The following is a 56773-nucleotide window of genomic DNA, read 5'->3' as shown; positions in this document are numbered from 1 at the left end:
GCCCAGAGCGGAATCAGGTAGTTGATCATCGACAGGAAGGTAGGTCCGGCTGCCGCTACCAGACTGAAATAGATGACGCTGCCCAGGGCGGTACAGACCAGACCGAGCACCGCGACGGCCCAAAGGGCCGCTGGGGACAGAGCGGGTATGGCTGTCGCCTCGACGGGCCAGGTGACCATGGCCAGCGGCAGTGTCAGAAGCCATGCCATGCTCAGGACCAGCGCAGAGGTGGACCAAGGATCGCTTGCCGGCTTGTGTCGCGAGACGATGGCATTGACGGCGTAGCAGACCGCCCCGCCCAATACAGCCAGCTGTGCCAGCAGCAGCTCCCCACGCCCTCCCAGATCGCGCAGCGCTGTCGGTCCAATCAGCGTCAGAATGCCGGCGAAGCCGATCAAGAAGCCGACCAGTCGCTGAGGCACCATGCGCTCGCCGGGCACATGAAAGTGCGCCAGAACCAGCGTAAGCAGTGGCATTACCGCCATCAGAATACCCGCCAGCCCGCTGTCGATACGCTGCTGCCCCCAGCTGATGAGCAGGAACGGCAGCATGTTGCCGACCACGGCAATGACCAGCATGTAGCCCCAAACCCTTCGCCCATGGGGAAAGGCGCGGCGCAGCATCAGAACCAGCAGCAACAGGCCGCAGGCGGCAATCATGTTGCGCCCGGCCACCAGCATGGCCGGCGTCAGCTCCGCCACGGCAACCCGGGTCAAACCAAACGAGCTGCCCCATACGACGGCCAGAGCCACCAACAATAGCCAATGCGATAACGGCCGAGACATCGTCTTACCTCGAACTTTCGTTGATTCCCGTCAAGACCACAGCCGCTACCTGCCTGCTAGCCTGTCGTCAGCGGGCCATTCTCTCACGCAGGGAAACCATGGACGAGACAGCTGAGGTGGTGTTCAGCGCGCGCGGGCTGAAGCGCTTCTACCAGATGGGCGAGATTACCATCACCGCGCTGAGCGGCGTCGATATCGACCTCCATGCCGGGGAGTTGGTGGTCATGCTCGGCGCGTCGGGATCGGGCAAGTCGACCCTGCTCAACATTCTTGGCGGCCTCGACTGCCCCAGCGAGGGTTCGCTCTTCTACTACCCGCGTCACCATCACTCAACATCAACTCCACCACTGGACTTGGCGAGCGCCAGCCAACGGCAGCTGACGCGTTTTCGCCGTCACCACGTCGGCTTCGTGTTTCAGTTCTACAACCTGATCTCGAGCCTCACCGCTCGGGAGAATGTCGCTATCGTCACCGATATCAGCCGAGACCCGCTGACGCCGGAAGAGGCGCTTGGCCTGGTCGGCCTGGAGCACCGCCTAGACCACTTCCCTTCGCAGCTCTCGGGTGGGGAGCAGCAGCGCGTCGCCATCGCCAGGGCAGTGGCCAAGCAGCCAGATGTGCTGCTTTGCGATGAACCTACCGGGGCGCTGGACTTCCAGACCGGCATTCGCGTATTGGAAGTTCTCGAGCAGATCAATCGAGAGACCGGCACCACGGTAGCTATCATCACTCATAACGAAGTCATCGGTGAGATGGCCGACCGCATCGTTCGTTTGCGCGACGGGCGTGTCGATCACTGGCACGTCAATCCCCAGCGACGCCAGCCGCAAGCGCTGCGCTGGTAACGGCGACGCGCCCATGCAGACACTCGACCGCAAACTGTTCCGTGATCTGTGGCGCCTCAGGGGTCAGGCCCTGGCCATAGCCCTGGTCATCGCCAGTGGTGTCATGACTCTGATCCTTGCCGTGACGACATTTGAGTCGCTGAGCGGCGCCCGCGACCGCTTCTATGCCAGCCATCACTTCGCCGAGGTCTTTGCCGAGGTCAAGCGCGCCCCCTTGGGGCTGGTAAGCCAGTTGCAGCAGCTCGAGGGCGTCAACCTCGTCGAACCCCGCATTCGCGCCTCGGTGAGGCTGTCCCTTCCCACCGTCACCGACCCCATACGTGGGCAGCTGCTGTCTCTACCCGACGGCCGCCAGCCGCTGCTCAACCAGCTTCATCTGCTGGCAGGCAGCTTGCCGGAAGCCGGACGTGACGACCAGGTGGTGGTATCGGACGCCTTTGCCGAAGCTCATGGTCTGGCACCTGGCGATCAGCTGGAGGCCATCGTCAACGGTCGCCACACCCCGCTGACGCTGGCCGGCATTGCGCTAAATCCAGAATTTCTCTACCAGGTCGCCCCTACCGATCTGATGCCGGACTACCGCCGCTATGCCGTGCTGTGGATGAATCAGCGCGCCCTGTCACGAGCCTACGGTATGGAAGGGGCGTTCAACAGCTTGACCCTGACGCTTCAGGCAGGTGCCAGCGAAGCAGAGGTCATCGATGCTATTGATCTGACGTTGGAACGCTACGGCGCCATTGGCGCTCAGACCCGCCACGATCAGCAGTCCCACCGCTTCATCGAGGAAGAGTTGAATCAGCAGCGCATCACCGCCACCGTTCTACCTGCCATCTTCCTTACGGTATCGGCCTTTCTCCTCCATGTGGTCATGGGGCGAATCATTCAGACCCAGCGAGAGCAGCTGGCAGTGCTCAAGGCATTCGGTTATCGCAACGTGGAACTTGCGCGCCATTACGGCCTGCTGGCCCTGATGATCGTATTGCTGGGGTGGTCGCTGGGAGCGTTGCTGGGGGTATGGGCCGCCAGCGGCCTGGCGGGTGTATACCGGGAATACTTCCGCTTTCCCGAGATGCGTTTCGGTGTGCCTCTTTGGGCACTGGCCCTTTCGCTTGGGGCCACGCTATTCGCCGCCCTGGTCGGCACCTGGCACGCGGTGTGGCGCGCCGTTGACCGCCCACCTGCGGAGGCGATGCGCCCACCCGCGCCCCACCGCTTTCGTCGCAGCTGGCTGGAAACCCTGGTGCCGGCGGCATGGATAGGTAATGAAGGTCGGATCGTACTGCGTAACCTGGCCCGACATCCGGCCAAGGCCGGTTTTTCCGTGATGGGAATTGCTCTCTCGGCGGGGCTGCTCATGATCGGTGCCTACCAGTTGGCGGCAGTGGACAAGATGATCGACCAGCAGTACCGTCAGGTGCTGCAAATGGACATGGAGCTGATCTTCAACGAGGCGACGCCGGCGCTTGCTGCGGGTGAGCTGCGCCACCTTCCCGGCGTGCTCGCCGTGGAGACCTGGCGGCGAGTGCCGGTGAACCTCATCCATGAGCACCGCCAGTACCGCACCAGCCTGCTGGGCATGGAACCTGTGCCGGGTCTACGCCAGGTGCTGGATGGGCACGGACAGCCCCAGCGTCTGCCTGAGTCCGGAGTCATGCTGACACGCCATCTTGCCGAGACCCTGGGCTTGAGGCCAGGTGACGAAATCGAGATTGCCGTGATGGAGGGGCGCCGCCATCGTTTCAACCTGCCGCTGACCGCGGTAGTAGATGAGCCGCTGGGCGTTGGCGCCTACCTGGAGCGCGACGCTCTCAATGCCTTGATGCATGAAGACCCCATGGTCAGCGGTGCTTGGCTGCTGGTAGATCAAGCCCGCACAACCGATCTGCACGCCGCATTGTGGGAACTGCCGGGCGTCGCCTCCATCGGCGTACTGACCGAAGCCGAGCAAGGCATTCGTGAGTACATGGACGAGACGCTGCTGATGGTAGCCGTGATATTCGTCGCCATCGCCTCCTCCATCGCTTTCGGCGTGGTTTACAACAATGCCCGTATCGCCTTTGCCGAACGCGCCAGGGAGCTGGCAACGCTACAGGTGCTCGGCTATACCCGCGCAGAAGTGGCAAGAATACTGCTCGGTGAGATTGCTCTGCTCACCTTCATGGCCATTCCTCTGGGGTGGGCCATCGGCATCTTCTTCAGCCGCTTGCTGCATCACGCCTTCAGCCACGACCTTTTTCGCATACCGCTGGTGTTCACGCCTCAGACCTTCGGTATCGCTGCCGGTGGCGTCCTGATCGCCTCACTGCTGGTCGGGATCCTGGTCTACCGGCGCCTCGGTCGGCTCGACAAAATTCGGGTATTGAAGGCCGTTGAGTGACGCCACGATCACCATGCACGGGGGATAAACAATGAAACAGCGCCGCACATGGATCCGCCACCTGAGTTGGATCGCGCTGGGGGTGGGCTTGATCGGCATGCTGTTCTGGGCGCTGCGTCCCACGCCGGTGCCGGTAAATGTCGCGCAAGTCACTCGCGGCTCCTTCTCAGATTCTGTCGTAGAGGAGGGACGAACCCGACTGCGCGATACCTGGAACGTTTCGGCACCCATCGCCGGCTATCTGCAACGTGTCATGCTCGAAGTGGGTGACAACGTCGAGGAGGGCCAAACCTTGTTTCAGCTGGAACCGAGCCCGGCACCGGCGCTGGATGCGCGTAGCCGCCAGCAGGCCGAAGACAACCTGCAGGCGGCCCAGGCCCGCTTCGAGGCAGCTCGGGCCAACCTCGAGACGGCCCGCGCCGACCGGCGTTTCGCCGAAGCCGAATACCAGCGCTATCAGCAACTGCATCAACGTAACCTCGTCTCAACCGCCGAGCTGGAGCAGCGCCAGAACCAGCGCGACCGACTTAGAGCGCTGGAGAATTCTGCGGCTTCCGGTGTCGAGGTGGCACGTTTCGAAGTCGAAAGCGCTCGAGCGTTGCTTGCCGTGACCAGCGGTCAGCGCAGCGAGGCAGACCAGCCCATCCTGCAGGTACGCGCTCCGGTATCCGGCCTGGTGTTGAGCCGCTATCGCTGCTGCGAGGGCAGCGTCAGTGCCGGCGAACCGATTCTTGAAATCGGCAGTCTTGACGATCTGGAAATTCAGGTCGATCTGCTCTCGATGGATGCGGTGAGGTTACGTCCGGGCATGCAAACCCGGATCACCGGCTGGGGCGGCGAGCCACTGATCGGCAGCGTCAGGCGAATCGCACCCTCCGGTTTCACCCGCACGTCAGCGCTTGGCGTTGACGAGCAGCGCGTACCGGTGATCGTCGATTTCGATGGTGAAATCGAACGTGGCTCGCTGGGCATCGGCAGCGGTTACCGTGTCGATGTGGAGTTCCTCGTCTGGCAGGCCGACGATGTCATGCAGATCCCCACCAGCGCTCTGTTTCGGCATCAGGGAGAGTGGTCGGTGTTCGTGATGGAGGAGGGCCGAGCCGCACTGCGCAGCGTGGAAATTGGCCGACGTCACGGTCTCGTCTCGCAGGTCGTGGCGGGACTCGACGAGGGTGAAATCGTGATCACTCACCCCGGGAACAGGATCAGTGCCGGGGTCAGGGTAAGACCTGACGAGTGAGATCGGTCGCAACTCTGGGTATCATCATGGTTCGTGTGCCTTGTGGCGTCCCCACGGGGGCGCCGCATGCAGGAACCAGGAGCCAGAGCCAGGAGCTGCCATGATTGCCCCCCCTTTCGCCGACCGTCCCGTACTGGTGCTCTATACCGGTGGCACCCTGGGCATGATCCCCAGTGCAACGGGCCTGGCACCGGCCGGCGATATCGAGGCCCGGCTCCGGCGCACTCTCGACAGCCTGCCGCCGAGTCGGCGCAGTCGCCTGCCGGAGTTCGTGGTCCAAGCGGTCGCCGAGCCCATCGACTCGAGCGCCGCCACGCCCCACGACTGGCAGCATCTGGCTGCCACCATCGCCGATAGGCTTGGCCAGCATTCGGGTATCGTCGTTCTGCATGGCACCGATACCCTGGCCTGGAGTGCCGCCAGCCTGGCCTATCAGCTGCAGGGGCTGGATCGCCCGGTGGTGGTCACCGGCGCCATGCGCCCTCTCGAAGCCGAAGGCAGCGATGCTCTCGACAACATCGAACTGGCACTGCGGTACGCCGCTCGGCCGGAGCTGCAGGAAGTCAGCGTTGCATTCGCTGGGCGCCTGCTGCGTGGCGTACGCGCGCGCAAGATCCACAGCGAAAACGACGACGCCTTCGCGAGCCCCAACTATCCGTTGCTGGGTGAACGCGTCGGCGATGACATCGTGCTCTATCCGGGGCGCTGCCTGGAAACCCAGCAGCGTGGCGCCCCCCGCTTCGAGCTGCCCGACTACTCGCCACTGGCCAGCGGCGGGGTTGTCCGTCTCGTGCTGTGGCCCGGCATTCAGGCCTGGCAGGTGGCGGCCTGGCTGGGTGACACCAGGGTGCGTGGTGCGCTCCTCGAAGTGTGGGGCGGTGGCAACATTCCCTCGGATCCCGAACTGGTCGGCGTGCTGGCCAAGGCCAGTGGCGAAGGCAAGCTGGTCGCCGCCATCAGCCAGTGCCCGCATGGCAGCATTGCCCCCGGCCACTATGCGGCGGGCCAGGGGCTCGTCGAGGCCGGTGTACTTTCTGCCGACGACATGACACCCGAGGCCGCCCTGGCCAAACTGGTCCACCTGTTGGCGCTGCCGCTGGACGAACAGGAACGTCGCCGCCTGTTTCTTACACCGCTGGTGGGAGAACGCTGAGCGAGCCCGGTGCACCGGGCTGACCATTGGCATCGAGCCGCTATCAGGCTACGGTTAACGTAACTATCGAAAATAGCAGGAGCTGCCACATGGAGCATCACGTGCACCCCTTCAGCGAGCTTTTCGAGCAGCTCGGCCTGGCCGCCGACGACGCTTCGATCAAGGCTTTCATCGAACAGCATGCCCCGCTTCCGCCGACGATGGCGATCTACGAGGCACCGTTCTGGAATCGCTCCCAGGCGGCCTTCCTCGAAGGGGCGCTGGAAGAAGATGCCGATTGGGCCGAAGTCGTCGATCACCTCGATACATCGTTGAGGAAGGGGTAGCATCTCAAACGCTCGTACTACTTCCGTTCTGCTAGGCTAGGCGCGAAACAATCAGACTAAGCTTAGGCGGGGAAAAGTATGCCGATCGATAGGATATCGACTGCGGAACTCTCTGGCATGACAGAGCCCGCCAACCTGAATCTGCCACCCTTGCCCGAAAGCCTGCGCTTGCGGCTTGCCGATTGCCGCAGCCTGCCCAGCCTGCCGGCGGCTGCCGCTCGGGTGATCGCCATCGCGCGCTCACCCGAGCCCAGGCTCACCGATTATTCCCGTATCATCGAGCAGGACCCCGCCCTCACCCTGCGCCTGCTTTCGATGGCCAACAGCGCCTTCTACGTGCGTGGCGGCAATCCGGTTTCCAACGGCCTCGACGCGGTTTCGCGCATCGGGCTGGACGCCACCCTGTCGATAGCGCTCAGCTTCGGTCTTCCCCGGCACGCTGTCAGCAAGGGAATCGATCATGAATACCTTTGCCAGCGCGCCATCATCGCGGCCTCGGCTGCGCAGGAGCTGGCCGAGCACCTCTGCCCTAACGAAGCCTCGCAGCTGTTCACCACGGCCCTGCTGCAGGATATCGGCATTCTCGCATTCGAAGCCCTGGACGGAGATGCCTACACCGCCGGCATTCCCGAGCTGCGTCAGCACCAGCGCTTGTCCGAGGTGGAAACCCAGCGCTACGGCTGCGACCATGCCCTGGTCGGCGCCTGGCTTGCCGCCAGCTGGGGAGTGCCATCTTCCATAGCGGCAGGCATCATTGAAAGCCATGGCGACCTCGCCGACGGTGATCCACGCAAGTTATGCCTGCGGCTCTCCTGTCGCATTGCCGACTGCTGGCTGGCTGCCGATTCCGCCACCGCTTTCAGCGCCCTGCTGCGCCAGCTCGCCTCGCTGGCGTCACTCGACATCGTCATGCTGATGACCGTCATGCAGGAGCTTCAGCATCGGCTCCCATCGCTGGCCCGCTTGTTCGAGATCACCTGCCCACCGGCCATCGACAGCACCCATCTGCTGGCCGAGGCCAAGGAGCTGCTGTTCGAGCAGAACCTGCGCATGACGATTCGACTGGCCGAGCAGCAGCGCGAACTGGAGGCACTGCATGCAAGCCACGTGGTGCTGGACGAGCAGCACCGTACCGACCATCTCACTCAGCTGGCCAACCGCCCCTGGCTGGAAAAGCGGCTCGAGCAGCACTTCGACTGTGCCAAGCGGGCACGCCAGCCGCTGTCGGTGATGTTTATCGACCTGGACCATTTCAAGCGCATCAACGATCGCTTTGGCCACCGTTTCGGCGACGAAGTACTGATCCACTTTGCCGCAGCGCTCAACAATATGGTGCGCGAAAGCGATATCGCCGGTCGCTACGGCGGCGAAGAGTTCCTGGTGATCATGCCCAATACCCACAGGGAGCAGGCCGGTCTGCTCGCCGAGCGAATTCGGGTTTATCTGGCCAGCCAGCCTCTGGCCCAGGCCGGCGGCAACCCGCTCCATGTGACCGCCTCCATCGGCATCGTCGATCTTGATGACGGCGCCTTCGAAAGCGCAGCGGCCTTGGTCGACGCCGCCGACAAGGCCATGTACAGCGTCAAGCATGACGGCCGGGACGGGGTGGGCCACTACGAGGACCCAGATGCCTCCTGAGTACGCATCCCCTGAACGAGCGTATGCGGATTGCGGATTGTGGATTGCGGATAGCAGATAGAGAGAGGGCGGCCAGATGGCCGCCCTCTCTCATTTCGCACCGATACGCTCATTTCGTAGCGGCAGCGTGATACCCAACGAGGCCGGCTAGCCCGGCAGGTCGCGCATCAGCAAGGCGAATTCGATGCGCTCCGGGGCAATGGCCTCGCCCGGTACGGGGATACGTACCACGTGACCCGAGCCGGGAGCGACCTGTACCGATTCGCCATGCTTGTTCTCGATCGACTCGAGGACGAAGCGCCGATTGCCCCCGGGGAGCATCAGCTCCATGCCGTCACCCGCCTCGAAGCGGTTCTTGACGTCCACTTCCAGCATGCCGCGATCCGGGTCGTAGCCGATCACTTCCCCGACGAACTGCTGATGCACGCCGACCGAGTTGCCACGCTCGTAGTTCTGGTACTCGTCGTGGACGTGGCGACGATAGAAGCCTTCGGTGTAACCGCGATTGGCCAGGTTGTCGAGCTCGTCCATCAGGCGCATGTCGAAGGGGCGCCCGGCCACGGCATCGTCGATGGCGCGACGGTAGACCTGGGCGGTACGCGCCACGTAATAGTGCGACTTGGTGCGCCCCTCGATCTTGAGCGAGGTCACGCCCATCTCGGCCAGGCGGGGGACGTGCTGCACGGCGCGCAGGTCCTTGGAATTCATGATGTAGGTGCCGTGCTCATCCTCGAAGATCGGCATCAGCTCGCCTGGCCGCGTGGCGTCCTCGATCAGCGCCGAGAGCTCGTCCTGACCTTCCACGCCGCCGGCCGTGGCCGTGCTGTAGGTGGCACTGCCGCCACCGGAGGCGATCAGGCCGCCTTGACCGGGCGTCCAGACGCCGCTGGCCGCGTGCGCAGCAGCCGAATTGGCCGGCACCAGATCGCCGGTCTCGTCCTGAGCCGCGGCCACGGTGTTGTACTGCCAGCGGCAGGCGTTGGTGCAGGTGCCCTGGTTGGGATCGCGATGATTGAAGTATCCCGACAGCAGACAGCGCCCCGAATAGGCGATGCACAGCGCACCGTGAACGAAGGTTTCGATCTCCAGCTCCGGGCACTCGGCACGGATTTCGGCAATTTCCTCGAGCGACAGCTCCCGCGACAGGATGATGCGACTGACGCCCTGACGGTGCCAGAACTTCGCCGCGGCCCAGTTGACCACGTTGGACTGTACCGAAAGGTGGATCACCTGATCAGGCCAGCGGTCGCGAACCATCATGATCAGGCCCGGGTCGGACATGATCAGTGCATCGGGGCGAGCTTCGATCACCGGCTCCATGTCGCGCAGGTAGGTCTTGAGCTTGCTGTTGTGCGGCGCGATGTTGGAGGCCACGTAGAACTGCTTGCCGCGCTCGTGAGCGTAGGCGATTCCACGGTGCAGATTGTCGATCTTGAAATCGTTGTTGCGCACGCGCAGCGAATAGCGCGGCTGGCCGGCATAGACGGCATCGGCGCCATAGGCAAAGGCATAGCGCATGTTCTTGAACGTCCCCGCCGGGGAGAGCAGTTCGGGAGCTTTCATGTCGGTCACCGTTTTCAGGACGATGGCATGCTCGGCACTTCCTGATCAGCGTCAGCGCTCGGCTGATTTTGTCAGGCCGTGCCCAGTTGCGGGCAAGAGGGGCCGAAAGTCTAGCAACTGCCACGGGGCCTGGCCAGCGTTCCTCCCAACCGGTAGACTGACGCGCGCCGGACCGGATCCCGGCGCACCGCCATGGCGGGAGTGATAAATTCTCCGACTCAGAGCCTGACTATGCCCAATGCTTCCTCCAATACCGCCGTAGTGATCTACTCCGGTGGCATGGACTCCTACACCGTTCTGCATCGCGCCCTTCAACAGGGCCGCGACGTTCACGCGCTCTCCTTCGACTACGGCCAGCGCCATGCCCGTGAGCTACAGGTAGCCGCCAGCGTCTGCGCAAAGCTGGGTGTGCCGCATCAGCTCATCGATATACGTGCCATCCACGGCCTGATCGACAACTCGGCGCTGACCGACGCCGGCCGCGACATGCCGGAAGGTGACTACGGCGAGGACAATCTCACGGCCACGGTGGTGCCGAACCGCAACATGATCCTGCTTTCGCTGGCCATCGCCAAGGCGGTCAACATCGGCGCCGGCCGGGTCGACTATGGCGCACACGGCGGCGATCACGTGCTTTATCCCGATTGCCGTCCCGAGTTCGTCGAGGCCATGGGGGCGGTGGCAGCCATCGCCAACTTCGCCCCGGTCGAGATTCATGCGCCGTACCTGCGCTCCAGCAAGGCTGAGATTCTCGCCGATGGCCTGGCCATGGGGCTCGACTATGCCGATACCTGGACCTGCTATCGTGGCGAGGCGTTGGCCTGCGGCCGCTGTGGGAGCTGCCGTGAACGCTTGGCGGCCTTTGCCGCCAACGGCGTGACCGATCCTCTTGGCTACTACTCTCAGCAGCCCGATGCCGCTGCCATAACGCGTCCCGAAACCGCCGCACGGCAGCCCGACAGCGACGCTTCAGCGAGAGGTGACGGCTGATGTATCACGTCAAGGAAGCCTTCTACTCCCTTCAGGGGGAGGGAGCACGAACGGGGCGCGCCAGTGTGTTCTGCCGCTTCAGCGGTTGCAACCTCTGGTCGGGCCGAGAGACGGATCGTGCCACTGCCGTCTGTCGCTTTTGTGACACCGACTTCATTGGTACCGATGGCCAGCACGGGGGCCGCTTCGCCTCGGCCGCGGCCCTGGCAGAGCATCTGGCGGCGCTTTGGCCCAGCGAGAGCGGCGTGGCAACGCCCTATGTGGTGTTCACCGGCGGCGAGCCGCTGCTGCAGCTCGATGCCGCACTGATCGCGGCCATGCAAGGGCGTGGATTCGAGGTGGCGGTCGAGACCAACGGTACCCTGCCCGCCCCGGATGGAATCGACTGGCTGTGCGTCAGCCCCAAGGGTAGCGCCCCTCTCGCGCTCACGTCCGGCGATGAACTCAAGCTCGTCTACCCCCAGGCTGAGGCGCCACCCGAGCGCTTCCATGAGCTGACCTTTCGCCACTTCTTCCTGCAGCCCATGGATACGGCCCCCTCAGGGGACACGACCCTGCATCTGGGAGCCACCCTCGCCTACTGCCTGGCTCATCCACAGTGGCGACTGTCGCTGCAGACCCACAAGATCACGGGGATCGATTGATGACGCTTTTCGTCAACCGCCTGACGCAGCTGGACGCCTCCTTGTGGTGTCCGCAACGCGGTCTGATCGGTTTGAGCTGGTTCGTCGATGCCGAACTCGATGGCGAGCTCGGTGAGGATGGAATGCTGTTCGACTTCGGCCACGTCAAACCGTGGATCAAGTCGCGCCTGGACGCCAGCGTCGATCATACGCTGCTGATTCCGACCCGCGCGCTGGGCATCGACATCAGCGAGTGCAGCGAGGGCATCTGCGTTCGCGCCTCGCTGCCCTACGCCATGGAAGTCCGCGCCCCGCGACAAGCTTTTACGCTGTTGCCGTGGCAGCAGGTCGACCCCGAACGACTGGCCGACCATCTCGCGCGGGAGATGATGAAACGACCTCCGCCACGTGTCAGCGCCATTCGTCTACGCCTGCGTCCGGAGGTAATAGACGGAGCGGTCTACACCTATAGTCACGGCCTCAGGCATCACAACGGCAACTGTCAGCGCATTGCCCATGGCCATCGTTCACGGCTGCATATCTGGCAGCGAGGAGAGCGCTGCCCGGCGCTGGAAGCCCACTGGGCCGAGCAGTTGAACGATCGCTACCTGGTCGACAAGGCGGATATCCTCAGTCGGCCCGAACCGGAGTTTCGCCGCAGCCTGACCACGCGCTACCGTGCCGAGCAGGGCCGTTTCCAACTGCGCCTGCCGCTGGAACGCTGCATCGTGCTTCCCCTGCCGACAACGGTCGAGCATATCGCCGAGTGGCTGGCACGTCAGATCGTCGAGGAAACGGGGATTGCCACGCGGGTACAAGCGTTCGAAGGAATCGACAAGGGCGCCATTGCCGAGGCCAAGCCATGCAAGCCAGCCTAGGAAGCGGTACCGAGCGGATGGCAAGCGTACAAACTGGCTGCCGTGCCGGGTGCGGTGCCTGCTGCATCGCTCCCTCGATCAGCTCGCCGATACCCGGCATGCCCTACGGCAAGCCGGCAGGCGTTCGCTGCGTACAGCTCGACGAAGCCAACTTGTGCCGGCTCTTTCAAGACCCCCGCCGCCCCCTGGTTTGCACCAGTTTCGCTTTCGATAGCGATCTATGCGGCGAGGAGCGCAGCCAGGCACTGCAGCGGATCGCCCTGCTCGAGGAGGAAACCTCGAGCTGAGGTCAGTCGCTGCCGAGCACCACCCGCCCTGACCTGCCGCTCGCCTGGGGCAGTTGCCGTTCGAGGAGCGTCCGCCAGCGGATCAGCACCGGGGCATCGCTGTGGCTGATACTGTCCAACAGCGTCCGGAACTGTTCACGCACCGTCTCGTCACGGCTATCGATCAGCGTCAGCCACGCCTCCAGCGCACAAAGCTCCTGATGGCGATTTTCATGCAGTCGAGCGCACTCCAGTGCCTGTTCGACCAGCAGCTTCACCTCCTCGCGAGGGCGCTCCAGGCGGTCACGCACGCGAGCCAGCTGCAGCGCCAGCTCCGATACGAACAGTGTGCTGCGTTCACGAGCGATCATCAGGCACTGATCGAGATAGTCCTCGGCCCGACTGTATTCATCGAGGGCCAGACAGGCATCGCTGTACCAGAGACTGGGGCGATGGTAGCGGTCGCGGCCGGTTATCTCGCCCAGCTCCTCCTGCGCCAGTTCCATCATCGCAAGGCCATCCCGATCGCCCGAAAGCGCTCGACGCCAGCCCAGTACGCCCTGCGCCGACACCTGCCACAGATGCAGGTCCGGCGTCTCGGTCAAGGCGACGGCCTGCTCGGCACGGCGCTCCGCCAGGTGCACGTGGCCAAGCTGGCGGTAAAGGGCCGCGGCAAAAAGCAGGGCCATGGCTAGCGACCCGGGATGCCCGATGCGTTCGGCCAGGCGAATGGCCGACTCGACCTGCAGCTCGGCTCGCTGGTAGTCACCGCGCAGGCAGATGGCCCAGCCCTGGAAACAGGCAGCCGCCACTTGCGGATGTTCGGAGAACGGCAGCCACTCGATCATCATCGGCTGCTCGAGCGGAGCGATTTCGTCGAGATGTTCGTAGGCCTGGCGAATGCGCCCTGCCCAGTACTCACAGTTGGCCCGAGCGTAATCGGCCAGGCGCTGGTATCGCGGATCTTCCAGGCGTCCGGCGATGGTGGCCAGGCTGGCCGCCAACGAGAAGGCATCCGCGTGGGCGTGGCGCTGGCTGCAGCCAACCCACAAGCCCCACTTCACCAGGAAGGCCTGCTCCAGGTCCTCGGCATCCTCGGCTTGACACCCCTCGTGCTGAACCAGCAGCTCGCGGGCGCGCACGAAACTTTCATGGGCGGTCGACGAACCATGACCTTCCAGAGCGAAGGCCGCCTGGCCGCGCACGGTAAGCAAGCTGATCTCACGCTCGGCCTGGTTTTCCACGTGACGCAGGCTGGCTAGGCCGAAATCGGCCATCTTGAGCGCGGTTCGGTTGGCGCTGACCTTGAGCGCCTCGCGCGCCGCCAGCTCGAAGTAGCGCGCCCCGCGGGCATAGTGCCCGCTGCGACGCAGATGCGTGGCGAAGTCGCCCGGGTGCCTGCCGATCCACATCGGGAACCGCTCCTCGATGAGGCTGACGACCTGGCGGTGAATGCGCACACGCACGTCGCGTGGGCAGGAAAGGTAAGCGGCTTCCTGCAATAGCTGATGAGAGAACTGATACTCACGGCAGCCGCCCTCTCCCCCGGCGGACTCGATGATCTCGAGCCGACGCATCTGTTCCAGCGCACGATTTAGCTGGGACATGTCCCAGCCACTGCACTCGGCCAGGAAGTCCAGCCGGAAGCGCCGCCCCAGTACCGCGGCGACGTGGGCCACTTCACGGTCGCCATCGAGCTGATCGATACGACCGGCGAGCAGCCCCAGCAGGCCCCGAGGCAACTCGTCGAGATGCACGATGCGCCCTTCGCGGCGATCCATCTCCAGGCGGCGACAGATCTCCTGCATGTAGAGAGGTACGCCATCGCAGCGTTCGATGATCTGACCACGCAGCCGCGGGCTTAAGTGCAGCCGGTAGCGCCTGGCCAACTGCGACAGCAGCCGCGACGACTGCATGGCATCGAGATGACCCAGGGTGACCTGCTGGTCCCAGTGCAGCCGCGTGGGCAGCGCCTCACGCCCATGGTGGCTGGCCACCAGCAGGAAGGCGCAATTGATCGGCAAGCGCGCCTGAAGGCCGGAAAGTACGCGGAAGGAGGGCTCGTCGAGCCACTGCAGGTCGTCGACCATCAATACCTGGGTGCGCTCGATGGCCTGGCGCTCGATGAGCCGACACAGCAAGGCCACCACGAGATCGGCAGCCTCACCGCTCTTGGCCAACTGGGCGACTTCCGGAGACTCACGCACCCCCAGCGCTTCCTCCAACAGCACGAGCTGCTCCGGAGCCAGGGTCAGGTCGATGTGCGCGACCAGGGCTTCCAGCGCCGGCTGATCGAGTTTGCCGTCGAGATGCCAGCGCAGCAGCGTACGCGCTACACCATAGGGCTCCAGTACCGACAGGCGGGTGGTGGGCTGCCAGCAGATGGCGGCATCGCGACTCAGTTCGAGCTGGCGAAAACCGACCATCAGGGCAGACTTGCCCATGCCTGAAGCGCCACGCACCAGGACGCTCTGACGCAGGCCGATACCGGCCCGTGCCAAAGCATCGCGCAAAACGCGAAGTGACGATTCGCGACCTACCAGACTTGGCGGCATGGCGTCACGGCCGCCTTCGTTGTGGCCCAGTACCAGGGCACGCAGACGCACCCGGCCGTCGCTCGCCACCAGCCGCGACGAGAGACGCGGCTGCAGGTCGAGCGCCGGCGGCATGTGCTGGCTGGCTTCCTGGGAAATGACCAGTTCGCTGCCTTCTGCGGCGCTCATCAGCTCCAGCGAACCCTGGGTCACCTGCCCCAACGGGTCGACCAGCTGACGTTCCGGCAGATAGACGACGCGTCCGCTGTTCAGGCCGGCTGCCAGCTCGATGCGAGGCGGTTCGTCCTCACCGCTCCAGTGGCGGCTGACTTCGTCCGGCAGCACCCGACGGCAATGTTCATAGAGGGCCACCAGCTCGGCAAGCTGGTGTGCCGGGCCATGGGTACCGAAACAGGCCAGCCCCAGCCCACCGGTAGCTCCGGGCAGCCAGAAACCGCCCAGGTGATGGCACTGCTGCTCCAGCCAGCGCATGAGTTCGATCTGCAACGCCAGGCAGGCGCGGGTCTCGTCGCGAGCCGAGAACTCACCCTTAACCCGCAGCCGAATCGCCATCACCGAGAGCTGGCGCTGTTCTATCTCGTCTTCGCGCAGCGGCGAACTCCCGGCAGCCAGCGTGCGAGAGAAGGCTCCCTGGGGAGACAGACTTTGCAGATCGGGGGCGCCGTCCGACCAATAGCGAGCCAGCTGGAGAAAATTGGGTTCGGGCTGCTGGCCGGAAAGCGCCAGCAGCTGCAGGTAGGCGTTGTACTGCTCATGCGCCGCCGCCAGCTGGCCTTGCTCGGCAAGCTGGCGCACCAGCCGCTCATGGAAGGGGCCGTAGCCGGAGAAACGACTGACCAGGGTCTGCAGCAGCACATCGGGCACGTCGTCGTTGAGTTCGAGCACCCCCTCGGCGAAACGAATCACACGCTGGCGCCATTCGTTGCGCAACTGCACCAGCCAACGCTGGAATTCGGTGCAGGCCGGTAGCTGCAACTCTTCGACCAGATCGCCGCGGTAGTGGAAAAGCAGACGCTCGAGCGTTTCCACGTCGCGCGTGCTTTCCAGCAGCTGCTGCAGCTCGTGCAGGTCGAAGCGCCACCGTTCGGGGCGCCGGAAGGCAATGGTTTGCCGTGACACGACCAGCACACGCTCGGCTTCTTCACCCAGCGACTGGCGCAGACAGTGGAGTGCATGACGAAGGTTGGTGCGACCGGAAGAGAGCCCCTGATCGGGCCACAGCAGCTCCGCCAGGCTGGCCCGGTTGACCGGCTGGTGGTGCAAGAGAAGATAGACCAACAGTGCCTTGACCTTGTCGTAGCTGAACTGGGTCAGTACATCATCACCCAGCGCCAGCGAGAACTGGCCGAACAACGCCAGGTGGTCGCATTCACTGTTGTGCACCATTTCTGAAGCATCCTGCATGACGGAACCCTGCATGGCAAAGTGGCGGCGTCAGGCCGGCACGCCACTATGGAAACGAAACGCCGTGTCCGGCGTGACTATTAGTTGTGCTTCGCATTCGGCAAAGAAATCCACCCTCTTGTCAATGGGGCTTTCCGCTAGATGACTCGCCAGCATGAGATAGTCTTCAAAATGCCTACCCTCCGATTTGACCAGACTGCGATAGAATCGAGCCAGCTCGGGGTCCAGATGCGGGATCAGCCTGGCGAAACGCTCACAGCTTCTGGCTTCGATGAAGGCACCTATGATGAGAATATCGACCAGCCGCTCCGGTTCTTGAGGGCGAACGTGGCGACGTAACCCTTCCGCGTAGCGTGAAGCGCTCAAATGGCGGTATTCGATCCCTCTCGTCTCCATCAACCTGACCACCTGCTCGAAGTGCAGCAGCTCCTCACGCGCCAACTGCGACATCTTGGTCAGCAGCAGCGGCTGGTCGACGTAGCGATAGAGCAGGCTCATCGCGGTAGAGGCGGCCTTCTTTTCGCACTGGGCGTGATCGATCAGCAGCAGTTCAGGGTTCTTCAGCGCCCACTCGATCCAGGCATCGGGCGTAGGACAGGCAAGAAAGGCGAGCAGGCTCGGCGGCAGCTCGACATCGTGGGTGGGCGCTTCGAGAGTCTCGGACATGGTTAAGGCTCGGCATTTCGGGTCTTACGATTCTAGGATCGGGCGGCGGCGGGTCTGCGCTCGCTCGCCGCCTCCAGCAACAGGTGACTCAGCTGGTCGTGGAGTTCGGCGGCACTCAGTCCGACAGCGCATTCACGAGGTTCCAGGCCATAGCGAGGCAGTTCGCGAATACGATCGCGCCCCACCCTCAGCAGCTCCACCGCCCGCGACAAGGGTGGCTGTTCAGGACGAAAACGGATGCGATAACGGCACAACTGGGCTTCCAGACAGGCTTCATCGACGACTCGCAGAAACTGACCCGCCACCCGCTCGCGCAAGGCATCGAGCTGTGCCATACGCTCATGCCGCTGGTGCGCCGACAACGCCATCCATTCGTTGATCTCGGTATCCGTCCGCTGGCATCCGCGGCAAATCGCATCGCCCAGCGTCGTCGAGCAGAGCCCCACACAGGGTGAGACGATACGCGCACACATCCCGCTCTCCCCATTATTCAACGGTGCCATGGTAACGCGCCCTGCCCCGAGTGGCACGTTGTAGTTGGGCAACAATGCGGCGACCAAAGTCTAGGCCGGCCCTTGCGGGGTCAACTTAACATTGTCGACAGTTTCCCGTAGAATCTCGCCACCCAGTGACTACGGTTGTTTCCCCCCGCCAGGGCAGTCATTTCGCCGATTTTATGGCGAATCGAACGGCCTTGGGCAACACACCAGATGAGGGCCCCAACGTGCTTGAAGCCTATCGCCAACATGTCGAAGAACGCGCCGCCGAGGGCGTCCCGCCGAAGCCCCTGAATGCCGAACAGGTTTCCGCCCTGGTCGAGCTGCTGAAGAGCCCGCCGGCCGGCGAAGAGGAGTTCATCCTCGACCTGCTGACCAACCGCGTTCCGCCGGGCGTCGACGAGGCCGCCTACGTCAAGGCCGGCTTCCTGACGGCCATCGCCAAGGGCGAGGCACAGTCCCCACTGGTGGACAAGACCCATGCCGTCAAGCTGCTGGGTACCATGCAGGGCGGCTACAACATCGCTACCCTGGTCGAGCTGCTGGATGACAGCGAGCTGGCCAAGGAAGTCGGTGAGCAGCTCAAGCACACCCTGCTGATGTTCGACGCCTTCCATGACGTGGAAGAGCGTGCCAAGGCCGGCAATGCCGTGGCCAAGGATGTCATGCAGTCCTGGGCCGAGGCCGAGTGGTTCCTGTCCAAGCCGGCACTGGCTGACAAGATCACCCTCACCGTCTTCAAGGTGCCGGGCGAAACCAATACCGACGACCTCTCTCCCGCGCCGGACGCCTGGTCGCGCCCCGACATTCCGCTGCATGCCAACGCCATGCTCAAGAACGAGCGCGAGGGCATCGTGCCCGAAGTACCGGGCACCACCGGCCCGCTCAAGCAGATCGAGGAAGTGAAGGCCAAGGGCTTCCCGGTTGCCTACGTCGGCGACGTGGTCGGTACCGGCTCCTCGCGCAAGTCGGCCACCAACTCGGTGCTGTGGTTCTTTGGTGACGACATTCCCAACGTGCCCAACAAGCGTGCCGGCGGCTTCTGCTTCGGCGGCAAGATCGCCCCGATCTTCTTCAACACCATGGAAGATGCCGGCGCCCTGCCCGTCGAAATGGATGTGTCCAAGCTCGAGATGGGCGACGTGATCGACGTCTACCCCTATGAAGGCAAGGTGTGCAAGCACGGCACCGACGACGTGGTCTCCACCTTCGAGCTCAAGACTCAGGTGATTCTCGACGAAGTACGCGCCGGCGGCCGTATTCCGCTGATCATCGGTCGCGGCCTGACCGGCAAGGCGCGGGAGTCCCTGGGGCTGCCCCAGTCCGACGTGTTCCGCCTGCCCGAGCAGCCCAAGGACACCGGCAAGGGCTTCACCCTGGCGCAGAAGATGGTCGGCAAGGCCTGCGGCATGGAAGGCGTGCGCCCGGGCATGTACTGCGAGCCTAAGATGAGCACCGTGGGCTCTCAGGACACCACCGGCCCGATGACCCGCGACGAGCTCAAGGACCTCGCCTGCCTCGGCTTCCAGGCCGACCTGGTCATGCAGTCGTTCTGTCACACCGCCGCTTATCCGAAGCCGGTCGACGTGGAAACCCACCACACCCTGCCCGACTTCATCATGAACCGCGGCGGCGTCTCCCTGCGTCCGGGCGACGGCATCATCCACAGCTGGCTGAACCGCATGCTGCTGCCCGACACCGTCGGCACCGGCGGTGACTCCCACACCCGCTTCCCGCTGGGCATCTCCTTCCCGGCCGGTTCGGGCCTGGTGGCCTTTGCCGCCGCCACCGGCGTAATGCCGCTGGACATGCCGGAATCGGTACTGGTGCGCTTCAAGGGCAAGCGGCAGCCTGGTGTCACCCTGCGTGACCTGGTCCACGCCATTCCTTACTACGCCATCAAGCAGGGCCTGCTGACCGTCGCCAAGGCCGGCAAGAAGAACGCCTTCTCCGGCCGCGTGCTGGAGATCGAAGGTCTCGAGGACCTCACCGTCGAGCAGGCCTTCGAACTCTCCGACGCCTCCGCTGAGCGCAGCGCCGCGGGCTGTACCATCACCCTGGGTGAGGAGAGCGTCGCCGAGTACCTGAAGTCCAACATCACCCTGCTCAAGTGGATGATTTCCAACGGCTACGGCGACCGCCGCACCATCGAGCGCCGCATCCAGGGCATGGAAGAGTGGCTGGCAAACCCCAGCCTGATGCGTGCCGACAAGGACGCCGAGTACGCCGAGGTGATCGAGATCGACCTGGCCGACCTCAAGGAGCCGGTACTCTGCGCGCCGAACGATCCCGACGATGCCCGCCTGCTTTCCGAAGTGGCCGGTGAAAAGATCGACGAGGTGTTCATCGGTTCGTGCATGACCAACATCGGCCACTTCCGCGCCGCCGGCAAACTGCTCGAGAAGCAGCCGGCCGGTAGCCTGAAGACCCGCCTGTGGCTGGCACCGCCGACCAAGATGGACCAGCACCAGCTCACCGAAGAGGGCTACTACGGCATCTACGGGCGCGCCGGCGCGCGCATGGAAATGCCGGGCTGCTCGCTGTGCATGGGCAACCAGGCCCGCGTTGCCGCCAAGAGCACCGTGGTGTCCACCTCTACCCGCAACTTCCCCAATCGCCTGGGTGACGGTGCCAACGTCTACCTGGCATCGGCGGAACTGGCGGCGGTGGCCGCGGTGGAAGGTCGCCTGCCGAGCGTCGAGGAGTACCAGCGTTACATGGGAGAATTCGACGCCATGGCCGGAGAGATCTATCGTTACATGAACTTCCATGAGATCGAGGAATATCAGAACGCCGCTTCCAACGTGATTCCGGTCGCCCAGGAAGCCTGATATCCTGAGTTTTGATGAAATCAAGTTCGTCTCCGATGCTCGCAACATCGATGGCGCCTGACAACAGGTGCCGGAGCCGATGAACGAAGCGCCCTCTCCGGAGGGCGCTTTTTTTTATTTTCTAATCGTCCAAGCACTTATGCCCCCTGTCGTGACGCTTCGCTACGTTTTTGCTCGCCCCATCTTGTTGGCTCTCTCATGCCAGACTAGATTTAAGAAGTCTTCGTGCGCGACCGGTCGGGACGCTGGGCAGCCACGCAAGAACTAGGGACAACATGGGACATTCAAGGAGTTAGAACATGTCAAATACAACGCTCCTCGCCGTATCGTTGGCTGCCGCTTCCTTGCTCGTTGCCACCAGCGCACAGGCACAGACCGGTCAGCCACATGAACGCTACGCCTATCTGGGGCTGGGCACCGGGTTCAGCTCACTGGAGAACGACCGCGACGAAGTCGACAACTTCATTGAAACCGGAGGTCGCAACTTCAGCATCGACGACGACAGCAACGTATGGAAGGGTTTCGCCGGCTACCAGATCAATCGCTACCTGGCAGTCGAAGCCTTCTACGCCGACCTGGGTCGCGTGCGCCTGCGCGGAAACGACGGTGTCAGCACGGATCTCGAGTCCACTGCCTACGGGGCCAGCGTGGTCGGCCAGTTACCGATCACCACCTGGTTCTCGCCTTATGCCAAGATAGGCGCCGCCAGTTGGGAAACCGAGGTGCGTGGCAATCTTGGCGACGCCGAGCTGGAGCTGCAGGACAACGATGGCTTCGATCCGGTCTACGGCGTAGGGGCTCAGTTCAACTTCAATCCAATCCTCATCCGCGCCGAATACGAGCGCTACGATTTCGACAGTGACTACACCATCGACACCTTTACTGCGTCGGTGGGCCTGCGCTTCTAGCTCGAGGCTCTCTGCATCACCGATGCCGGATACTGCCCGGCATCGGTGATGCTGCGACGAATCGATGAAGGTCGATCACCTTGCGCTATGGCATCATCCAAGGACATCACACTCGGGCAAGGAGCCTAAATTCGATGAGCGCCATCATCACACCTGACATCTGCGATGCCCACCCGGAGGTTCAGGTACTCGATCCCCTCTTCGTCAGCTTCGGTGGTCGTGAGGCCTTCTGTGGGCCGATCCGTACCGTCAAGTGCTTCGAGGACAACTCCCTGGTCAAGCAGGCTCTGGGCGAGCCCGGCGAAGGGGCCGTACTGGTGGTCGATGCCGGCGGCTCGCACCGCTGCGCCATGCTGGGCGACATGCTGGCCGAAATGGCCGTGGAGAACGGCTGGTCCGGCGTCGTGATGTACGGCTGCGTGCGCGATGTCGACGTGCTGGCCGAAACCGATTTGGGCGTCCATGCCTTGGGCGCTCATCCCCGTAAGAGCGAGAAGCGCGGCGAAGGCAGTCGCGACGTCGCAGTCACCTTTGCCGGTGCCACCCTGCGCCCCGGTCAATGGCTCTACGCGGACAACAACGGCATCGTTATCGCCGAAGAGCGCCTTACGCTGGATGCCTGATCCAACCCTCTTGCCTACCGGGACTTGCCCTGTCGGCGGTCACGATGCCACGCTAACGCCATGATTCTGGACCGGGAGCCTATGAGTCGATGACGTCGCTTGGCGTGGATATGCTGCGCAGCCTGCGAGAGCACCTGCGTCCGCTGGTGGCGTATCACCTGTTCTTCACCCTGCTCGCCTCGAGTCTGCTGCTGCCGGCCGTGGCCTGGACCTTGACCAGCCTGCTGGGGCGCTTCGAGCGCCCGGTGATCACCAACGCCGGGTTGCTGGAGCTTTTGCTCAGCCCGGCCGGCATGCTTTGGCTGCTGTTCGCCATCGGCTTGACCTTCCTGGTGCTGTACCTACAGCAAGCCGGAATGATTCTGGTGGCGGTAAAGCGACGCGACAATCACTTTCGGCTGGCATTCGTCGCCCTGTGGCAGACCCTGCGCCGTTTGCCCGCCCTGTCCGGTCTGGTCGTCCTTCAGGTGGGGGCTCACCTGCTGCTCATCCTGCCCGTGGCACTCCTGCTGGGTTGGTTTTACGAGCTGATGGTGGCCGGTCTCGACCCCTATTACGTCTTGCGCATGCGGCCACCGGCCCTGTGGTATTACCTCAGCGTGGCGTTACCCCTGATTCTTGCCTGGGCCGCGGTTGCAGCATCGCTCTACGTGCGCTGGATCCTGGCCTTGCCCGCGGCAGTGCTGGAAAACCTGTCGCCCATGGCTGCACTGAAGCGCAGCCGCGACCTGACCCGTGGCCATCGCGCCCGGATCGCCCTGGTGGTGGTATCGGTGTTGGTGGTGATCGTCACCCTGCCGTTGCTTGCCAGCCTGCTTTTCGACCGCATCTTCACCCCGATGCTGTGGTGGCTGCCCGAGCGCCACGCCGTGTTGATCCCCGCCATGCTGGCCTATGTGACAGGCTACGTACTGGCGACGCTGGCCTTCACCTTTCTCGGCATTGCCGCCAACGCGCTACTGTCGGCCTGCCTCTACCTTCGCCTGGCCCACCGTGAGCCGCGTCCTGTTCCACCGCCGCCAGACGCCCACCCGGGTCGCCTCGCCTGGGGGGTGGAAGTCGCCGTCATCCTGTTTGCCGCGCTGCAGGCATGGTGGATCGTCAACAGCTTCGAACTGCGTGACGACGTTGCGGTCATTGCCCATCGCGGCAGCTCGATGGCCGCCCCGGAGAACACGCTGGCCGCCATCGAACGCGCCATCGAGGATCGCGCCGATTACGTGGAGATCGATGTCAGGCTCAGCGCCGACGGCGAGGTGGTGCTCTATCACGACCGCAGCCTGCAACGCCTCGCCGGGGATCCGCGCAACGTACGCGACCTTACCCTGGAGGAGCTGCGCCAATACGACGTTGGCAGCTGGTTTGGCGACGCCTTCGTGGGTGAGCGCATTCCGACGCTGGATGAAGCTTTCGCCGCGGTTCGCGGCAACAGCGGCTTGATGATCGACATGAAGCCCGACCCGGGGGTGGAAGAGGCGCTGGTGGAAGCCGTGATCGCCGCCCTGCATCGCGAGCACGAGGCGCGACGTCAGTGCCTTGCCCAGGCAGCTGGCGATGCCATGGCAAGGTGCGGCAATCCGGATGTGGCGGCAGAGACACGGCTGGCCGTGATGTCGAGCAACGTATTGGAAATGGTCAAGGCGCGCGAACCGGCGCTACGCGTGACCCTTCTGGCCCAGTTGATAATGCCGGGGACGCTGGATCGTCGCAGCTTCGACGCCCTGGGGCTGCGGCACAATCGCATCACCGACAACGAAATTCGACTGGCACGCGAGCTGGGCTACGAGGTACACGCCTGGACGGTGAACGACCGAGCAAGGATGTCCCAGCTGATCGATCTCGGGGTGGACGCCATCATTACCGACTACCCCGATCGACTCGTGGAACTCATGGAAGACCGGCGCGAGCTCGGCGACGGCGCGATCCTGCTGGTCAAGCTGCGCAACTGGCTGCGCCGATGACGGATGGCGCCCGGTCGGGCGCCATTCCAAATGCCCTTTAGTCGCCCATCACCACACCTTCACGGCGCGGGTCGGCACCACCGAAGAAGCCGTCGTCGGTACGCTGAATGGCCTGCAGCCCGCTGACCAGCTCACGCTCGCTGGCATCATGACCGAGCTCATTCAACGCCTCGAGCACCGCGGCGGGGAAGCGCCCCTCCTCGAGATAGGCCGGCCCGCCGAGCGTGATGGCATGGGGCAGGTTCAGGGCTTCCTGAGCATCGAGTCCCCACTCCAGCATCGCCACCAGCGCCTTGGCGGTATAGTGGATGATCGCCGCACCACCGGGCGAGCCGAGACTGGCTACCAGCTCGTCGGTTTCGCGGTCGAACACCAGCGTCGGGCTCATGCTGGAGCGCGGCCGCTTGCCTGCCTCGACGCGATTGGCGATGGGCGTACCATCGGCACCCAAGGGGCGGAAGGAGAAATCCGTCAGCTCGTTGTTGAGCAGATAGCCACCGGCCAGGCCGGTGCCGCCATCGGCCAACATACGCGAGCCGAAGGCAGCCTCGATGGTGGTGGTCATGGCCACGGCGTTGCCCTCTTCATCGATGATGCTGATGTGGCTGGTGCCGTACTCCGGCTGGGCGGGCTGTGTGGCCCAGGCGGTATCCACCCCACCGGGGCGACCTGCCTCGGCGCCATCGGGCCCCACGCTCTGCTCACCGATCAACTCGGCCCGCTCCGCCAGGTACTCCTCATCCAGCATGCTGCTCCAGTCGCCGCCGGGCGCATTGACGAAATCGGGATCGGCGATGAACTTGCCGCGATCGGCAAAGGCCAAGCGAGACGCTTCGAGGAAGCGATGCAGCCACTCGGTACTGGGAAGATCCTCTTCCAGCGGCGTTTCGAGGGCCGGCAGCCGATCGAGAATGCCGAGAATCTGCATGATGGTCAGATGCCCGGAAGACGGGGGCGGGAACCCGCAGATTCGATAATCCTGCCAGTCCGTGCACAGCGGCGCGCGCTCCTTGGCCACATAGGTGGCCATGTCTTCGAGGCTGATCGCACCAGGACGATCGGGATGTCCCTGAACGCGGTGCACCAGGTCTTCGGCAATCGGGCCGGTGTGCAGCGCCTTGCTGCCATTCTCGGCAATCTCGCGCAGGATGGCAGCCAGTGCCGGGTTCTGCAGGAGATGCCCCTGGGGCAAGGGCTCGCCTTCCTCGGTGTAGTAGAAGCTACCGGCTAGAGCATCCTCTCGCAGCTTCTCCTCGCTCGCCAGACTGGTATGCAGCCGCGGGCTGACCTCGAACCCTTCTTCTGCCAGCATGATGGCAGGCGCGAACAGTTCCGCCCAAGGTAGCTTGCCATACTGCTCGTGAGCCATTTCCAGCATGCGTACGGTTCCCGGCACGCCGACGGAAAGGCCGCTGGCTGCCGCCTCCATGAACTCGAGAGGTTCGCCGCCGCCATTGAGGAAAAGTGATTCGCTGGCCGCCCGCGGTGCCGTCTCACGGCCGTCGTAGGCCTTGACCTCGTCGCCATCGTAGTGCATCAGGAAGGCCCCGCCCCCGATGCCGCTCGACTGCGGCTCCACCAGGGTCAATACCATCTGCACGGCGATGGCGGCATCGACTGCCGACCCGCCCGCCTTAAGCACCTGATACCCCGCATCGGTCGCCAGCGGGTTCGCTGCCGCCACGGCAAAACGCTCGGTGGCCCAGCCTGGTTTCTCGGTATAGCCGGAAGCCGATTCCGGAGCGATTGCCGGGGCCTCGTACTGGAAGGCCGTCTCGGCCGAAGCCAGCAGCGGCAAACCGAGCATACACGCCGATATAACAGTAGCTAACCAGCATCGGGGATAAGATACAGAGCGCATGTCCATTGTTAAAGCCCCTAGGTAACTCCGTGTAAGAGATGTACAGCATAGGCGATAAAAAGCCCGATTGACGAGTCTCAATCGGGCTAGTTTGTAACAGAAGAAAGTTTTAATCGCCTATGGTCTGGCCAGCCAGCATGAACCATGTCTCAAGCACGGCATCGGGGTTGAGAGACACAGAGTCGATCCCCTGCTCCATGAGCCATTTGGCGAGATCCGGATGGTCGGAAGGCCCCTGGCCACAGATACCGACGTACTTGCCGTTGGCCTTGCAGGCCTGGATCGCCATGCTCAGCAGCTTGAGCACCGCCGGATTACGCTCGTCAAACAGGTGGGCGACGATTCCCGAGTCGCGGTCCAGCCCCAGCGTGAGCTGAGTCAGGTCGTTGGAACCGATCGAGAAACCGTCGAAGTGTTCGAGAAACTCTTCGGCCAGCAGCGCATTGGCCGGCAGCTCGCACATCATGATGACCTTGAGGCCGTTGTCGCCACGCTTCAGACCATTGGCCGCCATCAGCTCGACCACCTCACGAGCTTCATCGGTCGTGCGTACGAAAGGCACCATGATCTCGATGTTATCGAGCCCCATTTCGTCGCGCACGCGCTTGAGCGCCTGACACTCGAGTTCGAAGCAGGGACGGAAGGCATCTGATATGTAGCGAGAGGCGCCACGGAAGCCGAGCATCGGGTTCTCCTCGCCCGGCTCGTAGAGCTTACCGCCGATGAGGTTCTCGTATTCGTTCGACTTGAAGTCCGAAAGCCGCACGATCACCCGCTGCGGGTGAAATGCCGCGGCCAAGGTAGAGATGCCCTCGACCAGCTTATCGACGTAGAAATCCACGGGGCTGGCATAGCCGGCGGTGCGCAGGTTGATGGTTTGCTGCAGCTCCAGCGGCAGGGTGTCGTACTCCAACAGCGCCTTGGGGTGCACGCCGATCATGCGATTGATGATGAACTCCAGACGCGCCAGACCCACGCCGGCATGAGGCAGGCTGGCAAAGCTGAAGGCGCGATCCGGGTTACCGACGTTCATCATGATCTTGAACGGAATCTCCGGCATCGAATCGACGCTGGTGACTCGGCGGTCGTAGTCGAGCAGGCCTTCATAGACGTGCCCGGTGTCACCCTCGGCGCAGGAGACGGTGACGTCACGGCCATCCTCGAGAATCTCGGTGGCGTCGCCACAGCCCACCACGGCGGGAATACCGAGCTCCCGGGCGATGATCGCCGCGTGACAGGTGCGACCGCCACGGTTGGTGACGATGGCCGAGGCGCGCTTCATGATCGGCTCCCAGTCGGGGTCGGTCATGTCGGTCACCAGCACGTCGCCGGCATTGACCTTGTCCATCTGCTCCGGCGTGAACACGATCTTGACCGTGCCGCGTCCGATGCGCTGGCCGATGGCGCGACCGTCGACCAGTGTGCGCCCCTTCTCCTTGAGGTGGAAACGTTCGAGCTTGCCGCCCTCCTGCTGGGAGACGACGGTTTCCGGACGCGCCTGGACGATGTACAGCTCGCCGTCATCGCCGTCCAGTGCCCATTCGATGTCCATCGGCCGTCCGTAGTGCTCCTCGATGGTCACGGCCTGGCGAGCCAGGGACATGACCTGATCGTCGCTGATGCAGAAGCGCGCACGATCCTTGAGCGGCACATCCACCGTATCGACAGACTTGCCGGCGCTGGCGTCGCTGCCGTAGATCATCTTGATCAGCTTGGAGCCGAGGCTGCGACGCAGCACCGCCGGGCGACCGGCGGCAAGCGTGGGCTTGTGCACGTAGAACTCATCGGGGTTGACCGACCCCTGCACCACCGTTTCGCCAAGGCCCCAGGAAGCGGTGACGAAAACCGCATCGCGGAAACCCGACTCGGTATCGAGGGTGAACATCACGCCGGATGCCCCGGTTTCCGAGCGCACCATTTTCTGCACGCCTGCCGACAGCGCTACATTCTCGTGGGCATAACCGCGGTGCACGCGGTAGGAAATGGCGCGGTCGTTGAACAGCGAAGCGAACACCTCATGCACCGCGCGCTTGATATTGGCGAAGCCTTCGATATTGAGGAAGGTTTCCTGCTGGCCGGCAAAGGAGGCGTCGGGCAGGTCCTCGGCGGTGGCCGAGCTGCGCACTGCCGCCTTGAGGTTGGGATGCTGGCTGGCGAGCTTGTCGTAGGCACTGCGCAGATGCTCCTCGAAGGTGGGCGGCAGCGGCGTATCGATCACCCACTGACGGATTTCCGCACCGACGCGGGCCAGCTCGTTTACGTCATCGACGTCGAGGCGCGCCAGCGCCTGATTGATTCTCTCGTTGAGTCCTTCGTGGGCGAGGAACTCACGATAGGCATGAGCAGTGGTGGCAAAGCCACCAGGGACGGTGACGCCGGCTCCCGACAGGTTGGAGATCATCTCGCCCAGTGAGGCATTCTTGCCGCCCACCCGTTCGACATCGTCCATGCCGAGCTGATCGAACCACAGGATGTAGTCTTCCACGTAACCCCCTTGATCTTCGTTGCCTACCTTCAGGCGAAAAACGCAATGGTGCCCACCTTAAACGCAAGCGGCCATATTCGCCATTGGTCTAACATCGAAGTCAGTGGAGGTTTTTTACAACAATGGGCCGATTTGCGCCATTCCTGTAGTCAGGCGCCGGTCGTTCCCCGATTTTGCCGCCTTGCCGCCAGGGTCTGAAGCCCCGACAATGAAGGTTTCCCTCAACGGATACCGCCGACACCATGCCTCGTACCGCCTTCTTCATCTCCGACGGCACCGGCATTACCGCCGAGAGCCTGGGCCGCAGCTTGCTGGCGCAGTTCGAGAACATCGAGCTGCGCATGCTGACCAAACCCTATATCGACTCCATCGACAAGGCGCGAGCCCTGGTCGACATCATCGAAGCGACGGCGATGCGCGACGGTGAAGTGCCGATCATCATCGATACCATCGTCGACGAGGCGATTCGTGAGGTGATACGCAAGGCGCCCGGGTTCAAGATCGACATCTTCTCGACCTTCCTCAAACCGCTGGAGAAGGAGCTCGGCACGCATTCGAGCTATACCGTGGGCCGAACCCACTCCATCGGCCAGGATGAGGTCTACATGGACCGCATCCACTCGGTGCACTTCGCGCTGGACAATGACGACGGCGCCCGCACCCATCAGTACGACCAGGCCGACGTCATCCTGGTGGGGGTGTCGCGCTGCGGCAAGACCCCGACATCGCTCTATCTCGCCCTGCAGTTCGGCATCCGCGCCGCCAATTACCCCCTGACGGAGGACGACCTCGACGAGGACGGCATCCTCAAGCTGCCGCGCGCCCTCGCCAAACACCGCCACAAGCTGTTCGGGCTGACCATCGACCCACGCCGGCTGGCCGCCATTCGCCACGAACGCCGGCCCAACAGCCGCTACAGCTCGCTCGACCAGTGCACCCAGGAGGTCGAGCAGGCCGAGGGGCTGTATCGTCAGATGCACGTGCCCTACATCGACACCACGCGGTTCTCGATCGAAGAGATTTCCACCCGCATGATTGCCGAGACGGGGTTGACCCGGCGCTTCTCACCGCGCTGAGGCCATGCATCCATGCGCAAGCTCTCCGTTGGGCTGTTGATCCTGTTGACGCTGCTGATCGGCGGGCCTCTCTACATGTGGCAGTTCGGTGGCATCGACACCCGTGGCGACTGGCGCAGCGCCGACCGAACCAGCGCCGGACTGGCCCCGGATCCAAGCGATACCCAGGGCGCCGTGGTACAGGTCTATTCCGCACGCGCCTTCAACTGGCGCGGTATCTTTGCCGTCCACGCCTGGGTGGCCACCAAGCCCCTCGGCGCCAGTGCATACACCCTGCATCAGGTGACCGGCTGGGGCCGCCCCACTCTCTCCTCGCGTGCAGAGGCGCCCGATCGCGCCTGGTTCGGCAGCGCGCCGACGCTGCACGCCACACTCTGCGGCAGCGAAGCCGAACGGGCCATCGAACGCATCGACGCGCTGCTGCCCGACTACCCCTACCGCGACCGCTATCGTGCCTGGCCGGGACCCAACAGCAACACCTTCGTGGCATGGTTGATTCGCGAAGTGCCGGAACTCAGCGTGGCACTGCCCTCCAGCGCCATCGGCAAGGACTATCTGGGAGAGAGCGTGCTGGCACGAACCCCGAGCGGTTCGGGCTTTCAGCTATCGCTGGGTGGCGTCGTCGGCGCTGCCGCGGGGTTACAGGAGGGGCTTGAGCTCAACATCGGCGGCCTGGTGCTCGGCATCGACCCGGCCGCACTGGGTATCAAGCTGCCCGGTATCGGCACCTTGGGTTTGCGAGAAGAGCGCCAGCCGCTGGGGGAATGTTCACCCGCAGCGGCTGGCTGAATGGCCGGAGTGCCTTACTAGCGAACAATGCCCTCGTGGCGCAGCCGAGCGATGTCCTCGGCCGTCAGGCCCATCTCGGCAAGTACGGCATCGCTGTCCTGGCCCAGTCGAGGCGGCGCCACCTCACTCATTGCAGGCCGGTTGTCGAAGCGCAGCGGACAGGCCACTTGAGGCACCTCGAGATCGCCGCGCTTCAGGGTGCGATGCATACCGCGATGGCTGACCTGAGGGTCGTCGAACACTTCGGCGATGGTATTGATGGGCCCGGCGGGGATGCCGCGCGCCTCCAGTTCGGCCAGCCACTCGTCACGCTTGCGAGTCATGAAGATCGCCTGGATCAGGGGCACCAGGACCTCGCGGTTACCCACCCGAGCGGCATTGGTGGCGTAGTCCGGCTGCTGAGCCCACTCCGGATGGCCCAACAGCTCGGCCAGACGCGAAAATTGGCCGTCATTGCCGACCGTGAGCACTAGGTGCCCATCGGCACAGGCGAAGGCCTGGTATGGCACGATGTTGGGGTGGGCGTTGCCGTGTCGCTTCGGCGAGGCCCCGCTGACCAGCGCATTGAGCGCCTGATTGGCAAGAGCCGCCACCTGCACGTCGAGCAGCGCCACGTCCACGTGCCGCCCTTCCCCGGTACGTTCACGCTCGTGCAGCGCCGAGAGCACGCCGATGGTGGCGTAGAGCCCGGTCATCACGTCGGTGATGGCCACGCCGGTCTTCATCGGCATGCCGTCCGGTTCGCCGCCGATGCTCATCAGCCCCCCCATGGCCTGGATCATGAAGTCGTAGCCGGCGCGGTGCGCGTAGGGGCCATCCTGTCCGAAGCCGGTGATCGAGCAGCCGATCAACCTGGGATTTAGGGCCTTCAGGCTGGCGTAGTCGAGCCCGTATTTCGCCAGACCGCCGACCTTGAAATTTTCCAGCAGAATGTCGGCACCCGCAGCGAGCTGGCGAATCAGCGCCTGACCCCGCTCGCTTGCCACGTCCAGCGCCAACGACTGCTTGCCGCGGTTGGCGCACAGGAAGTAGGCCGCCACGCGTTCGGCATCATCGTCGCCGGCCAGCCACGGCGGGCCCCAGCCGCGAGTGTCGTCGCCACGCTCGGGATGCTCGATCTTGATCACGCGGGCACCGAGATCGGCGAGCAGCTGGCCGGCCCAGGGGCCAGCCAGCACGCGCGACATATCGAGCACCGTTATGCCTTGCAGCGGTCCGTTCATCTTGATTGCTTCCACTCTCGTCGCTACGGGGGCAAGCCAGAACTACGCTTCGGCTTGCCCCGCCGCTCCTCGCTAGAGATAGCGTCTGGATCTCGGCGAACTCAGTTGGCGAACGACTGGATACCCGTTTGAGCCCGACCGAGGATCAACGCATGCACGTCGTGGGTGCCTTCGTAGGTGTTGACCGCTTCGAGATTCATCATGTGGCGAATCACGTGGTACTCGTCGGCGATACCGTTGCCGCCGTGCATGTCGCGCGCGACACGAGCGATATCCAACGCCTTGCCGCAGTTGTTGCGCTTGATCAGCGAGATCGCTTCGGGCACCAGTTGGCCTGCGTCGATCATGCGACCCACCCGCAGTGCGGCCTGAAGACCGAGCGCGATTTCGGTCTGCATGTCGGCGAGTTTCTTCTGGATCAGCTGATTGGCGGCCAGCGGGCGGCCGAACTGCTTGCGATCCAGGGTGTACTGACGAGCGGCGTGCCAACATGCCTCGGCGGCGCCCATGCTGCCCCAGGCGATACCGAAACGGGCACGGTTGAGGCACGAGAACGGGCCTTTGAGCCCGGTGACACCCGGCAGGCGCTGCTCATCGGAAACTTCCACGTCCTGAATGGCGATCTGGCCGGTAATGGAAGCGCGCAGGCTGAATTTGCCCTCGATCTTGGGCGCGGAAAGCCCCGGCATGCCTTTCTCGAGAATGAAGCCGTTGACCACACCCTCCTCGTCCCGTGCCCACACCACGAATACGTCGGCAATCGGCGAGTTGGTAATCCAGGTCTTGGTGCCGTTGAGGCGCCAGCCATTGTCGGTGCGCACGGCACGTGTGGACATGCTGCCCGGGTCGGAGCCGTGATCAGGTTCGGTGAGACCGAAGCAACCGACCCATTCGCCGGTGGCCAGCTTGGGCAGGTACTTCTCGCGCTGGGCCTCGCTGCCGAAGGCGTGAATGGGGTACATCACCAGGCTCGACTGCACGCTCATGGCGCTGCGGTAGCCGGAGTCGACCCGCTCCACCTCACGGGCAATCAACCCGTAGCTGACATAGTTCATGCCGGCACAGCCGTAGCCTTCGATGGTGGCCCCGAGCAGGCCCAGCTCGCCCATCTCGTTCATGATCTCGCGGTCGAAGCGCTCGTGGCGGTTGGCCTCGAGCACCCGAGGCATCAGCTTGTCCTGGCAATAGTCGTAGGCGGTCTGGTGAACCATGCGCTCGTCTTCGTCGAGCTGGTCGATCAGGCGGAACGGGTCTTCCCAAGTGACGGGGGTGATCTTGCTCATGGCGGCTCTCCTGATGAAATTTCTACATTTTCACCGAATGTAGACCACCCCCATCCCGATGCCAACCCCTGCGCATGCTTTTTTTCGTGCCCGCCTCAGGCAGGCGCCTCGGCCAGCTGCATGGTGACGAGCCGCCGCCTGAGGATACGCCACGCCACCAGCCCCACCAGCACATTGGCCACGAACAGGCCGATGAAAATACCCTGGGCACCGCCCAGCACACCGCCAAGCCAGGCCAGCGGTACCGTCAGAAGAAACAGCCGAATGACCGAGAGGCGCATGGCGCGAGCGGGCTCATGCAGGGCGTTGAAGGACGATACCGCCAGGATCACGACCCCTTGGGCGCCAAGACCCAGCGGCACCCACCACAGGAAGCTGCGCAATACCTCCCCCATCTCGCCCCCCGCGGTATAGCCGGCAACGAGCCAGGGAGCGAGAAGCTGCAGCATCAGCCAGACACCGAGTTGCCAGACGATGACGAAGGCGAAGCAACCGTAGATGGCTCGTCGAACGCGCTCGTGCTGCCCTGCTCCCGCATTCTGGCTGACCAGCGGCGGCAGCGTCATCGACAGTGCCAGCACGCCGATCTGGGCTATGGCCTCGATACGTGTGCCGACGCCGTAGCCCGCCACCGCATGGTGGCCATGATCGGCCACGATGCGCGTCACCAGGGCCAGGGCCAGCGGCGTGAATACGCTGGTAATCGCCGCCGGCACAGCAATGCGCGACAGCTCGCGCCAGGAGTCCATCAGCCCACCCGGCGTCAGGTGACGCAGGTCGAGACAGTCGCGCAGCTCGCGGTGCCAGAACAGCGCCGCGGTCATGGCGCTCCAGCTCAGCACCGTGGCCAGGGCGGCCCCCTGCACGCCCAGCGCCGGGAACGGCCCCACGCCGAAGATCAGCAGCCAGTCGAGCAGGCCGTTGAGCAGCGCCGCCAGTGCCATCATCAGTCCGGGTATGAGTGTATTGCCCTGGGCACGCAGCACGCTGTTGAGCACCCGCGGTACGATCACCGCCGCCGCCCCCAGGTACCAGATACCCATGTAATCGCGAATGTGCGGCAGCAGTGCAGCATCGGCCCCCAGCAGCCTGAACAGCGGCTCGAGGGTGGCCAACCCCAGCAGCGTCAGCAGCACGCCGACCGCCAGCGCCAGCAGTGCGGCATCGGTGGCTCTTCGCCGCACCGTCTCGATTTCGCCCCGGCCCAACAGGCGAGCCACCACTGCCGAGGTGCCGATTCCCAGGCCGATGGCCAGACTGATCACCGCGAATACGACAGGGAAGGTGAACGACACCGCTGCCAGCGGCTCGGGGCCCAGCCGCGCGATGAACCAGGTGTCCACTAGGTTGAAGCTCATCATGGCGATCATGCCGCCTACCACGGGCAGGCACTTGCGCAGCAGGGTCAGAGCAATGGGACCTTCGAGCAGCTCGCGTCGCATGGGGCGGCCGGCGCGCCCCGGGGTGGTGGTTGGCGTGGACATGACATCTCGCTACGGAAACGGGCACAAGATTGTGCCCGTTTCTTCTCCTTGAGTCCGGCCGAACTGCCGGTATCGAGGTTATTCGCCTGAACGGTAGAGCTTCTGGATACTGGAGAAATCCAGCCCGCCGTTACCCTGTGCCGCATGCAGCGCAAACAGGTTGCGCGCCTGGGAGCCCATCGGCACCGTGGCCTTGCAGCCCAGCGCCAGCTCCCACGCCAAACCCAGATCCTTGGCCATCAGGTCGGTGAGAAAGCCCCCCTGATAGTCGCGCGAAGCGGCAGACCCCTGCATCACGCCCGGCCAGGGATTATAGACATTGAGCGCCCAGTTGCCGCCGCTGCTCTGCTTCATGATCTCCGAAAGCACGGCCGGGTCGAGTCCGTTCTTGACCCCCAGCGCCAGCGCCTCGGCGGTACCGCTCATGAGAATGCCGAGCAGCATGTTGTTGCAGATCTTCGCCACCTGGCCGGCGCCGACGTCCCCGGCGTGGAAGATGTTCTTGCCCATGGCTTCGAGCACCGGCTTGGCCTGGTCGAAACCCGCCTCGCTTCCGCCGACGATGAAGGTCAGAGTGCCGGCCTGGGCGCCTCCCACGCCGCCGGAGACCGGCGCGTCGAGATAGGTCAGGCCGCGTTCGGCAGCACCCGCGCCAACCGTGCGGGCATCCTCCGGCGAGATGGTAGAGGCATCGATGATCAGCGGCTTGCCTTCCAGGGCATCGAACAGCCCCGGCGACCCTTCGCGTCCGAGGTAGAGTCGACGCACGTGCTGGCCGGCCGGCAACATCGAGATGACCACTTCCGCCCCGCTGGCCGCGCTCTGGGCGCTGGCACAGGCATGGGCTCCGGCGCCTTCGAGCTGTTTCATGGCGGCATCGACGAGGTCGAAGACGCTGACCTCATGGCCGGCCTTGACCAGGTTGTGGGCCATCGGGGCCCCCATGTTGCCAAGGCCGATAAAGGCGATTTTCATGCGAGCTGCTCCTGATTGTCGTTATGGCTGTCGTTCGTCATGGCGTGATCGAGGCGTTGTGTGGGCCGCTCAATTGACCCGTTGCCCTGAATCGATGTCCCGCAGCGGATGCGCCTCGACGCTCCACAGCGGTTCCAGCAGCGCCTGCAGGTCGGCCGGGCCGACATCATCGACGCTGGCGTGCTGCCACCTGGGGTTCCGATCCTTGTCGATCAAGAGGGCGCGAACACCCTCGGCGATGTCCCCATGACGGCAACACTGCACCGAGAGGTTGAGCTCATCGCGGAAGGCATCGGCCAGGCTGGTATGCCGATGGCGCTCCAGCATGGACCACACCAGATGGGCGCTGAGCGGGCTACCCGCCTCGAGGCGCTTGCGGTTGGCAGCGAGCCAGCCATCGTCGCGCGTATCCTTCAGGATGCGATGTACCGCAGTGGGTGCGTCGACCTGAGCGGACAGCGTCTGGAGATGGTCGAGCAATGGCCAAACCTGGGGCGCGGGCGCATGAGCACGAGCCTCGAAACGGTCGAGCACGCGCTGAACCCCGGCCTGGAGATCGCTGCGGCTGCGGGCCCCATAATCGGCCTCGCCGAGAGCCTCTAGCAGAGCATCGCGCTGCTCTCGCGGCACGAAGTGATCGGCCAGCCCCAGATCGAGGGCATCGCGGGCATTGAGCTGGCCACCGGTGATGCCGAGATAGGCACCCACGCCAGGCGGCATGCGGTTGAGGAACCAGCTGGCACCGATGTCGGGGTAAAGGCCGATGGTGATCTCGGGCATGGCGATCAGTGTGGTCTCGGTTACCAGCCTTCGCGATGCACCCGCCATGAGCCCCAGGCCACCACCCATCACGATACCGTCTCCCCACACCAGCACCGGCTTGGGATAGGTATGGATGCGATAGTCGAGGCGATATTCCGTGGTGAAATAGGTTTCGGCATAGACACTGTCGCGTCCCGCACCACGATTCTCGCCCTCCTCGGTCATCGAGCGGTACAGGGCCACCACATCGCCACCGGCACAGAAGGCTTTTTCTCCACTGCCCTCCAGCCACACTGCCACGATGCTGCGGTCCACCGCCCACGCCTGCAGCTTGGCATCCAGCTGCCGGGCCATCTCAAGTGTAAGCGCGTTGAGCGACTTCGGCGCATTCAACGTAGCGATACCGACACGCCCCCCGTCCCGGGTCGGCAACTCGTCGAAGACGACTGCAAGATCCGTCATGCCGCTGTTCTCCTTGTCATTGCTGCAGCGCTTCGATCATACCGTCCGCCAGCAGGCGGCGGGCCACGATCACGCGCATGATCTCGTTGGTACCCTCGAGGATCTGATGCACGCGGGTATCGCGCACCATACGCTCGAGGGGGAACTCTCTCAGGTAACCATACCCACCATGCAGCTGCAGTGCTTCGTTACAGACATTGAAGCCGATGTCGGTAGCGAAGCGCTTGGCCATGGCACAGTGAGCGGTCGCTTCCGGGTCGCCCTGGTCGAGCCGCCAGGCAGCATGCCGCACCATCAGCCGAGCCGCTACCAGCTCGGTCGCCATATCGGCGAGCTTGAACTGCAGTGCCTGGAAGTGGGCGAGCTCACGACCGAACTGCTTGCGCTCCTGAAGATAGTTACGCGACAGGGTCAGGGCATGCTGCGCGGCACCCAGCGAACAGCTGGCAATATTGAGCCGTCCGCCGTCAAGCCCCTTCATCGCCAGCTTGAAGCCCTCGCCCTCTTCACCAAGACGATTGCCGACCGGCACGCGCACGCCGTCGAAACTGACGAGACGCGTAGGCTGGCTCTTCCAGCCCATCTTGTCTTCGTTCTTGCCGTACTCGATGCCCTCGGCATCCGCCGGCACCAGAATCGTCGACACACCGCCGGCCCCGCTGTCTGCCGCACCGGTGCGCGCCATGACCACCATGACATCGTTGGCTCCGGCCCCGGAGATGAACATCTTGGACCCGCTGATGACGTACTCGTCGCCTTCACGTACGGCCTTGGTCCGCAGGCTGGCGGCATCCGAACCGGAACCTGGCTCGGTCAGGCAGTAGCAACCCAGGCACTCGCCGCTGATCAGACGTTCCACCCAGGTTTCACGCAGCGTTTCGCTGCCCCAGCTGGCTACCATCCAGGCCACCATGTTGTGGATGGTAAGATAGGCGGTCGTCGCGATGCAGCCCTGGGAAAGCTGTTCGAAGATCAGCGAGGCATCCAGGCGCGAGAGCCCCAGGCCACCGCGCTCCTCGGGAATGTAAATGCCGAGGAAACCTGCGTCCCCAGCCCGGCGAATGACATCGACCGGAAAGTGCGACGTGGCATCCCATTCGGCAGCGTGTTCAGCCAGTTCTGCCCGCGAAAAGTCGGCGGCGGCTTGAACCAGCGCCTTCTGGTCATCGGTTAGGGAGAATTGCATGGCGGTTCCTCAACGTGTTTAGCGGACCAAAAATCCAGCAGGAGGTAACGGGCATGGCCAGCGCGACCGAGCTCACGTCAGCCAACCTAGCACTTGCTAGGTTTTATCGCATACATCCCTTGGTCGACAACCACTTTACGTTAACGTCAACGTCGTCTAGTGTTGCGGTTATGTGGAGGGACACTGCAAGACGTGCCCGCCAACTCATAGGAAACCAACAATGAGCATACAAAAAGCGGAAGCCACCCCACCGGTCAACGGCAGCCTGCCGCGGCAGCGTCGCACCTATTCCATAGGTGAACTGGCCCGGATGTTCGAGGTGACACCGCGTACCATCCGTTTCTATGAGCAGGAGGGGCTGCTGGCGCCCGAGCGGCGCGGTCAGACCCGCATCTACCATGAGAAAGACCGAGTGCGCCTGAAGCTGACCCTGCGTGGCAAGCGGCTAGGCTTCTCACTGGCCGAAATTCGCGAAGTGGTCGAAATGTATGACGCCATGCCCGACGGCAACGCACGTCAGCTCAAACGTCTGCTCGAGATCCTCGCCGACAAGCGCAACAACATGGAGCGTCAGCTGGAAGACATCCGCCTGATGCAGCGCGAACTGGACGATGTGGAGCTGCGGGCGCGGGAAGTGCTGGAGCGGCTCGATCAATACTGAGCGCTGCGCCACGGCAGCCCGGCCACGCCACTGACCTGCGGCAGCCCACCCTTCCGATACCGGCTCTCGACTATCGCATCAAACTGCCACAACAAGACGGGTAACACGATGACACGCCAAGCACTTGAACAACGCGTCCCGAACAGTTACGTCAGCGGTATCAGCGACACGCCGCTGAAGGGTGAAACCATAGGCGACTGCTTCGACGCGACGGTCGCCCGCTTTCCGGACGGCGAGGCCCTGCTGAGCCTGCATCAAGGCCTGCGTTATACCTGGAAGGAACTGCAGCAGGCGGTCAACCGGGCCGCACGAGCCATGCTCGCCCTGGGCGTCAAAAAAGGCGATCGGGTCGGCATCTGGTCACCCAACTGCGCCGAGTGGACCATCACCCAGTTCGCCACGGCCAAGATCGGTGCCGTTCTGGTCAACATCAACCCCAGCTATCGCACCCATGAGCTGGAATATGCGCTCAAGCAGTCCGGCGCCTCGACGCTGATTCTCCAGGGCAAGTTCAAGACGTCCGACTATGTCGCGACCCTGGCGGAGCTGGCCCCCGAGTTGCGCGACGGTGCCCCGAGCACCTTTTCCGCAGCCAAGCTGCCTGAGCTCAAGCGCGTGGTGTGTCTCGATGCCGATCTCGCCCTGACCGGCATGTTCAGCTGGCAGAGCATGCTGGCCCATGCCGACGACGTCTCCGAAGAACATCTGGCCGAGATTCAGGCCACGCTGCAGTTCGACGAGCCGATCAACATTCAGTACACCTCGGGAACCACCGGGGCGCCCAAGGGGGCGACTCTCTCCCACCACAACATTCTCAACAACGGCTTCTTCGTGGCTCGCACCATGGGCTTCTCCGAGAAGGACCGGCTGGTGATCCCGGTGCCCCTCTACCACTGCTTCGGCATGGTGATGGGCAACCTGGGTTGCGTGACCCACGGCGCCACCATGATCTATCCGGGTGACGGCTTCGAGCCGGAGGCCACGCTCAAGGCGGTTTCCGAGGAGAAGGCCACGGCGCTCTATGGTGTGCCGACGATGTTCATCGCCGAGCTGGAGCATCCCAACTTCGCTCAGTACGACCTGTCGACTCTGCGCACCGGCATCATGGCCGGCTCGATCTGCCCCATCGAGGTGATGCGCAAGGTCATCGAAAAGATGAACATGCAAGACGTCACCATCTGCTATGGCATGACGGAGACCAGCCCGGTCAGCACTCAGACCAAGACCGACGCTCCGCTGGAGAAGCGCGTGACCACGGTGGGTACCATTCATCCCCACCTGGAGGTCAAGCTGGTGAGCCCGGAGACGGGCGCCGTCGTGCCCCGCGGCGAGACCGGCGAGCTATGCACCCGCGGCTACAGCGTGATGCTCGGCTACTGGAACAACGAGGAGGCTACCGCCAAGTCCATCGACGCCGCCGGCTGGATGCACACCGGCGATCTGGCCACCATGGACGAGGACGGTTACATCGCCATCGTCGGGCGCATCAAGGACATGATCATTCGCGGCGGCGAGAACATCTACCCGCGCGAGATCGAGGACTTCCTCTACACCCACCCGGCCATCTCCGACGTCCAGGTGATCGGCGTACCCGACGAGAAGTACGGCGAAGAGGTGATGGCCTGGGTCAAGCTCGGTGAGGGCCAAAAGCTCAACGCCGACGAGCTCAAGGAGTTCTGCAAGGGCAAGATCGCCCACTACAAGATTCCGCGCTATGTGAAGTTCGTCGATGAGTTCCCGATGACCGTTACCGGCAAGATCCAGAAGTTCAAGATGCGCGAGGAGGCCACTCACGAGCTGGGACTGGCCTGATCGCACACGATTCGATCCGATAGAAGTGGTTGAAAGCGCTGCGCCCCTGCCAAGGCAGGGGCGCAGCTGTTTAGTTTATTGCTCACTCGCTATAGTCTGTATAACAAAATTTTCAACAACAGCCATACCGAAGAAGGTGCTGCCATGTCAGTACAACAACCCCCAAGAGCCGCAGGCCTGAGCCAGGAGCAACTGGACGCCTACTGGATGCCCTATACCGGCAACCGCCAGTTCAAGCGCGATCCACGCATCATCGTGGCCGCCGAGGGCAGCTACTTCACGGACGCCGACGGCCGACGCATCTTCGATGCCCTCTCCGGCCTCTGGACCTGCGGCGCCGGTCATTGTCGCCCCGAGATCACCGAAGCCGTCACCCGTCAGCTACAGCAACTGGACTATTCGCCGGCGTTCCAGTTCGGCCACCCCAAGGCCTTCGAGCTTGCCCACCGCCTGCGTGGCCTCACGCCACAGGGGCTCGATCACGTGTTCTTCACCGGCTCGGGTTCCGAAAGCGCCGACACCGCACTGAAGATCGCGCGTGCCTACTGGCGCAAGATAGGCAAGCCGACCAAGACCAAGCTGATCGGTCGCGCCAAGGGCTATCACGGCGTCAATTTCGGCGGTATCAGTCTGGGTGGCATTGGCGCCAACCGCGTGCTGTTCGGGCAAGGTATCGATGCCGACCACCTGCCCCATACCCTGCTCGCGGAGAATGCCTTTACCCGCGGCATGCCCGAAAAAGGTGCCGAGCGCGCCGACGAGCTGCTGGAGCTGATCGCCCTACACGATGCGTCGAATATCGCCGCGGTGATCGTCGAGCCATTGGCCGGTTCCGCCGGGGTAATCCCACCGCCCAAGGGCTATCTGCAACGCCTGCGTGAGATCTGCGATCGCCACGACATCCTGCTCATCTTCGACGAGGTCATCACCGGCTTCGGCCGCATGGGGTCCATGACCGGCGCCGAAGAGTTCGGCGTGGTGCCGGACATCATGAACGTGGCCAAACAGCTGACCAATGGCGCAATTCCCATGGGCGCGGTCATCGTCAAGGGCGAGATCTATCAGACCTTCATGGATCAGGGTGGTCCGGACTACATGCTCGAACTGCCCCACGGCTACACCTATTCCGGGCATCCGGTAGCCTGTGCCGCGGCGCTGGCAGCGCTGGACGTGCTCGAAAGCGATCGCCTGATCGAGCGTGTGCGGGAGCTGAGCCCCTATTTCGAGCAGGCACTCCACGGCCTCAAAGGCTCACGCTATGTCACCGATATTCGTAATTATGGGCTCGCCGGTGCGCTGCAGATCGAAGCCTACCCGGGCGAACCGGCACGGCGCCCCTACGAGATCGCCATGAAATGCTGGCACAAGGGCTTCTATGTGCGCTACGGCGGCGACACCATCCAGCTCGGCCTGCCGTTCATCGTCGAACGCGATGAGATCGATCGTCTCATCAACGTCCTCGGCGAGGCCATCGGCGAACTGGACTGAGCACACGAGCGAGCCGGATGGCCATCACCACCGGCTCGAGCACCTGAAAGTGGTAGTGGGGCCTAGAGCCCCTTCGGGGCGAAGATGCCCGGGGCGTTGCGCCAATACCCCTTGTAGTCCATGCCGAAGCCGAACACGTATCGGTCCACCACTTCGAGGCTGCAGTAGTCGGCCTTGAGATCAGGCACCGCCTTGCGGTCGTGGCGCTTGTCCACCAGAACGGCGGTGGAGATACTGGCGGCTCCGGCCTCGCGACAGTAGGCGAGGATGGCGGCCAGGGTCGCTCCCTCGTCGAGGATGTCATCGACGATCACCACGTGACGACCGGCCATGGGAACCTCGGGCGACACGCGCCAGAACAGCTCTCCGCCGCGGATCCCGCCTCGATAGCGGGTCGCGTGGAGATAGTCGACTTCGAGCGGAAAGCCTAGCCGGGTCAGCAGATGCCCGGTGGTGATCAGCCCCCCGTTCATGACGCAGTAGAATACCGGCAGCTTGTCGCCCAGGTCGGCAGTTATCTGCTCGGCCATGCGATCCAGCGCACGCTCCACCTCTTCATGACTGATCAGGCAGTCGGCGTTCTCCATGACATCGCGCATGCTTGCCAGGGACTGATGAAAATCGGCTTCGATTTTGGGCATGAAAGGCTCGTATCAATGAGGTAAACGACGTGAGTGAAGCGGGTCAGAGAGAGGCCATGGCCTCGAGTCTGGCGTGGACACGGCGCCAGCGACCCAACGCCTCGAGAGCGTCGATATCGGGGCGTGCACGGCCATAGCGCAGGCGCGACGCCCGGCGTGTGGTGCGACCTTGGCAGGCGTCGAGCACTTCCAATGCGGCATTCCGGTCGTTGCAGACCAGCACCATATCGCAGCCGGCATTGAGTGCCGCGAGGGCCCGCTCACCTGGCTCGCCGGCGAAGCCCGCCCCGGCCATGCCAAGATCATCGGAGAATATCGTGCCCTTGAAACCGAGCGACTCGCGCAGCAAGCCCAGCCAACTTGCCGAGAACCCCGCAGGGCGCGAATCGAAGGCGGAATAGATGACATGGGCGGGCATCACGCCATCCAGCCGGTGGGTCAGCTCGGCAAAGGGTATCAGGTCGTGCTGGCGCAACTGCTGCAATGGGCGGTCGTCGATCGGCAGCTCCAGGTGGGAATCAGCCGCGACGCTGCCATGGCCGGGAAAATGCTTCCCCACTGCCACCATGCCAGCCTCATGCAGCCCATCGATCAAAGCGCCCGCCATGCCTGCCACGGCCTGGGGGTTCGAGGAGAAGCTGCGATCGCCAATGACACTCGAGATACCGGAATCCACGTCGAGCACCGGCGCGAAAGTGAGATCGAGCCCGCATGCCGCCATTTCCATGCCCAGCAGCCAGCCGGTATCGAGGCACAGCCTGAGAGTCACTTCCGGGTTATCCGCAAAGTCGCGCCCGATCCGCCCCATCGCAGGCAGGCGTGTCACTCCCTCACGCAGTCGCTGAACGCGACCCCCTTCCTGGTCGATGGCCAACAACAATTCCGGGCGCTGTCGCCTGATACCATCGCACAGCTCGCGCACCTGGCGCGCATTCTCGATGTTGCGAGCAAACAGAATGACGCCCCCGACCTCCGGTCGCATGAGCATTTCACGCTCGTCGCTCCGCAGTTCGGTCCCTTCCAGATCTAGCATCACCGGGCCTAGGGTCTGGGTCATGAGCGAAGTCCTGTGGCCATCAAAGGGAGCTGATTCTAGACCAAAGCCGCCCCCGGCAACAGCTATGGGGAGTGGCCGACACGGCTACCGAACATGCTGGAGCGCCAGCGAGCCGACTGGTTCACTCGTGAAGCCAGACCGGGGTACCAGGCTTTGCCACGCCAAAGACCTCGAGCAGGTCGTGGTCACGCATGCGGATGCAGCCATGCGAACGCGGCTCCCCCATCGGCTGATCGGGCGGAGTGCCATGTAGATAGATATAGCGTCTCTGGGAATCGACGTCACCACCACGGTTGAAGCCACGCTCGAGACCGCACAGCCATAGAATGCGCGTGAGGATCCAGTCGCGTTCCGGATGGGCCTCGGCCAATTCGGGGGTATATACCTCCCCGGTGGGGCGTCGCCCGCGAAACACGCTGCCGAGTGGGTAGCCATCGCCGATGGCAGCCCGCACATAGTGCCAGCCGAGCGGCGTCGAACCGCTGCCCTCGCGCTGGCCGACACCGGCCAAGGCCGTGGATACCGGCCACTCGTTGCGTGGCTGATCGCCGAGATAATGAACGAGACATTGTCGACCGATATCGATTTCGAGCCAGCCCTCTTCCTGCGGCGGCAGCGTCTCGAGCCTTGGGGTATGCATGTTCAGCTTGCCTTCGAGGCGGGCAAGGCCGGTGGCGGCAAGGGTGCGTTCATCGCCGCCACCACAACGGGGCGTAAGCGGCGTATCAGGTCGCGCACCGACACATGCTCGTGGTAATCCTTTTCGGCGATATCGCGCAGCGCATCGAGGCCGGAAAGCGTAAAGATCACCGTTCCCAGCATGAAATGCAGGCGCCAGAAACGCTCGGCGTCGGGCAGCTCCGGCGTCGCCTGGCGCACCAGATCGGTGAAGCGGGAAAAGACACTGCCGTACTCCTCCTGGATATGGCGCCTCAGGTGCCCCTGCGCCTGGCTGTATGCCAGACCGAGCAGCTTCATGAACACCTTGAGACTATGCTTTTCCGCGGGCACCTCGAGCACGGTGCGGGCCATGGTTTCGAGCAGTTCCTCGAGGGGAATCGTACCACCGGCATGGCGCTCCTCGAGCTCGTCGAGGGCATGATGGAAGCGCACGGTGAAGGGGTCGAGATAGCGCGAGAAGACCGCCTGGATGAGGGCCTTCTTGGAACCGAAGTGATAATTCACCGCGGCGAGGTTGACTCGCGCCTTGCTGGTGATGGTCCGCAGGGAGGTTTCGGCGAAGCCGCGCTCGGCAAAAAGAACCTCGGCTGTGTCGAGAATACGTGTAACGGTGTCGGTCTGCGCCATGATCAGTTTCCGCTAGAAACAACTGTTTTAAACATTACAAAAGTCTACGTCATTATCTTTCATCACTCAATGTGTGCGTCTTCAATGTCGTTTAAAACGCGATATCGTAGCTGCGCGGCTTTGGCGCGGCGGCTTTTTACTGGATAGACTTCCATGCTGTATACTTGCACAATACCGCAAGACAGCTACCGGAGTTCGCCATGAGCCGCCCCCTCACGTCGCGCCAGCAGAACGTTTACGATTTCATCGTCAAGACCATGCACGAGCTGGGCTATCCCCCTACTCGCGCCGAGATCGCCCGAGCCCTCGGCTTTCGCTCGCCAAATGCGGCCGAGGAGCACCTGCGCGCACTGGAACGCAAGGGCGTGATCCGCGTCATCCGCGGCACCTCCCGCGGCATTCGCCTGCCAGCCCAGGAGAGCGATAACGCCACTCCCGAATCCGGCGGCGAAGGGCTGCCGATCATCGGGGAAGTGGCCGCGGGCAGCCCCATCCTTGCCGCCGAGCATATCGATCGCTACTGCCCCCTGCCCCCGGACTACTTCACTCCCCGGGCCGACTACCTGCTCAAGGTACGCGGCCTGTCGATGAAAGACGTCGGCATTCTGGAGGGCGATCTGCTGGCGGTACATCGCACCGAGCGGGTGCGCGACGGTCAGATCGTGGTGGCACGCCTGGAGGACGAGGTGACGGTCAAGCGCTTCCATCGCCAGGGGCATCATGTGGTATTGGAAGCCGAGAACCCCGACTTCGCGCCGATCGAAATCGACCTGCGTCATCAGGCGCTCGAGATCGAGGGCATTGGCGTTGGCGTGATCCGCGGTGGCAATGGCCAAGCGTTGGGCTGAAAGCTGGCTGCGCTCGGCCGGTAAGTCGTCATGAGCCGCAAGATTCTGCATGCCGACTGCGACTGCTTCTACGCTGCGGTCGAGATGCGCGACAACCCTGCACTGCGGGAGGTGCCGCTGGCCATTGGCGGCACCGCCGAGGGTCGCGGCGTGATCGCCACCTGCAACTACCCTGCCCGCGCCTACGGCATCCATTCTGCCATGCCCACCGCAAGAGCGCTGCGCCTGTGCCCCCATCTCACCTTGCTCAAGGGAGATTTCGACCGCTACCGCGAAGCCTCCCAGCAGTTGCTGGCCATCTTCCATGAGCTGACCCCGCTGGTGGAACCGCTCTCTCTGGACGAGGCCTTTCTCGACGTCACCGATGTTACCCGCTTTTCGGGCAGCGCCACCTGGATGGCGCGCTGGCTGAAGGAAGAGTGCCTCAAGCGGGTGGGAATCACGGTCTCGGTGGGCGCCGCGCCGGCCAAGTTCTTGGCCAAGATCGCCAGTGACTGGGAAAAGCCGGACGGGCTTACCGTCATCGCACCGGGCCAGGTCGACGACTTCATTCGCCAACTCCCCGTCACCAAGCTGCATGGCGTCGGTCCGGCCACGGCCAAGCGGCTCGAGGCGCTGACGATCGACACCTGCGAGGATCTCCAGCGCGTTCCGCTGGAGCGGCTACTGCAGGAATTCGGCAAATTCGGCAAGCGCCTGTTCGAACTGGCACGGGGGATAGACGAGCGACCGGTACGCATCGAGCGCGAGCGCAAGTCAGTAAGCGTCGAAACCACCTTCGCCACCGACCTGCCCACCGTTGCCGAGTGCCACGCCCAGCTGACACCTCTTTGGGAACGGCTAGAGGCTCGCCTGGCTCGTCACGGCCATCCACCGGTGGCGGGCACTTTCGTCAAGGTTCGCTTTGACGATTTCTCGCTCACCACTCTCGACAGTCGCGGCGGCGCTCCGGAGCTGCGCACCTATTCGACGCTGATGGAGCAGGCCTGGGCCAGAAGACAACGCCCGGTACGCCTGCTTGGGGTGGGAGTCAGACTGGTCCCGGACGACGCCAGGCGACAGCTGAGCCTGCCGCTCTGACGTCACTTGGTATCGATATAGCGATGGCTGTCGAAAGTGGCCACCCAGTGAGGGTGGTAGACCATCAGAATCCCGAGCAGCATGCCCGTGAGAAAGGCTTCCGAGGGCATCAGCAGCGGCAGGAACAGCGCATACTCCCTGGCCAGATATACCGCTTCGGGATCGCCGGAAGCCAGCATGATCATACCCAGGCCGGCAAGCCCCGTGCCGAGCGTGGCCAGTGCCGCACCAAAAAAACCGCACACGAAGAGAAACAGCATCAGGTTGTCGGGCAGGAAGCGATCCACGATGCGCCATATCGACACGCTGATCACGACCGGTATCACGCCGGTAATCAGCACGTTGACTCCCAAGAGCGGCCATCCCACCTTGCCCAGCAGTACCAGAGAGAGGTTTGCCAGCAGGTTGGTCACCAGCGCCATCGGCGCCTTGAAGATCAGCGTGAGCAGTGGCGTCAGCATCAAATGCAAACTCAACCAGTCGACCGACTGAGCCCTGAGCTGCCACAGCAGAACGACGGCGAGGCTCGCCGCCAGCCATCGATGCTGAAGAGCGCGGTCGCCTGACAGCGTTCGCCAGGGGAGCTGCGTCAGCCCCAGACCGACGATCGACAAGGCAAGCGCTCCACAGGCGATCAGCAGCCAGACAGGAAGTACCAATTCGGAAAACGTCATGCCGAACTCCCGACGGGATCAGGCAAACACCACCGTCTTGTTGCCATGGATTAGCACACGATCCTCGAGATGCCAACGCAAGCCACGCGCCAGCACCGCCTTCTCCACGTCGCGACCGAATCGCACCAGATCCTGAGGCGTATGGCAGTGACTCACTCGGTGAATGTCTTGCTCGATGATGGGTCCTGCATCCAGCTCCTCGGTCACGTAATGGCAGGTGGCACCGATGAGCTTCACGCCACGAGCGTGGGCCTGATGATAGGGCCGGGCGCCGGCAAAGGAGGGCAGGAAGCTGTGATGAATGTTGATGACGCGTCCGGCATAGCGCTGGCAAAGCCGCGGCGGCAGGATCTGCATGTAGCGCGCCAGCACGACGACCTCGGCTTCAAGCGCCTCGACGTGGCGCTCGACTTCATCGAAGGCTGCCCGCTTGTCCTCGGCCGCCACCGGCACGTGGATGTACGGCAGGCCGTGCCATTCCACCAGTCCTCGCATATCGTCGTGGTTGGAGATGACGCCGACGATATCGCCATCCATCTCCCCTGCCGTCCAACGATAGAGCAGGTCCACCAGGCAGTGAGACTCACGCGAAACCATGATCACGACCCGCGGCCGATGCCGGGTATCGCGCAGGGCCCACTCCATGTCGAATTCCCGCGCCACCGGCTCGAAAGCCTCTGTCAGCTCTGCCGCGCTCATGCCGATGGAGTCGGCAAGAATCTCGTAACGCATGAAGAAGCGCTCGGCTTCCAGGTCGGAGTGCTGGCTGGCTTCGGTGATGGAACCGCCGTGGCCCGCGATGAAGCCGGAGACACGAGCCACGATGCCACGGCGATCGGGGCAGGAAACGACGAGACGATAGTAGTGAGACATGGCCAACCCAGTGCTGGAGGGTAATCGGAAGCACGCATTGTAGCGGACTCGCCAGATCCCGACACGCCCGCCCGTGCCGGGCTCGCATTGGAAGGGTGGCGCCGATCCCGTATAGTGAAGACTCACCTGTCTGGTCATGTTTTGCCGATGTCTTCGAATCGCGTCACCATACGTCCCCGCCGCCGTAGCCCGCTCCACTTCCTGCCCTTGGGGGGCTGCGGCGAGATCGGTATGAATCTGGGGCTCTACGGGTATGGCGAGGACTGGGTCGCCGTCGACTGCGGCATGATGATTCGCCAGGATCTGCCGGACACGCCGCTCCAGGTACCGAGCCTCGAAACCCCTGAGGCGCTTGGTATCCATCCCAAGGCCTTGTTCATTACCCATGGCCACGAGGACCACATCGGTGCAGCAGCCTGGCTGTGGCCCAAGTGGCAATGCCCTATCTACGCCACTCCACTTGCCGCGGGGTTACTGCGAGCCAAGTTCCATGAACGCGGCTTGTCCAGCGACGCCATTCAGGTGATCGAAGCTGGCGAGGCACTGGATTGCGGCGCCTTTAGTCTGCGCTACCTGCCGCTTACGCACTCGATCCCGGAAAGCTGTGCGCTTTTGATAGCCGCCGGGGATTACCGCATATTGCATACCGGTGACTGGAAGCTCGACCCCGAACCGCTGGTAGGCCCGCCTATCAAGAGTTCGATCTTTCGTGCTCTGGCGCCGCTGGATCTGGTGGTGGGCGACTCCACCAATGCTCCCATGCCGGGCCATTCACGCAGTGAGGGCGACGTCGCCAGAGCCCTCGAGCACCGTCTTAGCCAGTGCTCGGGCCGAGTCGTGGTGACCTGTTTCGCCAGCAACCTGGCCCGAGTACTGGCCGTGGCGCAAGCAGCCGAGCGCTGCGGTCGCCGGGTAAGCCTGATGGGCCGTGCCATGGAGCGCATGGTGATGGTCGCCCGCGGCCTGGGCTACCTGGAAGAGATGCCCGCCCTGGTGCCAGTCAGCGACCTTGGCTACCTGCCACCCGATGAGGTATTGGTGATTGCCACGGGCAGCCAGGGCGAACCGCGCGCCGCCTTGAGTCGTCTCGCCCATGGGCGACATCAGAGTTTCGAGTTGATGGCCGGCGATACCGTGCTGTTTTCGGCCAAGGCCATTCCCGGCAACGAGTATCAGATCGAACGCCTCAAACATGCGCTTGAGCGTCTTGATGTGGCGATATGGGATGAGTTCAACCATCCCGAACTGCATGCTTCCGGCCATCCCGCGCAGGATGAGCTGCGCATCTTCTATGACTGGGTGAAGCCGAGACATTTGCTGCCGGTACACGGTGAACGGCGCCACCAACAGGCGCACCAGGAGCTGGCGGAATCGATGGGTATCCAAGCGCCCTTGGCACCGGTGAACGGCGACCTGATCCGCCTGGACGCGGAAGGATTGAGCCTGGAATCGCGCCACCCCCAGCGTCCTTGCATCGTCACCCAGAACTCCATCTCGCCCCTGCCGGGCCTTGCCGCGGATCGAGGTTCTTCGCGCCACGGCATGCTCTACCTGGCGCTTTCGATCGCCACGACGGGCACGGGCTGGACCCGCATTGGACGCCTGATGATTGATGCCCATGGTGTCAGCGCAATGGACGAAGAAAGTTTTACCGATTGGTTGGACGAGCGATTGGAGGCAATCGCCGTGGAGTCGTTGGCCGAGCTACGCTCAGCCCTGCAGCCCCAGATCACAGCCTGGATGGCACAACATCTTCGCCAACTGCCGGATATCCATCTGCAGTTGATTGCGGTTGAAACGCCCGCCTATCGTTGATGTCCCGGCGGAGAATTACCCGCGACTATCATGCCATGATTCAGGCGTACGGAAGGGAGCAACGCCCCTCGCCTTGCTCCCTTCCAACTTGCACCAAGCAGGCCGTATGAACTCTCAGGATCACGAGCCACTGGCATTCTTGGGCGGACGTCCACGCCGGCGGCGCGGCTGCTCTCCCACGAGATCTTCCACGGAGAGACCGGCATCGTTCATGGCCTCACGGATCTCAGCCAGCTTCTTCTCCTTGTCCGCTTCCTCCTGTTTGCGTAGCTTCTCTTCTTCGTTTTTCTGTTCAATGACCTCGCCGATCACATCGGAGAGCTTATGCAGCTGCTCCATGCTCAATTGACGAGCAGCGGCACGAGCCACGTTCTTGTTCCGGGCGATGCGCTCCAGGGTTTCGCTGGACATTGGCCTCCTCCACGCAAGAAAAAGACGAGTCAGTCAGGCCAGAGGCCCACTCGTCGAAAGTATATGCCGAATCACCCATTTGGCAAGAAAAGCCCTGGCCGACGATAAGCCGAATCACTGAGAAAAAGGACATCGACCTGACGGCTGACGTCGTCTTCAGCCGCCGGTCATGTTCATGAAGCGAACGATCTGGACATCGCCGTCCGTGGTGAAATGGTGACGCTCGGGTTTCAGAGGAAGTGCCTGCACGATAGCGCGCTTGAGCGCATCAATGTCGCCTGGATACTGGCGCAGTACGGCACGCAAATCCACCGAGTGCTCGTTGCCCAGGCAGAGCAGGAGCCGCCCTTCCGCAGTCACGCGCACCCGATTGCAACTGGCACAGAAGTTATGGCTGTGTGGTGAAATGAAACCGATACGACTGTCGCTGTCACTCATGCGGAAATAGCGTGAAGGTCCCAGCGTCGATTCCGTGGTGGGAATCAGCTCGTGTCGCTGCTCTATTGCTGCCTTGACTTCATCGCTCGAGCAAAATGTCTCGGCCCGCGAATGGTCGGACACATCGCCAAGCGGCATCTCCTCGATGAAGCTGAGGTCGACCCGCTCGGAACGAGCGAATTCGACGAGATCGAGCACTTCGTCATCGTTGCGCCCCTTGAGGATCACGGCATTCAGTTTGATACGTTCGAAGCCGGCCTCACGTGCCGCCTGCAAGCCCTCCAGCACACGCGACAAATCGCCGGTGCGAGTCAGGCGACGAAAGCGCTCTGGGTCCAGGGTGTCGAGGCTGATATTGAGACGCCCAAGGCCTGCCTCGCGAAGGCGCCGCGCCTGCTTGACCAGGCCCGCGCCATTGGTGGTCATGCCCAGATCGCGCAGCCCCGGCAGCGCACTCGTTTCCTCGATCAATTGATCGATACCTCGGCGCACGAGCGGTTCGCCCCCCGTCAGACGAATCTTCTCCACTCCCATCTCGACGAACGCCCGCGCCACCATACTCAACTCTTCCAGCGTCAGGATCTGCGCCCGGGGCAGGAACGTCATCTCCTCACTCATGCAGTATACGCAGCGGAAATCGCAGCGGTCCGTCACGGAAATACGTACGTATCGGACACGCCTGCCGAAGTCGTCGATCAACGCCGAAGGCAATGTCTCAGGGGATTTCGTCATTCTCGCTCTCCCAGCGGCTGGCATCACGGTGGTCCGATTCACGCTCGGCGACCCAGTAGTCGCCGGTGATGCTGTGCTCCTTTTTCCAGAAAGGAGCACGGGTCTTCAAGTGATCCATGATGAAGTCGCAGGCTTCGAACGCGGCTCTACGATGTGCACTGGCGACCACCACCAATACGATAGGGTCCCCCGGCACCAGCCGTCCAACCCGATGGATGACGCGCACCCCCTGAAGCGGCCAGCGAGCTTCGGCTTCCGTCACGATTTCTCCCAGTGCCGCTTCGGTCATGCCCGGATAGTGTTCCAATGTCAGCGCCGTTATATCAGGCCGCTCATTGAAGTCCCGTACCAAGCCGGTAAAACTCACTACCGCACCGATATCCGAACGCCCCGCAAGGAGCTGTTGCTGTTCATGGCCGGGATCGAAAGACGCCTCCTGCACTCGGATCATGCGCTCAGCCTCCCGTCACCGGCGGGAAAAAGGCCACCTCATCGTCATTGGTGATTGGCGTCGGATCCAGCGCCATGACCTGATTGACGGCACACAGCACCCGCCCTTCGGTGAGCCGAGCAAAGCGAGGGTCGCGCTTTACCAGCGCACTCTTCAAACCGCCGACATCGGTACTCGGCAAGCTGTCCAGCGGCAGAGTGAGATCGGCCACACCCAATTGCTCGCGCAGTTCGGCAAGAAATTTCACCCGTACGCAATGCGAGTCGATACCGCAACGGCTGCCTACCGAAACCTGCCCGTTAGCTCCCTCGCCGGTCACGATAGGCGCCGCTGTCGGGGCTCCCTGACGCTGGTAGTCACCCGACTTTCCACCACGCTTGGCATCCAGATGGATGGCGCCGATCTCCATGTCCTTGTCGACCGCCTTGCACATGTCGTAGAGCGTCAGGCAGGCCACCGAGACCGCGGTGAGCGCCTCCATTTCCACGCCGGTGCGGCCATTGAGGCGGCACGTGGCGACGACGTCGACACACGAGTTCTCTTTATCCAGATGGAAGTCGACGGTGACCTTGGAGAGGAGCAATGCATGGCAAAGTGGAATCAGCTCATGGGTACGCTTGGCGGCCTGGATGCCGGCAATACGGGCCGTGGCCAATACGTCTCCCTTGGGCAGCCCGCCCTCGCTTAGCAGCGCCAGGGTCTCGGGCTTCATCAGTATGTATCCCGAAGCGGTAGCTTCGCGGCGGCTTTCCGGTTTGTCGGCGACATCGACCATATGGGCCTCGCCGCGCTGATTGAGATGGGTCAGACTCATGTAAGACAGCCTCGGAATCGGTTGGGCAGTTGTCTGTTCAAAGCGTCAGGTCGTAGGATGGCGCGCATCACGAGGCATCCGTTCGGCGGGCCAACGGGCCGGCCAGGCGGCCACCCAGGCAGCGATGGCATCCAGGTCGCCCAGGTCGAGCCAATCGACACCGTGCGGCACGTCCACACGGGGCTGGCTCGCCACCGCCTTGACCCAGGGGTCCTCGGCCACGCGCAGCGTCTTGCCGAGGGCCTCACGGTAGAGCTCCAGCTTGGGCAAGGGCCAAGCCTTGAATCCCTCTACCAGAATCAGATCGGGCCGCTGGCTGCGCACCACCTCGATCAACTGGGCCAGGTCGTCTTCCTGGCGTTCAGGAGTTTCCATCATCATGGCCCACCTGGCCCTCGACGCAACCAGCATCGGGGTTGCACCCGCCTGACGCAGACGATGGCTGTCCTTGCCAGGCTGATCGACATCGAACTCGTGGTGGGCATGTTTGATCACGGCCGTACGCAGCCCCCGTGCGGCAAGTCTCGGCAACAGACTTTCCAACAGCGTGGTCTTGCCGGTGCCGCTCCAGGCAGCGATCCCCAGCAGCGGCAGTGCATCGTCGAAGCCAAGCGCGGCGTGCTTCGAGGTCGACATCAGGCTCGGCTCTCCTCGTTCGGGCGCATCTCCAGGCGCCGCTTGTCATCTTCACTGTTCAGGTTGATGAACGCTTCTGGGCAATCGCTGAAATCCACGCGGGTCCAGGCATGACGTTCGACCCAGTGACGAACCTTACGCTCCCCGGACGCCAGCGCGTCTCGCAGGTCACCTAGCAGGGAGCGCTCCAGCAGCAAAACGACGGGGTGCAGGCGTTCGCCATCGTGAGCCATGGCAATTCTGTGGCTGCCGACGCCCGCCGCCATACGTTCCACCAGGTCATCGGGTAGAAATGGGGTATCACAAGGGACGACCAGAACCCAAGGCGTGGCAGCGGCTTCCAGACCGCTGGCGATACCCATCAGCGGCCCCTGGTACCCCGATTCCCGGTCGGTCACGACACGACCGGCCAGATCACCATAGGTTTCCAGGTGGCGATTGGCGCTGATCAACACCTCGGCCACTCGGCCGACGAGTCGGGACTGCACGTGGCTGACCAGTGAGGCCCCCTGAAACGGCTCGAGCCCCTTGTCGCGACCACCCATACGCCGCCCCTGGCCTCCCGCCAGTATCAGGCCGGTCACATCGGTGAGTGGGGTCAACATGGCGTTGTCGGTTCGATTGGACATACCCCCATGATGCCTCAGGCGGCACGCCGCTACCATGACGCTGAAACAAACCTGGGCGCACAATGATCGCGATCATCTTATCCAAGGCGCCCTTAGCGGGTATCATGTGTCAAACAAATCGAACGAATCTGGGCCTGATATATGGATGGATTTGATGTAGGGACACGTCTGCGCGAGCTGCGCAAGACGCGAAAACTGTCCCAGCGTGAGCTGGCAAAGCGCGCCGGTGTCACCAACAGCACCATTTCACTGATCGAGCAGAACAGCGTAAGCCCTTCGGTCAGCTCCCTGAAGAAGATTCTCGACGCCCTGCCGGTATCGATCAGCTCCTTCTTTGCCGGCGACGAACCCTCATCGCCACGGGCTTTCTATCCTGCCGAAGAGCTCACCGAGATCGGCGATGGCTATCTCTCCTTCCGCTTGGTAGCGGCACGCCGACCGGATCGCAGCATGTCGATCATCCATGAACGCTACCCCCCCGGGGCGGATACCGGCGACGACATGCTCGAGCACGACGGCGAGGAAGGCGGCGTGGTGGTGGCCGGCGAGATTGAGCTCACCGTGGCCGGAGAAGCTCGCCTGCTGCGCGCAGGCGACGCCTACTACTTCGACTCCCGCCTGCCCCACCGTTTCCGCAACGTGGGCGACGAGGAGTGCACGATCGTCAGCGCCAACTCCCCGCCGACCTTTTCGGAAGGCGGCAGGGAGCTGCACCACACCTAGGCTCGATCGCTCAGGGCGTCACTCCTCTTCAGCCCTGGGCAGCAACCAATTCAGCACGATGCCAACCAAGGCGGCCAGGCTCACACCCTGCAGAGTGAACTGGCCACCGCCGAACTGCATGCCGCCGATGCCGAACACCAGGATCAGCGATACCACCACCAGATTGCGCGGTGCGGTCAGTGAGTGGCCGGCGCGCACCAGAGTATTCATGCCCACCACGGCAATGGAGCCGAACAGCAGGGTCATGATGCCGCCCATCACCGGGCCGGGAATGGTCTGCAGCAGCGCACCGAGCTTGGCCACGAAAGCCAGCGCGATGGCGATACAGGCCGCTACTACCATGATCTTCGGATTGAAGGCTCGGGTCAGCGTCACCGCCCCGGTCACTTCGGAGTAAGTGGTATTGGGCGGCCCGCCGAACAGCGCCGCGGTAGTCGTGGCCAAGCCATCGCCCAGCAGCGTGCGCTGCAGTCCGGGCTTTTCCAGGTAGTTCTTGCGCGTGACCGAGCCGATGGCCACCATGTCGCCGATATGCTCGACGGCAGGCGCAATGGCAACGGGGATCATGAACAGGATGGCCGCCCAGTGAAAGCTCGGTGCCGTGAAGCTGGGGATTGCCAACCAGGCAGCCTCCCGCACTGGGGTGAAGTCGACCACGCCCATCAGCAGCGCCAGGACATAGCCCGTCACGATACCGCCCATGATCGGCACCAGCCGCAGCAGGCCGCGGCCGAAAACGGCCAGCACCAAGGTTACCACCAGACTCACCATCGACAGCACGATGGCCTGGCCGTAGCCGATGTTAGCGCTGGTTTCACCCGTCGCCATGCTCACCGCCACCGGAGCGAGCGCCAGGCCGATCACCATGATCACCGGCCCTACCACCACTGCCGGCAGCAGCCGATGCAGCCAGGCCGTACCCTTCAGGCGAACTGCTTGAGAGATCGCCACATAGACCAGCCCCGCCGCCATCAGCCCACCCATGGTGGCCGATACGCCGAAACTGGCCACCGAGCCCTGGATCGGAGCAATGAAGGCGAACGACGAGGCCAGAAAGACCGGCACCGTCACCTTGGTCACACCGTGAAAGATCAGGGTGCCTACACCGGCGGTGAAAAGCGCCACGCTGGGGTCGAGCCCGGTCAACAACGGCACCAGTACCAGCGCGCCGAAAGCGACGAAGAGCATCTGCGCCCCGGTCAGCAAGATCCTGGGCAAGGATTCGGTAGGCGTCTGCGCAGCCGCCACGTGTTCGTTCATGGGTCGTTTCCTTCTTTTGTATCGTTTGTGGATTCGAAGGCATCCTGCCCAGAAAAACGCCCCTGGATCGCAATCTCAGGGGCAGCATCTTGCCTTTTTTGCCAATGACCCTCGCCGAGCACAGGCAGGTCGATGGCAAAAAATCATCTCGTGCCGAAGATCTTGTCTCCCGCATCTCCGAGGCCCGGCACGATATAGCCGTTCTCATCGAGGCGTTCGTCCACGGCGGCAGTGTAGATCTCGATATCGGGGTAGGCATCCTGCACCCGCTTGATTCCCTCGGGGGCGGCTACCAGGACGATCACTTTCATCTGCTGGCAGCCGCGCTCGCGCAGCATGTCCAGCGTGGCCACCATGGTGCCCCCGGTCGCCAGCATGGGATCGATGACGATGGCCAGACGCTCGTCGAGCTCACCGGCGAACTTGGCAAAATAGGGTACCGGCTCGAGGGTCTCTTCATCGCGATAGAGTCCCACCACGCTGATGCGGGCACTGGGGATCAGGTCGGTGACGCCATCGAGCATGCCAAGACCGGCGCGCAGGATCGGCACGATGGTCACCTTCTTGCCCTTGAGCAGCTTCACTGGAATCGGCTTGCCGCTCCAGCCGTCAATCTCCTGCTCCTGCAGCTCGAGGTCCTGGGTCGCCTCATAGGTCAACAGCTTGGCCAGTTCCCCGGCCAGCTCACGAAAGCTCTTGGTGCTGAT

General features: G+C 63.3%; 50 protein-coding genes (2 of these 50 cut by a window edge). 23 read left to right on the top strand and 27 right to left on the bottom strand.

The genetic code is table 11. The features are described from left to right. Positions 1 to 785: the 5' portion of a DMT family transporter gene (locus AC2VNO_RS02150; RefSeq protein ID WP_486932589.1), read on the bottom strand. The gene continues 103 nt to the left of window position 1, outside the view; the window shows 785 of its 888 coding nt (coding positions 1-785); the start codon lies at positions 783 to 785; its stop codon lies beyond the left edge, outside the window. 98 nt (positions 786 to 883) lie between these two features. On the opposite strand from AC2VNO_RS02150, the gene AC2VNO_RS02145 reads away from it, so the two are divergent. From AC2VNO_RS02145 to AC2VNO_RS02120, 6 genes are all read left to right on the top strand, one after another. After that, a complete protein-coding gene (locus tag AC2VNO_RS02145) occupies positions 884 to 1630 on the top strand; it encodes an ABC transporter ATP-binding protein (RefSeq protein WP_486932588.1) in 747 nt (248 codons plus the stop codon). Positions 1631 to 1643: 13 nt separating this feature from the next. Continuing rightward, positions 1644 to 4007 (top strand): ABC transporter permease, encoded by a 2364-nt coding sequence (locus AC2VNO_RS02140; protein ID WP_486932587.1) that lies wholly within the window; start codon positions 1644 to 1646, stop codon positions 4005 to 4007. 31 nt (positions 4008 to 4038) lie between these two features. Further along, positions 4039 to 5247: an efflux RND transporter periplasmic adaptor subunit gene (locus tag AC2VNO_RS02135; RefSeq protein WP_486932586.1), complete on the top strand. Its 1209-nt coding sequence runs from the start codon at positions 4039 to 4041 to the stop codon at positions 5245 to 5247. A 100-nt stretch (positions 5248 to 5347) separates the two neighbouring features. Then, a complete protein-coding gene (locus tag AC2VNO_RS02130) occupies positions 5348 to 6400 on the top strand; it encodes an asparaginase (protein WP_486932585.1) in 1053 nt (350 codons plus the stop codon). A gap of 89 nt (positions 6401 to 6489) precedes the next feature. Beyond that, the gene (locus AC2VNO_RS02125; protein WP_228576895.1) at positions 6490 to 6726 is read left to right on the top strand and encodes a DUF2789 domain-containing protein; all 237 of its coding nucleotides are present in this window, start codon (positions 6490 to 6492) and stop codon (positions 6724 to 6726) included. Positions 6727 to 6843: 117 nt separating this feature from the next. Next, on the top strand, positions 6844 to 8364 hold the full coding sequence (locus tag AC2VNO_RS02120; protein WP_228576893.1) for a GGDEF domain-containing protein: 1521 nt from the start codon (positions 6844 to 6846) through the stop codon (positions 8362 to 8364). A 147-nt stretch (positions 8365 to 8511) separates the two neighbouring features. Here AC2VNO_RS02120 and trhP read toward each other — a convergent pair whose 3' ends face one another. Continuing rightward, entirely contained in the window at positions 8512 to 9927 is a 1416-nt protein-coding gene (gene trhP / locus AC2VNO_RS02115; RefSeq protein WP_228577022.1) for a prephenate-dependent tRNA uridine(34) hydroxylase TrhP, read from the bottom strand. Between the two features lie 231 nt (positions 9928 to 10158). On the opposite strand from trhP, the gene queC reads away from it, so the two are divergent. The 4 genes from queC to AC2VNO_RS02095 are packed head-to-tail and all read left to right on the top strand — an operon-like array spanning position 10159 to position 12705. Next, complete coding sequence (gene queC / locus AC2VNO_RS02110; protein WP_486932584.1) at positions 10159 to 10917, top strand: 7-cyano-7-deazaguanine synthase QueC; 759 nt, start codon at positions 10159 to 10161, stop codon at positions 10915 to 10917. Continuing rightward, positions 10917 to 11561, top strand: a complete 645-nt coding sequence (gene queE / locus AC2VNO_RS02105) for a 7-carboxy-7-deazaguanine synthase (RefSeq protein ID WP_486932583.1) — start codon at positions 10917 to 10919, stop codon at positions 11559 to 11561. Before queC ends, queE begins: the two co-directional genes overlap by 1 nt. Then, positions 11561 to 12418, top strand: coding sequence for a 6-carboxytetrahydropterin synthase (locus AC2VNO_RS02100; protein ID WP_486932582.1), 858 nt, complete (start codon positions 11561 to 11563; stop codon positions 12416 to 12418). The genes queE and AC2VNO_RS02100 overlap by 1 nt, the downstream gene beginning before the upstream one ends. Further along, positions 12403 to 12705 carry a YkgJ family cysteine cluster protein gene (locus AC2VNO_RS02095; RefSeq protein ID WP_486932581.1) on the top strand — a complete coding sequence of 101 codons (303 nt, stop codon included), beginning with the start codon at positions 12403 to 12405 and terminating at the stop codon, positions 12703 to 12705. Before AC2VNO_RS02100 ends, AC2VNO_RS02095 begins: the two co-directional genes overlap by 16 nt. Before the next feature lie 2 nt (positions 12706 to 12707). On the opposite strand, the gene AC2VNO_RS02090 is transcribed toward AC2VNO_RS02095, so the two are convergent. The 3 genes from AC2VNO_RS02090 to AC2VNO_RS02080 are packed head-to-tail and all read right to left on the bottom strand — an operon-like array spanning position 12708 to position 17782. Then, on the bottom strand, positions 12708 to 16643 hold the full coding sequence (locus AC2VNO_RS02090; RefSeq protein WP_486932580.1) for an ATP-binding protein: 3936 nt from the start codon (positions 16641 to 16643) through the stop codon (positions 12708 to 12710). A gap of 30 nt (positions 16644 to 16673) precedes the next feature. Next, positions 16674 to 17309, bottom strand: coding sequence for a MiaE family protein (locus AC2VNO_RS02085; RefSeq protein ID WP_486932579.1), 636 nt, complete (start codon positions 17307 to 17309; stop codon positions 16674 to 16676). Between the two features lie 32 nt (positions 17310 to 17341). Next, a complete protein-coding gene (locus tag AC2VNO_RS02080; RefSeq protein ID WP_486932578.1) occupies positions 17342 to 17782 on the bottom strand; it encodes a DUF1289 domain-containing protein in 441 nt (146 codons plus the stop codon). A gap of 251 nt (positions 17783 to 18033) precedes the next feature. Here AC2VNO_RS02080 and acnB point away from each other — a divergent pair, with 251 nt between their 5' ends. The 4 genes from acnB (at position 18034) to AC2VNO_RS02060 (ending at position 24129) form a co-directional block, all read left to right on the top strand. Continuing rightward, positions 18034 to 20637: a bifunctional aconitate hydratase 2/2-methylisocitrate dehydratase gene (gene acnB / locus AC2VNO_RS02075; RefSeq protein ID WP_486932577.1), complete on the top strand. Its 2604-nt coding sequence runs from the start codon at positions 18034 to 18036 to the stop codon at positions 20635 to 20637. 299 nt (positions 20638 to 20936) lie between these two features. After that, the gene (locus AC2VNO_RS02070; RefSeq protein WP_486932576.1) at positions 20937 to 21545 is read left to right on the top strand and encodes a porin family protein; all 609 of its coding nucleotides are present in this window, start codon (positions 20937 to 20939) and stop codon (positions 21543 to 21545) included. A 134-nt stretch (positions 21546 to 21679) separates the two neighbouring features. Beyond that, a complete protein-coding gene (gene rraA, locus AC2VNO_RS02065; RefSeq protein ID WP_486932575.1) occupies positions 21680 to 22168 on the top strand; it encodes a ribonuclease E activity regulator RraA in 489 nt (162 codons plus the stop codon). Positions 22169 to 22257: 89 nt separating this feature from the next. Next, entirely contained in the window at positions 22258 to 24129 is a 1872-nt protein-coding gene (locus AC2VNO_RS02060; protein WP_486932574.1) for a glycerophosphodiester phosphodiesterase family protein, read from the top strand. A 37-nt stretch (positions 24130 to 24166) separates the two neighbouring features. Here the strand turns inward: AC2VNO_RS02060 and ggt are convergent, their stop codons facing one another. Both ggt and ppsA read right to left on the bottom strand, forming a co-directional pair. After that, entirely contained in the window at positions 24167 to 25936 is a 1770-nt protein-coding gene (gene ggt / locus AC2VNO_RS02055) for a gamma-glutamyltransferase (RefSeq protein WP_486932573.1), read from the bottom strand. Positions 25937 to 26099: 163 nt separating this feature from the next. Next, entirely contained in the window at positions 26100 to 28475 is a 2376-nt protein-coding gene (ppsA, locus tag AC2VNO_RS02050; protein WP_486932572.1) for a phosphoenolpyruvate synthase, read from the bottom strand. A 242-nt stretch (positions 28476 to 28717) separates the two neighbouring features. Here ppsA and ppsR point away from each other — a divergent pair, with 242 nt between their 5' ends. Both ppsR and AC2VNO_RS02040 read left to right on the top strand, forming a co-directional pair. Continuing rightward, positions 28718 to 29551, top strand: a complete 834-nt coding sequence (gene ppsR, locus AC2VNO_RS02045; protein ID WP_486932571.1) for a posphoenolpyruvate synthetase regulatory kinase/phosphorylase PpsR — start codon at positions 28718 to 28720, stop codon at positions 29549 to 29551. 12 nt (positions 29552 to 29563) lie between these two features. After that, the gene (locus tag AC2VNO_RS02040) at positions 29564 to 30340 is read left to right on the top strand and encodes a DUF3750 domain-containing protein (RefSeq protein WP_486932570.1); all 777 of its coding nucleotides are present in this window, start codon (positions 29564 to 29566) and stop codon (positions 30338 to 30340) included. Positions 30341 to 30357: 17 nt separating this feature from the next. On the opposite strand, the gene AC2VNO_RS02035 is transcribed toward AC2VNO_RS02040, so the two are convergent. The 6 genes from AC2VNO_RS02035 to AC2VNO_RS02010 all read right to left on the bottom strand — a co-directional run bounded on the left by AC2VNO_RS02035 (position 30358) and on the right by AC2VNO_RS02010 (position 37715). Next, on the bottom strand, positions 30358 to 31563 hold the full coding sequence (locus AC2VNO_RS02035) for a CaiB/BaiF CoA transferase family protein (RefSeq protein ID WP_486932569.1): 1206 nt from the start codon (positions 31561 to 31563) through the stop codon (positions 30358 to 30360). Between the two features lie 101 nt (positions 31564 to 31664). Continuing rightward, positions 31665 to 32846, bottom strand: a complete 1182-nt coding sequence (locus AC2VNO_RS02030; RefSeq protein ID WP_486932568.1) for an acyl-CoA dehydrogenase — start codon at positions 32844 to 32846, stop codon at positions 31665 to 31667. Positions 32847 to 32941: 95 nt separating this feature from the next. Beyond that, the gene (locus AC2VNO_RS02025; protein WP_486932567.1) at positions 32942 to 34330 is read right to left on the bottom strand and encodes an MATE family efflux transporter; all 1389 of its coding nucleotides are present in this window, start codon (positions 34328 to 34330) and stop codon (positions 32942 to 32944) included. Between the two features lie 78 nt (positions 34331 to 34408). Beyond that, a complete protein-coding gene (mmsB, locus tag AC2VNO_RS02020; RefSeq protein WP_486932566.1) occupies positions 34409 to 35305 on the bottom strand; it encodes a 3-hydroxyisobutyrate dehydrogenase in 897 nt (298 codons plus the stop codon). A gap of 69 nt (positions 35306 to 35374) precedes the next feature. Continuing rightward, on the bottom strand, positions 35375 to 36529 hold the full coding sequence (locus AC2VNO_RS02015) for an enoyl-CoA hydratase/isomerase family protein (protein ID WP_486932565.1): 1155 nt from the start codon (positions 36527 to 36529) through the stop codon (positions 35375 to 35377). 16 nt (positions 36530 to 36545) lie between these two features. After that, entirely contained in the window at positions 36546 to 37715 is a 1170-nt protein-coding gene (locus tag AC2VNO_RS02010; protein WP_486932564.1) for an acyl-CoA dehydrogenase family protein, read from the bottom strand. A 220-nt stretch (positions 37716 to 37935) separates the two neighbouring features. Here AC2VNO_RS02010 and AC2VNO_RS02005 point away from each other — a divergent pair, with 220 nt between their 5' ends. From AC2VNO_RS02005 to aptA, 3 genes are all read left to right on the top strand, one after another. Then, on the top strand, positions 37936 to 38376 hold the full coding sequence (locus AC2VNO_RS02005) for a MerR family transcriptional regulator (RefSeq protein WP_486932563.1): 441 nt from the start codon (positions 37936 to 37938) through the stop codon (positions 38374 to 38376). 108 nt (positions 38377 to 38484) lie between these two features. Next, entirely contained in the window at positions 38485 to 40188 is a 1704-nt protein-coding gene (locus AC2VNO_RS02000; protein WP_486932562.1) for an AMP-binding protein, read from the top strand. A gap of 144 nt (positions 40189 to 40332) precedes the next feature. Continuing rightward, on the top strand, positions 40333 to 41676 hold the full coding sequence (aptA, locus tag AC2VNO_RS01995) for an omega-aminotransferase AptA (protein ID WP_486932561.1): 1344 nt from the start codon (positions 40333 to 40335) through the stop codon (positions 41674 to 41676). Positions 41677 to 41738: 62 nt separating this feature from the next. On the opposite strand, the gene AC2VNO_RS01990 is transcribed toward aptA, so the two are convergent. From AC2VNO_RS01990 to AC2VNO_RS01975, 4 genes are all read right to left on the bottom strand, one after another. Beyond that, the gene (locus AC2VNO_RS01990; RefSeq protein ID WP_228579135.1) at positions 41739 to 42317 is read right to left on the bottom strand and encodes a hypoxanthine-guanine phosphoribosyltransferase; all 579 of its coding nucleotides are present in this window, start codon (positions 42315 to 42317) and stop codon (positions 41739 to 41741) included. Positions 42318 to 42360: 43 nt separating this feature from the next. Further along, positions 42361 to 43374: a beta-N-acetylhexosaminidase gene (gene nagZ, locus AC2VNO_RS01985; RefSeq protein WP_486932560.1), complete on the bottom strand. Its 1014-nt coding sequence runs from the start codon at positions 43372 to 43374 to the stop codon at positions 42361 to 42363. A gap of 121 nt (positions 43375 to 43495) precedes the next feature. Next, complete coding sequence (locus tag AC2VNO_RS01980; RefSeq protein ID WP_486932559.1) at positions 43496 to 44014, bottom strand: L,D-transpeptidase family protein; 519 nt, start codon at positions 44012 to 44014, stop codon at positions 43496 to 43498. A gap of 2 nt (positions 44015 to 44016) precedes the next feature. Then, positions 44017 to 44682 carry a TetR/AcrR family transcriptional regulator gene (locus AC2VNO_RS01975; protein WP_486932558.1) on the bottom strand — a complete coding sequence of 222 codons (666 nt, stop codon included), beginning with the start codon at positions 44680 to 44682 and terminating at the stop codon, positions 44017 to 44019. Between the two features lie 200 nt (positions 44683 to 44882). On the opposite strand from AC2VNO_RS01975, the gene lexA reads away from it, so the two are divergent. Together lexA and dinB are read left to right on the top strand one after the other, a co-directional pair. Further along, on the top strand, positions 44883 to 45530 hold the full coding sequence (gene lexA / locus AC2VNO_RS01970; RefSeq protein ID WP_486932557.1) for a transcriptional repressor LexA: 648 nt from the start codon (positions 44883 to 44885) through the stop codon (positions 45528 to 45530). Between the two features lie 30 nt (positions 45531 to 45560). Next, positions 45561 to 46610: a DNA polymerase IV gene (gene dinB / locus AC2VNO_RS01965; protein WP_486932556.1), complete on the top strand. Its 1050-nt coding sequence runs from the start codon at positions 45561 to 45563 to the stop codon at positions 46608 to 46610. Between the two features lie 2 nt (positions 46611 to 46612). On the opposite strand, the gene AC2VNO_RS01960 is transcribed toward dinB, so the two are convergent. Both AC2VNO_RS01960 and purU read right to left on the bottom strand, forming a co-directional pair. Further along, positions 46613 to 47284 carry an energy-coupling factor ABC transporter permease gene (locus tag AC2VNO_RS01960; RefSeq protein ID WP_486932555.1) on the bottom strand — a complete coding sequence of 224 codons (672 nt, stop codon included), beginning with the start codon at positions 47282 to 47284 and terminating at the stop codon, positions 46613 to 46615. Positions 47285 to 47302: 18 nt separating this feature from the next. Further along, positions 47303 to 48157, bottom strand: a complete 855-nt coding sequence (gene purU, locus AC2VNO_RS01955) for a formyltetrahydrofolate deformylase (protein ID WP_486932554.1) — start codon at positions 48155 to 48157, stop codon at positions 47303 to 47305. A 231-nt stretch (positions 48158 to 48388) separates the two neighbouring features. Here purU and AC2VNO_RS01950 point away from each other — a divergent pair, with 231 nt between their 5' ends. Continuing rightward, positions 48389 to 49972: a ribonuclease J gene (locus tag AC2VNO_RS01950; RefSeq protein ID WP_486932600.1), complete on the top strand. Its 1584-nt coding sequence runs from the start codon at positions 48389 to 48391 to the stop codon at positions 49970 to 49972. A 120-nt stretch (positions 49973 to 50092) separates the two neighbouring features. On the opposite strand, the gene AC2VNO_RS01945 is transcribed toward AC2VNO_RS01950, so the two are convergent. From AC2VNO_RS01945 to mobA, 6 genes are all read right to left on the bottom strand, one after another. After that, a complete protein-coding gene (locus AC2VNO_RS01945) occupies positions 50093 to 50383 on the bottom strand; it encodes an H-NS family histone-like protein (protein WP_209472237.1) in 291 nt (96 codons plus the stop codon). Positions 50384 to 50539: 156 nt separating this feature from the next. After that, positions 50540 to 51553, bottom strand: coding sequence for a GTP 3',8-cyclase MoaA (moaA, locus tag AC2VNO_RS01940; protein WP_486932553.1), 1014 nt, complete (start codon positions 51551 to 51553; stop codon positions 50540 to 50542). Continuing rightward, positions 51537 to 52004, bottom strand: coding sequence for a molybdopterin synthase catalytic subunit MoaE (moaE, locus tag AC2VNO_RS01935; RefSeq protein WP_486932552.1), 468 nt, complete (start codon positions 52002 to 52004; stop codon positions 51537 to 51539). Before moaE ends, moaA begins: the two co-directional genes overlap by 17 nt. Before the next feature lie 4 nt (positions 52005 to 52008). After that, the gene (gene moaC, locus AC2VNO_RS01930) at positions 52009 to 52818 is read right to left on the bottom strand and encodes a cyclic pyranopterin monophosphate synthase MoaC (RefSeq protein ID WP_486932551.1); all 810 of its coding nucleotides are present in this window, start codon (positions 52816 to 52818) and stop codon (positions 52009 to 52011) included. Between the two features lie 45 nt (positions 52819 to 52863). Continuing rightward, on the bottom strand, positions 52864 to 53454 hold the full coding sequence (gene mobB, locus AC2VNO_RS01925; RefSeq protein WP_486932550.1) for a molybdopterin-guanine dinucleotide biosynthesis protein B: 591 nt from the start codon (positions 53452 to 53454) through the stop codon (positions 52864 to 52866). Continuing rightward, positions 53454 to 54083, bottom strand: coding sequence for a molybdenum cofactor guanylyltransferase MobA (gene mobA, locus AC2VNO_RS01920; RefSeq protein ID WP_486932549.1), 630 nt, complete (start codon positions 54081 to 54083; stop codon positions 53454 to 53456). The genes mobB and mobA overlap by 1 nt, the downstream gene beginning before the upstream one ends. A gap of 141 nt (positions 54084 to 54224) precedes the next feature. Between mobA and AC2VNO_RS01915 the strand changes: the two genes are divergently transcribed. Beyond that, the gene (locus tag AC2VNO_RS01915; RefSeq protein ID WP_486932548.1) at positions 54225 to 54806 is read left to right on the top strand and encodes a cupin domain-containing protein; all 582 of its coding nucleotides are present in this window, start codon (positions 54225 to 54227) and stop codon (positions 54804 to 54806) included. 18 nt (positions 54807 to 54824) lie between these two features. On the opposite strand, the gene AC2VNO_RS01910 is transcribed toward AC2VNO_RS01915, so the two are convergent. Both AC2VNO_RS01910 and upp read right to left on the bottom strand, forming a co-directional pair. Then, complete coding sequence (locus AC2VNO_RS01910; protein ID WP_486932547.1) at positions 54825 to 56066, bottom strand: uracil-xanthine permease family protein; 1242 nt, start codon at positions 56064 to 56066, stop codon at positions 54825 to 54827. 143 nt (positions 56067 to 56209) lie between these two features. Continuing rightward, positions 56210 to 56773, bottom strand: the 3' portion of a protein-coding gene (gene upp / locus AC2VNO_RS01905; protein ID WP_228579120.1) for a uracil phosphoribosyltransferase. It continues 66 nt past the right edge of the window; the window shows 564 of its 630 coding nt (coding positions 67-630); its start codon lies beyond the right edge, outside the window; it ends in the stop codon at positions 56210 to 56212.

Source organism: Halomonas sp. TH-94, assembly GCF_057473365.1.
Note: the sequence above shows the minus strand (reverse complement) of the source record. Positions and strands in the feature narration are given on the sequence as shown.

What these genes read in the sequence shown, in the direction of transcription:
- AC2VNO_RS02000 (WP_486932562.1), top strand. Translation starts at nt 38,485, where the DNA reads ATGACACGCCAAGCACTTGAACAACGCGTCCCGAACAGTTACGTCAGC.
- AC2VNO_RS02030 (WP_486932568.1), bottom strand. Translation starts at nt 32,846, where the DNA reads ATGAGCAAGATCACCCCCGTCACTTGGGAAGACCCGTTCCGCCTGATC.
- AC2VNO_RS02130 (WP_486932585.1), top strand. Translation starts at nt 5,348, where the DNA reads ATGATTGCCCCCCCTTTCGCCGACCGTCCCGTACTGGTGCTCTATACC.
- purU (WP_486932554.1), bottom strand. Translation starts at nt 48,157, where the DNA reads ATGTCTCACTACTATCGTCTCGTCGTTTCCTGCCCCGATCGCCGTGGC.
- AC2VNO_RS02120 (WP_228576893.1), top strand. Translation starts at nt 6,844, where the DNA reads ATGACAGAGCCCGCCAACCTGAATCTGCCACCCTTGCCCGAAAGCCTG.
- mmsB (WP_486932566.1), bottom strand. Translation starts at nt 35,305, where the DNA reads ATGAAAATCGCCTTTATCGGCCTTGGCAACATGGGGGCCCCGATGGCC.
- AC2VNO_RS01910 (WP_486932547.1), bottom strand. Translation starts at nt 56,066, where the DNA reads ATGAACGAACACGTGGCGGCTGCGCAGACGCCTACCGAATCCTTGCCC.
- AC2VNO_RS02005 (WP_486932563.1), top strand. Translation starts at nt 37,936, where the DNA reads ATGAGCATACAAAAAGCGGAAGCCACCCCACCGGTCAACGGCAGCCTG.
- trhP (WP_228577022.1), bottom strand. Translation starts at nt 9,927, where the DNA reads ATGAAAGCTCCCGAACTGCTCTCCCCGGCGGGGACGTTCAAGAACATG.
- aptA (WP_486932561.1), top strand. Translation starts at nt 40,333, where the DNA reads ATGTCAGTACAACAACCCCCAAGAGCCGCAGGCCTGAGCCAGGAGCAA.
- AC2VNO_RS02040 (WP_486932570.1), top strand. Translation starts at nt 29,564, where the DNA reads ATGCGCAAGCTCTCCGTTGGGCTGTTGATCCTGTTGACGCTGCTGATC.
- AC2VNO_RS02125 (WP_228576895.1), top strand. Translation starts at nt 6,490, where the DNA reads ATGGAGCATCACGTGCACCCCTTCAGCGAGCTTTTCGAGCAGCTCGGC.
- AC2VNO_RS01960 (WP_486932555.1), bottom strand. Translation starts at nt 47,284, where the DNA reads ATGACGTTTTCCGAATTGGTACTTCCTGTCTGGCTGCTGATCGCCTGT.
- AC2VNO_RS01915 (WP_486932548.1), top strand. Translation starts at nt 54,225, where the DNA reads ATGGATGGATTTGATGTAGGGACACGTCTGCGCGAGCTGCGCAAGACG.
- nagZ (WP_486932560.1), bottom strand. Translation starts at nt 43,374, where the DNA reads ATGACCCAGACCCTAGGCCCGGTGATGCTAGATCTGGAAGGGACCGAA.
- AC2VNO_RS02025 (WP_486932567.1), bottom strand. Translation starts at nt 34,330, where the DNA reads ATGTCCACGCCAACCACCACCCCGGGGCGCGCCGGCCGCCCCATGCGA.
- AC2VNO_RS02140 (WP_486932587.1), top strand. Translation starts at nt 1,644, where the DNA reads ATGCAGACACTCGACCGCAAACTGTTCCGTGATCTGTGGCGCCTCAGG.
- AC2VNO_RS01975 (WP_486932558.1), bottom strand. Translation starts at nt 44,682, where the DNA reads ATGGCGCAGACCGACACCGTTACACGTATTCTCGACACAGCCGAGGTT.
- AC2VNO_RS02095 (WP_486932581.1), top strand. Translation starts at nt 12,403, where the DNA reads ATGCAAGCCAGCCTAGGAAGCGGTACCGAGCGGATGGCAAGCGTACAA.
- rraA (WP_486932575.1), top strand. Translation starts at nt 21,680, where the DNA reads ATGAGCGCCATCATCACACCTGACATCTGCGATGCCCACCCGGAGGTT.
- AC2VNO_RS02100 (WP_486932582.1), top strand. Translation starts at nt 11,561, where the DNA reads ATGACGCTTTTCGTCAACCGCCTGACGCAGCTGGACGCCTCCTTGTGG.
- AC2VNO_RS02015 (WP_486932565.1), bottom strand. Translation starts at nt 36,529, where the DNA reads ATGACGGATCTTGCAGTCGTCTTCGACGAGTTGCCGACCCGGGACGGG.
- moaE (WP_486932552.1), bottom strand. Translation starts at nt 52,004, where the DNA reads ATGATCCGAGTGCAGGAGGCGTCTTTCGATCCCGGCCATGAACAGCAA.
- queC (WP_486932584.1), top strand. Translation starts at nt 10,159, where the DNA reads ATGCCCAATGCTTCCTCCAATACCGCCGTAGTGATCTACTCCGGTGGC.
- AC2VNO_RS02090 (WP_486932580.1), bottom strand. Translation starts at nt 16,643, where the DNA reads ATGCAGGATGCTTCAGAAATGGTGCACAACAGTGAATGCGACCACCTG.
- AC2VNO_RS02035 (WP_486932569.1), bottom strand. Translation starts at nt 31,563, where the DNA reads ATGAACGGACCGCTGCAAGGCATAACGGTGCTCGATATGTCGCGCGTG.
- AC2VNO_RS02085 (WP_486932579.1), bottom strand. Translation starts at nt 17,309, where the DNA reads ATGTCCGAGACTCTCGAAGCGCCCACCCACGATGTCGAGCTGCCGCCG.
- AC2VNO_RS02070 (WP_486932576.1), top strand. Translation starts at nt 20,937, where the DNA reads ATGTCAAATACAACGCTCCTCGCCGTATCGTTGGCTGCCGCTTCCTTG.
- AC2VNO_RS02060 (WP_486932574.1), top strand. Translation starts at nt 22,258, where the DNA reads ATGACGTCGCTTGGCGTGGATATGCTGCGCAGCCTGCGAGAGCACCTG.
- moaC (WP_486932551.1), bottom strand. Translation starts at nt 52,818, where the DNA reads ATGAGTCTGACCCATCTCAATCAGCGCGGCGAGGCCCATATGGTCGAT.
- AC2VNO_RS01950 (WP_486932600.1), top strand. Translation starts at nt 48,389, where the DNA reads ATGAATCTGGGGCTCTACGGGTATGGCGAGGACTGGGTCGCCGTCGAC.
- moaA (WP_486932553.1), bottom strand. Translation starts at nt 51,553, where the DNA reads ATGACGAAATCCCCTGAGACATTGCCTTCGGCGTTGATCGACGACTTC.
- queE (WP_486932583.1), top strand. Translation starts at nt 10,917, where the DNA reads ATGTATCACGTCAAGGAAGCCTTCTACTCCCTTCAGGGGGAGGGAGCA.
- mobA (WP_486932549.1), bottom strand. Translation starts at nt 54,083, where the DNA reads ATGTCCAATCGAACCGACAACGCCATGTTGACCCCACTCACCGATGTG.
- AC2VNO_RS02010 (WP_486932564.1), bottom strand. Translation starts at nt 37,715, where the DNA reads ATGCAATTCTCCCTAACCGATGACCAGAAGGCGCTGGTTCAAGCCGCC.
- AC2VNO_RS01945 (WP_209472237.1), bottom strand. Translation starts at nt 50,383, where the DNA reads ATGTCCAGCGAAACCCTGGAGCGCATCGCCCGGAACAAGAACGTGGCT.
- AC2VNO_RS01990 (WP_228579135.1), bottom strand. Translation starts at nt 42,317, where the DNA reads ATGCCCAAAATCGAAGCCGATTTTCATCAGTCCCTGGCAAGCATGCGC.
- ggt (WP_486932573.1), bottom strand. Translation starts at nt 25,936, where the DNA reads ATGCTCGGTTTGCCGCTGCTGGCTTCGGCCGAGACGGCCTTCCAGTAC.
- ppsR (WP_486932571.1), top strand. Translation starts at nt 28,718, where the DNA reads ATGCCTCGTACCGCCTTCTTCATCTCCGACGGCACCGGCATTACCGCC.
- AC2VNO_RS02145 (WP_486932588.1), top strand. Translation starts at nt 884, where the DNA reads ATGGACGAGACAGCTGAGGTGGTGTTCAGCGCGCGCGGGCTGAAGCGC.
- AC2VNO_RS02135 (WP_486932586.1), top strand. Translation starts at nt 4,039, where the DNA reads ATGAAACAGCGCCGCACATGGATCCGCCACCTGAGTTGGATCGCGCTG.
- AC2VNO_RS01980 (WP_486932559.1), bottom strand. Translation starts at nt 44,014, where the DNA reads ATGCATACCCCAAGGCTCGAGACGCTGCCGCCGCAGGAAGAGGGCTGG.
- lexA (WP_486932557.1), top strand. Translation starts at nt 44,883, where the DNA reads ATGAGCCGCCCCCTCACGTCGCGCCAGCAGAACGTTTACGATTTCATC.
- dinB (WP_486932556.1), top strand. Translation starts at nt 45,561, where the DNA reads ATGAGCCGCAAGATTCTGCATGCCGACTGCGACTGCTTCTACGCTGCG.
- mobB (WP_486932550.1), bottom strand. Translation starts at nt 53,454, where the DNA reads ATGTCGACCTCGAAGCACGCCGCGCTTGGCTTCGACGATGCACTGCCG.
- AC2VNO_RS02080 (WP_486932578.1), bottom strand. Translation starts at nt 17,782, where the DNA reads ATGTGTGCGCGTATCGTCTCACCCTGTGTGGGGCTCTGCTCGACGACG.